The sequence below is a fragment of the Streptomyces sp. CB00455 genome (assembly GCF_001905445.1).
In the GTDB taxonomy this organism is placed as follows: Bacteria; Actinomycetota; Actinomycetes; order Streptomycetales; family Streptomycetaceae; genus Streptomyces.
Genome location: NZ_LIVQ01000002.1, coordinates 1,023,901 through 1,078,434 on the forward strand (window position 1 = coordinate 1,023,901; position 54,534 = coordinate 1,078,434).

Here is a 54,534-nt window from a genome sequence, read left to right on the forward strand (position 1 = left end):
CCGCGGTCGCGGTCTCGGCGACCGCGTACGCCGTGGTGCCGAACGGCGGCGCGGCCGCGGTCGCGGAAGGCCGGGCGGCGGCGGCCCGGCCCGGCCCGCAGGACGGGCAGGGCGCCAAGGGTGCCAAGGGCGCCGGCGGCACCGAGGAGGCGGGCGGCGGCGCGGACGCGCAGGGCGGCAGACGCTCCCCCGCCCCGGTGAAGTCCCCGGACACGGCCCGGCACCCCGCCCCGGGGGCGCCGTCCCCCTCCACCGGCGCCTCCGCGTCGCCCGCCGCGCCGGTTCCGGCAGCCGGGCCGGGCACCTTCCGGGCCTCCGGCGCCTCCGGCGAGGCACAGGGCAAGGGAACCGCGCTCCGCTGGCGGATCGAGGTCGAGGAGGGCAGCGGTGTCGACCCGGACTCCGCGGCCCGCTCCGTGGAGGCGATCCTCGGGGACCCGCGCGGCTGGACCAGGGACACGGCGTACGGTTTCCGGCTGGCCGCCCCCGGAGAGCCGGTCGACTTCACGGTGAAGATCGCCACGCCCGCCACCACCGACCGCCTGTGCGAGGTGGTCACGCCCGAGCTGATCGGCGAGACCAACTGCCGGGCCGGTCACACCGTCGTGGTGAACCTCAAGCGCTGGCAGGAAGGGTCGCCGCAGTTCAGCGGCCCGGTCGAGGAGTACCGGGCGCTGATCGTCAACCACGAGGTCGGGCACGAGCTGGGCCACGACCACGAGACCTGCCCGGGCGCGGGAAAGGCCGCCCCCGCGATGATGCAGCAGATCAAGGGCCTGCTCGGCTGCCAGGCCAATGCCTGGCCGTTCGACGCGAGCGGAACTTATCTGTCCGGCCCGCACGTCCCTTAACCGGGAGGGCCGGCCAAGGGATGGCCCGGCCGGGGGGCGAGGAGTGGAAACCGTGCGCGTCGTCAGCTTCAGCGTCCCCGCCTGGTTCCCGTCCTACGACGCCCAGGCGCCGGCGCGGGCGCAGCTGACCGAGCAGGAGTCGGCGGTGTTCCTGTGCCTGGCCACCGGGGCCTCCAATGCGGAGCTCGCCGCCGAGCTGCAACTCTCCGTCAGCACGGTCAAGTTCCACGTCGGCAACATACGGGCGAAGCTGGGCGGCATCAGCCGTCTGCAGGCCTGCCTGCTCGCCGCGCTCGCCCGCGAGGCCCCCGGCGCCCGCGCCGGGGTCGGCGCCGGGGTCAGCGCCGGCGGTGCAGCAGTCGGCCCCCGATGACGGTGGCCACGCAGTCCGCCGGCGGCTGCGCCGCCGGGTCCTCGGTCGCGAAGACCGCGAAACGGGCCGGCGCGCCCGGCTCCAGGACCCCGTAGTAGGCCTGTTCGGCCGCTTCCAGCCCGGCGAAGGGGTCCAGGGACGGCGGCTGCGGCGCGCGACCCGCCGGCGGCAGGACGGTCAGCCCGGAGCGGACCACCGCCGTGCGCACCGCCGGGATGACGAAACGGCCGGTGACCGCCACCACCCCGCGGGCGAGGAGCTTCTGGGTGCCGCGCCGGGCGCTGTTGCCCCACCGCGACTCGGTCAGCTCCAGGGCGTCGAGCGCGTCCTGCCCGCTGATCGGGCCGGCGCCGAGTTCGGCGGTCTCGGACGGGTCGTCGGGGTAGTAGGTCCGCTCCAGCAGCACCTCCGCCCCGCGTACCAGCAGCCCCGGGGTGAGAGTCCCCGGCCAGCGGCGGGTACGGGCGTGCGGACTTGCCGCCGCAAGGGCCTCGTACGGTCCCACGCGGGTGATCCGGTCGCCCTCGACGAGGACCGCGCCCCCGGGCAGGGGCGCGGACCCGGCGCCGGGCACGAGGAGTTCGGCGGTGTGCAGCGTCAGCATCGGCGGCGGTCCCGGCCGTCAGTTCGTCGAGATGAGCTTCAGCTCGGGGTGCGCGGTGCCGCCCTCGATGGCGGTCGAGGAGATGTGCGAGACGACGCGGTCGTCGACCGGGTCGTTCGCCGGGTCGTCGTGCACCGCCAGGTGCTCGTAGGTCGTCGCGCGCTGCGCCGGGGTGCGGCCGGCCTTGCGGATCAGGTCGATGATCTCCTGGCGGTTGGAGCGGTGCTTGGCACCGGCCGAGGAGACGACGTTCTCCTCCAGCATGATCGAGCCGAGGTCGTCCGCACCGTAGTGCAGCGAGAGCTGGCCCGCTTCCTTGCCGACGGTGAGCCAGGAGCCCTGGATGTGGGCGACGTTGTCGAGGAAGAGCCGCGCGATCGCGATCATCCGCAGGTACTCGAAGATCGTCGCCTGGGTGCGGCCCTTGAGGCGGTTGTTCTCGGGCTGGTAGGTGTACGGGATGAAGGCGCGGAAGCCGCCCGTGCGGTCCTGCGTGTCCCGGATCATCGCGAGGTGCTCGATGCGCTCGGCGTTGGTCTCGCCGGTGCCCATCAGCATCGTGGAGGTGGACTCCACGCCCAGCCGGTGCGCGATCTCCATGATCTCCAGCCAGCGCTCGCCGGACTCCTTGAGCGGGGCGATCGCCTTGCGCGGGCGCTCCGGCAGGAGTTCGGCGCCGGCGCCCGCGAAGGAGTCGAGACCGGCGGCGTGGATGCGCTTGATGGCCTCCTCCGCCGAGACGCCCGAGATGCGGGCCATGTGCTCGACCTCGGAGGCGCCGAGGGAGTGGATGACCAGCTGCGGGAACGCCTTCTTGATGGCGGAGAAGTGGTGCTCGTAGTACTCGACGCCGTAGTCGGGGTGGTGCCCGCCCTGGAACATGATCTGCGTACCGCCGAGCTCCACGGTCTCCGCGCAGCGGCGCAGGATGTCGTCGAGGTCGCGAGACCAGCCCTTCTTCGTGTCCTTGGGGGCCGCGTAGAAGGCGCAGAACTTGCACGCCGTGACGCACACGTTCGTGTAGTTGATGTTCCGCTCGATGATGTACGTGGCGATGTGCTCGGTGCCGGCGTAGCGGCGGCGGCGCACCGCGTCGGCCGCCTGGCCGAGCGCGTGCAGCGGCGCGTGACGGTAGAGGTCGAGCGCCTCTTCCCGGGTGATCCGGCCCCCCGCGGCGGCGCGGTCGAGGACTGACTGGAGAGCGGCCTGGTCGGTCACCGGTGCGTCACCTTTCGGCGGTGTGTCAAGGTCCGGACCCGATCCAGCCTACGCCAGCGGTTCCGGCGGCCCTTCACGGGCTGCGGATGAGGTCTCCCTCGGGGTTTCCGGCCGGGCGGTCGCCGGACTTGTAGTGGAGGGTGCCGTCGGGGTTGAGCGTGAACCGCTCGTCGGAGGAGCCGTCCGCGCAGATCCCGGGAGCGGGGTTGGGGCCGCCCGCGGTGTCCAGGACGAGCGAGCGGTCGGTGGCGGAGGCCAGCTTCCAGTCGCCGCTGCAGTCGGTGCCGAGGACCGGCACGATCGACTTGTCCCGGCCGACGACCTCGCCGACCCGGCCGGCCTTGATGGTGATCTCGAACTCGCTGGAGACCCCCATGCGCGCCGTGGTGACGGTGCCCCTCCAGGTCCCGGTGAGCTGCCCGGGGACGTCGCCGCGGGTGCCCTTGGGCGGCTGTCCGGTCGCGCCGCCGCTCGGTGTGGCGGCGGGGGGCGTCCCGGCCGGGGCCGGAGCCGAGGAGGCCGAAGGGGACGTCCGCGGGCCGCCCTCGGCGGTGTCCCGGCGCTCGGCGCCCTGCCCGGGGAGCAGGCCCGTCGCGTACAGCCCGCCGGACAGCACCGCGAGGGCCGCGGCCGCGGTGAGGACGAGGGTGCAGCTGAACCGCCGGCCGGCGGCGGTCACGCCGACCCGGCGCTCGCCGGGGGCGGTCCGGGGCTGCGGCACCCCGGCGCCGGGCGTCCCGGCGGGCGGACCGTAGGGGCCGTACGGCCCTGCCGTGGGGGGAGCACCGGCACCGGCCGCCGCGGACCCGTAGGCGGGATCCGGCGTCCCGAACCCCGCGCCGCCCGGCACGGGGCCACCGCCCGGCACGGGGCCACCGGGGCCGTCCGGCGGGCCGAAGCCGGGGTGCGCCGTGCCGCCGTGGTCCGCCGCGCCCTGGCCGCCGTACGAGGGAGTGGTGAAGGGGACCGGCCCGGAAGGACTCTCCGCGGACGCGAGGTCGAGGTCGAGCAGCGCCACCGCGGCCCGGCTGGCTTCCTCGACGAGGGCAGCCGGAAGCCAGCCCGGACCGAGCGGGGCGCCGTCGAGGGCGCGCGCGACCGCTTCCGGAGAGGGCCGGCCGGCGGCCGCCTTCGCCAGGCAGGCCGCGATCAGCTCGCGCAGTTCCCCGGCCGGGAGGGCGCCCAGCTCGGGCGGCTCGTGGACGACCTTGTACAGGAGCGTCGCGGAGTTGTCCCCGGTGAAGGGCGGGTGTCCCGTCGCCGCGAAGGCCAGGACCGCGCCGAGCGAGAACACGTCGGCCGCTCCTGTGACGCCCTTGCCGAGGATCTGCTCGGGCGACATGTAGCCGGGGGAGCCCACCGAGACGCCGGTGGAGGTGAGGGAGGCCGTCCCGTCGGTGGCCCGGGCGATCCCGAAGTCGATCAGCCGGGGCCCGTCGAGGGTCAGCATCACGTTCGAGGGCTTCACGTCCCGGTGGACGAGGCCCAGCCCGTGCACCGCCACCAGGGCCCGGGCCAGCCCGGCGCCGATGGCCCGCACGGAAGCCTCGGGGAGGGGGCCGTGCGCGGCCAGCGCCCGGTCCAGGGAGGGGCCGGCGACGTAGCCGGTGGCCACCCACGGCACCGGGGCCCCGGCATCCGCGTCCAGGACGGGCGCGGTCCACTCGCCGCCCACCCGTCGCGCGGCCTCCACCTCCCGGCGGAAACGGGCGCGGAACTCCTCGTCGGCGGCGAAGTGCGGGTGCACGATCTTGACAGCGACGGTCCGGCCGCCCGCGCTGCGCCCCAGGTAGACCCGGCCCATACCGCCCGCGCCGAGCCGGCCGAGCAGCCGGTACGCGCCGATGGTGCGCGGCTCACCCGCTTCGAGCGGCTGCATCGGGTCCTCCCGTCCCCCGGGATCCGGGGCCCTCGCGTCATCCGGCCAAGCAGCACCTTAGGCCGTCTCTTCCGCAGGCAGCGCGGGCCCGGCAGGATCCGAAGGGAAAGGGACGTCCCCGGACCGGCGGGGCGGGCGGACCGACGGACGGACGGGCGGACGGACCGGCTGACGGGCGGACGATCCGGGGCCGGCGGACGGGGAGATCGTCCACCGCGACGCGCGGCCGCTCCCCTCTTTCCCTTCGCGTCTTTCCCTTCGCGCGAGCGCCGGGGCGGTGAATGCCGGGAGCGGATCGAATTCCGGGAACGGGAATCCGCGCGGCGCCGGCTCAGTGCTCCGCCGCGGCCACCTTCAGGAGTTCCAGCGACACATCCGCCGGATAGCCCGTCGTCGGTCCCGTGCGGCGCGCGAATTCCCTGACGCCGGCCAGCTGTTCCGTCCCGAAACGGAAGTCGAGCGTCGTGAAGTACCGTTCCAGCAGCTCCGCGTCGAATGCCTCCCAGCGGGCCGCCTGCTCGGCGACCTTGGTGACCTCCTCCAGGGAGACGTCGCGGGAGGCGAGGAACGCCTCGTGGACCTTCTGCACCACGACGGGCTCCCTGGCCAGGTAGTCCTTGCGCGCGGCCCAGACGGCGAAGACGAACGGCAGCCCGGTCCACTCCTTCCACATCTGTCCCAGGTCGTGCACGGCCAGGCCGAGCCGGGGGGCGTCGTGGAGCGAGGCGCGCAGCGCGGCGTCGCCGATCAGCACGGCCGCGTCCGCCTCCTGCATCATCAGCCCGAGGTCGGGCGGGCAGGTGTAGTAGTCGGGCCGGACCCCGTACTGCTCGGAAAGCAGCAGCTGGGCGAGGCGTACGGACGTGCGGGACGTCGAGCCGAGGGCGACCCGGGCTCCGTCGAGCTGCTCCAGCGGCACCTGCGAAACGATCACGCAGGACATCACCGGACCGTCGCAGCCGACCGCCAGGTCGGGGAAGGCGACGAGCTGGTCGGCGTTGCGGAGGAACTCCACGAGGGTGATCGGGGCGATGTCGAGCTCGCCTTGGACGAGACGCTCGCTCAGCTTCTCCGGGGTGTCCTTGGTCAGCTCGAGGTCCAGCAGCGTGCCCGTTCTGGCCAGCCCCCAGTAGAGGGGGAGACAGTTCAGGAACTGGATGTGGCCGACGCGGGGCCGGCTGCGATAGACGTCCACATCGCGAGACTAGCCCCCGGTTCGGCGTCAGCCGTCGGACGGGTCTCAAACGTCCGAGTGACGTGATCTTTCCCTCTGGTCTCGGCCGCAGGGTGCGTGCTAGGCTCGTCGCAAGTTGCAGTTTGGTTTCCCTTGCAGTACGAGGCCTGCGGAGAATGTGACCCGCAGGCTTTTGTAGTTTTCAGACTTCTTAGCAGGTTCTGGAGCAGGGCGACCCTTTGGCCCATAGGAGGGCTCATGGCTACCGGAACCGTGAAGTGGTTCAACGCTGAAAAGGGCTTCGGCTTCATCGCCCAGGACGGCGGCGGCCCGGATGTCTTCGTCCACTACTCCGCGATCAACGCCTCTGGCTTCCGCTCCCTCGAGGAGAACCAGATGGTGAACTTCGACGTCACGCAGGGTCCCAAGGGCCCGCAGGCGGAGAACGTCACCCCGGCCTAGTCGCCTGGGCCAGCCTCATCGCGGGTTGGAAATGCAGTAACCAAGGAGCCCTGTCCCCTCTGCGCGAGCAGAGGGGACAGGGCTCCTGCCTTTGCCCCTCCGCGGTGGGTGGCGAGGGGCGGGCGGGGGCGGGGGCAACGCCGTGGGGCCGGCACCGTCTGCACGGTGCCGGCCCCACGGTGTTGTCCGCAGCCCTGCGTCGGTCCCGGCGGTGGCCTCAGGAGGTCTTGGCCGGAGGCTTCGACGGGGACGGAACCGGGGCCGGGGTGGCCTTCGGGGCTGTGACGTTGAACTCCAGGACCAGGACCACCTGCTGCGGGGTGGTCAGGCGCAGGGAGTACCTGCCGGCGGGGAGGTCGGCGTCGGTGAACAGCTCCGGCAGGGTGATCCTGCCGTCGGCGCCCGACGTGGGCAGCGTCCGGCGGTAGACCTTCTTGCCCGCCTCGTCCTTGAAGTACGGGCCCTTCGCGGTCGCCGGGTCGACCGGGACCCACGCGCCGTCCTTGTCCTTGTCCTTCACCACCAGCTCGGCGAGGACCTCGGTGCCCTCGACGGCCTTGCCGTCGGCCGTGGCGAGGACCTCGACGCCCTGGAAGCTCTTGCCGGCGACGGCCTCCAGCGGCTTGGAGCCGTCCGGGCGGGCCAGCAGGTCGGCGAACGGCTTCGCCGTCACCTTGCCGGTGAAGGTCATCGTGAACTTGCCCGCCGTGTCGTAGGCCGACACCCGCAGGCTGAAGGTGCCCGGCTTGGGACCCGCCGTCAGACCGGGAGCCGTCGCGATGCCCTCGGCGTCCGTCAGGACCACCAGCGAGTCCGCGGGTGCCTTCGGGAAGGCGGTGCCACCGGTGGTGTCGGCCTCCACCGCGAAGACGACCTTCTGTCCGACCGCCGGCTTGCCGTCGCTGAGGACCGCCTTGACCTTCGGGACCTCGGCGAACGGCGCGCCCGTCTCGGCCGTGAGACCGGGACCGCCGAGCAGCACCAGCTCCGCGAGGTGCGGGGCCGGCGGCTTCTGCGGCTCGGCCGGAGGCGTGGTGGGCGGGGTCTTCGGCGGAGTGGTCGGCGGCGTCGCCGGCGGGGTCTTCGGCGGAGTGGTCGTGGACGGGCGGGGCGTGACCGGCTGGTGCGGGGTCACCGGCGACGGAGTCGGCCGGCTGCCGGGGGGCTGCGTCGGGTAGTTGCCCACGGGCGGGTTCGGCACCTCGGCGACGCCGCCCGCCTGGTACTGCCGCATGTAGCCGAGCACGGTGTTCACGTACTCGCGGGAGTTGTTGTAGCTCAGGATCGCGGCGTCCAGTTTGGCCGGGTCCGAGAGGTCCTTGTCGCCCGCGCACAGATAGAGTCCCGCACCCAGCGCCGCGTCGTAGATGTTGTTCGGGTCCCGCTTGGCGTCACCGTTGCCGTCGGCGCCCCACGTGGTCCACGTGGAGGGGATGAACTGGAGCGGACCGACGGCCCGGTCGTAGACGGTGTCCGCGTCCCACTCGCCCTTGTCGGTGTCGCGGATCTCGGCGAAGCCGTTGCCGTCGAGGCGGGGGCCCCGGATCGGCTTCTCGGTGTAGCCGTCGGTCTTGAGGCCGTAGCCCGAGGCGTGCACGGACTCGACCCGGCCGATACCGGCGATCAGCTGCCAGGGCAGCTTGCAGTGGGGGAGCGCGGCGGCAACGGACAGCTCGGCGCGCTTGTAGGCGTCCAGGGCCGTCGCGGGTATGCCGGTGGCGCCCTCCGGCGCGGTGTCGCCCGGCGGCACCTGCGGATCGGCGAGGTCCCCGGGCAGGTCCAGCCGGGCGTCACCGCGTTCGGCAGCCTGCGGACTGTCCGGGGTCGGTTCGGACTCCCCCGCGTCGGCGGTCGACGGATTGGTCACGACCGCGGCGGTGGTCAGGCTGGCCGCCAGGGCGGCGGTGCACAGGACCTTGCGCGAGGTGTTGACGAGGTGACGGTGAAGCGGCTTCACAGTGCGGCGATCCCCCCAGGAGCCGTCAACGGATACGGCCGGTCGGGCCGTGAATATCCACTGTCTATCAGGTATTAGTGAGCGACTCACCGTCCCCCCGGCAGTTGTGGCCCGCCATTCGTCTCGGCTTCACCCCGCTCTGCGGACAGAACGACCAGCAAGCCCAAGTCGTTGCCGGGATGCCCCTGTTGGTGTGGGTTTCGAGCCGGGTTCCCTTCTTGCGGGAGTTTCGGGTGTCGGGGGGACAGCTGGGCGCTCACGAACGGCACCCGCGTACACGGCGGTTGCGCGCAGGCACAGTGGACCGCGACAGCTACGGCGACACGGAGGTTTCACTGATGTCCGACACGCGTTCCACCCCCCGCCCCGCCCCTCGCCCCGCCGCCGGCCGGGCCACGTGGTCCCTCCCCCTGCTGGTGCTCACACCTCCGGCGGTCATCCGGCTGGCGGCGGAGCCCTCCGGCGGGTGGCTCGTCGCCTTATGGGTGTTCTGGGCCGTGGGCGCTGTCCTGGTGGCAGCCGAGTGGAGGCCGGCGGCGCGCCACGGGGTGCGCGGCCGGGACTTGATCACCTGCCTGATAGCCCACGCGGTGCTCGTGTGGCACCTGGTGCTGCTGCTCTTCGTGCAGCGGTAGCCCGTCGCAGGCCACCGGCCCGCCCCGCCGGGCCGCCGCGCTGCCGGGCTCGCCGGTCTGTCCCGCCGGGTCACTCCCCGGCGGGGCAGGACCGTTTCCCGGCCGGGAGCCGGCCCTCGGTGAGGAACCGGTTCGCGTACTGCCGGACACAGGATGAGGACGCGTACGCGGTGTGCCCATCGCCCCGGTGGTCCAGGACGACCGCCGAGCCGAGGCGCTCGGCGGTCTCCCGCGTCCACTCGTACGGGGTCGCCGGGTCGCCCCGAGTACCGACGAGCAGCATCCGCGGCGCGCCCGGGTGGTCGATCCTGCGGATGAAGTCCGTGCCTGCGGGGCGCCCGTAGCAGGTGAGTACGGTGGCCAGCTGCCCCGGGCCGAAGACCTTCGAGGCCGCGAGGAACTGACCGCGGCGGGCGTCCAACTCCCGCCGGACGGCCTCCGGGCCGGCGTGCTCGTCGGACCGGTCCGGGTCGTCGGCGCAGTTCACGGCGGCCTGCGCGGTCCGGCTGTTGTCGGCCGGCACCGACCCGGGCCCGCTGTCCTGCTCCTGGACCTCCTGCGGGCGGTCGGAGGGGCCGGTCGGGCCGCCGAGCTGGAGCAGCCCCACCGGGTCGTGTTCGCGCTCGGCCAGCGCGAGGGCGTCGGCGAGCCGGGGCCAGGTGCTGGTGGCGTACAGGGCGTTGCCGATGGAGGCCGCCGCGTCCTGACCGGTCACGTGGGAGCCGTCCTCGCCGGTGAGCGGTTCCTCGTCGAGCCGCGCCACCAGGGAGTCGACGCGGCGCGCGGCGGCGCGCGCGTCCGTCCCGTAGACACAGTCCGGCCGACGGGTGCACCAGGCCAGGAAGCCGTCCAGGGCCCGCTGCCGGCCGCGTGCCGTCGCGAGGGCCTGCTCCACCAGCGGCTCGGTGAGGGTGTCGACCCCGTCGAGCACCATGCGGCCGGTGTGCCCGGGGAACTGCGCGGCGTACACGGCGCCGAGCCTGGTCCCGTAGGAGAAGCCGAGGTAGTTCAGCTTCCGGTCGCCGAGCACCCGGCGCATCACGTCCATGTCGCGCGAGACGTTCACCGTGCCGACGTACGGCAGGACCGGGCCGGAGGCCAGTTCGCAGCGCCCGGCCACGGCGCGCAGGGCGGACAGCCGCGCGGCGGGATCACCCTCCGCCGCGTCGGCGGTCTCCATGGAGCCGCCGCAGGAGACGGGTTCGCTGTGGCCCACCCCGCGGGGGTCGAAGGCGACGAGGTCGTAGCGCTTGCCGAGGTCGGCGTAGGTCTCGGCATCCGCCGCCAGGCCCGCGACACCCGGAAGGCCGGGGCCGCCGAAGTTGAGCAGGAGCGAGCCGAGGCGGTGGCCCCGGTCGGTGGCGGGTATGCGGGCGAGGGCCAGCGTGACCGTTCCCTTGGCGGGGTTCGCGTAGTCGAGGGGCACCTCGACGGTCCCGCATCCCATCCCGGCGGGCGCGCCCGTCCCGGGGCAGTCCCCCCAGCGGATGCGCTGGGCGTGGAAGCGTTCCAGCGGATCGCTCCCGGGGGCTGCCGGGGCGGCGGTGAAGGAAGCCAGGAGCAGCGCGCAGGCCACGGCGAAGGCACGGGGGCGGGAACGGGAACGGGAGCGGACACGGACAGGGACACGGCAACTGGGGTGGCGCACTGCGCCCTCCTCGGGTGGCCCCCCGCCGGCGGTCAGCCCACGATAAACGCCTTCCCTCGCCCCCGCCCGCCCAGGGGGTCCGGTGTCCCTTGGGCCGGACGGGTGGGCGCGCGGAGCCGCCGTCGAGTGGCCGGCACGTCGCCGCTCCCGTCGAACGGCAGCTCCGCGGCCCTCGGAAGTCAGGCCCTGCAGACGCGGAAGCAGACGCCGACGCGGACGCAGACGCGGAAGCAGACGCGGACGCAGACGCGGAGGCAGGCCCCTCGACGGTCAGCGTTCGCGCGGAGTCCGGTACAGCTCCTCGATCTGGCGTGCGTAGTCGCGGGCGATGGCGCCCCGTTTGAGCTTCAGCGAGGGGGTCAGATGGCCCCGCGCCTCCGTGAAGTCGCCAGGCAGGACGACGAAACTGCGGATCGACTCCGCGCGCGACACCAGCCGGTTCGCCTCGTCGACCGCCCGCTGGAGGTCCGCCCGCAGCTCTTCGTCGTGCACCAGCGTGCTGATGGGCACGCCCTGCTTCTTGTGCATCTGGCGCCAGTGCAGCAGCCCGTCCGGCTCCAGGGTGATCAGGGCGGTGATGTACGGCCGGTTGTCGCCGATCACCATGCACTGCCCGACCAGGGGGTGGGCCCGCAGCCAGTCCTCCAGGGGCGCCGGGGCCACGTTCTTGCCGCCGGAGGTGATGATCAGGTCCTTCTTGCGGCCGGTGATGGTGAGGTAGCCGTCGGCGTCGAGCTCTCCGATGTCCCCGGTCGGCAGCCAGCTCCCGGGCGGGACGCCCTGCCCGCTGTTCCAATACCCGGCGAAGACGTGGCGTCCGCCCAGCAGCACCTCGCCGTCGTCCGCGATCCGGACGGCCGTGCCCGGCAGCGGCCAGCCGACCGTACCGAGCCTGGGCCGCAGCGGTGGGGTCACCGTGGAGGCTCCGGTCGTCTCCGTCAGCCCGTAGCCCTCGAAGACCTCGATGCCGGCGCCCGTGTAGAAGGCGGCGAGCCGCCGGCCCAGCGGGGAGCCGCCGCTCAGGATGTAGCGGACGCGGCCGCCGAGCGCGGCGCGGATCCGCCGGTAGACGAGCGGCTCGTACAGGGCCCGCGCGGCGCGCAGCCCGGGCCCCGGTCTCCTGCCTTCGGCCGTCTCGCCGTAGCTTCGCGCGATGCGGGCGGCCCGGTCGAAGGAGGCGCCCCGGCCCATCTTCTCGGCGGTGGCGCGGGCGGTGTTGTAGACCTTCTCCAGCACGTACGGGATGGCGAGGAGGAAGGTCGGACGGAAGCCCGCGAGGTCGGCGAGGAGGTCCTCGGTGCTGATGCTGGGCGCGTGAGCAAGTTTGACCCGGGCCCGCATGCAGCCGACGGCCACCATCCGGCCGAAGACGTGGCTGAGCGGCAGGAAGAGGAGCGTGGACGCCGGGTCCTTGCTGACGGACCGGAAGACGGGGTGCAGCAGCGCGACCGAGTTGTCCACCTCGGCGAAGAAGTTGGCGTGGGTGATCACGCAGCCCTTGGGCCGGCCGGTGGTGCCGGAGGTGTAGATGAGGGTCGCGACGGAGCCCGGCGTACGGGTGGACCGCCGGGCGTGCACCACCCGGTCGGGCAGGTGCTCCCCGGCCTTGACCAGTCGGGCCAGGGCGCCGGTGTCGAATTCCCACAGGTGCGCCAGCCAGGGCAGGTTGCCGCGCTCGGCACTGATGATGCGGGCCTGCGCGGTGTCCTCGACGGCGCAGGCCACGGCGCCGGAGTCGTGGATGATCCAGCGCGCCTGGAGGGCGGAGGAGGTCGGGTAGACCGGTACGGTGACCAGCCCGGCGGCCCACGCGGCGAAGTCGAGCAGGGTCCATTCGTAGGTGGTACGGGCCATGATGGCGAGCCGGTCGCCCTCGCGCAGCCCCTCGGCGATCAGGCCCTTGGCGACGGCCGTCACCTCCGCGGCGAATTCGGCGGCGGTGACGTCCCGCCAGGTCCCGTCCCGCTGCTTGCGCGCGAGCACGGCTTCGCCGGGAGCCTGCCGGGCGTTGTCGAAGGGGATGTCCCCGAGCGAGCCGCTCACCGGCGGCCCGGCGAGCGCGGGCACCCGTACTTCGCGCACCACCCCGTCGAGCACCGTCTTGACGGGCTCGACGGGCTCGGCTGGGTCGACGGGGTCGGCCGGATGGGGCAGGGCTTCCACGGCGCTCTCCTCGGTCCGACGGCTGGGAGGCAGTTACCGCCGGTAATCTACGCACCGGTAACCGCCCCTGAACAGCCTTCGGACCCTTTCTTCACCGCCGCACCACACGCACCCACACCCGTCTCACCTCCTCTGCGCATGCGTCGGCGGCCGCCGTCTCACGCGGCGCACTCCGCCGGCCCGGGTGGACACTCCCGGCAGCGGCCGGGCACAGGGGCGCGGAAGGCCCGTTCGCAGCCGTCGCAGGTCTGGAACGGGTCGGGCCGTCGGACCCTCGGGGTGGCCGGTTCAGCAGGAAGGTGGGGTGGCACCTGCGTCCGGAGCCGGTGGGCGAGCAGCCCGGCGGGGTTGTGCAGGACGGCGGGCAGGCCGCAGGTCAGGACGTGGCGCACGGCGTCCGGCGTGGCCCCGCGCTCCAGCCAGGCGGACACGCCGGGCGCGAGCCGCCTCACGTGGTGCTCGGCGAGCAGCAGGCGCGGATCATCCCCGCGCAGCCGGGCGAGGAGGTCGAGGGCCTCACGGCGGACGGGCGCGGCGGGAGCGGGAGCGGCAGAGGCCGCGGGGGCGGGGGCGGGGGCGGGGGCCGGGCGGGGCTGCGGCTCCGGCCCCGGGCCGGGCTCGGGAAGCGACTCCGGGCCCGGCTCGTGCGCACGCTCCGACTCGTGCTTCTGTTCCGGCACGGACGCAGGCCCCGGCCCAGGCTCGTGCTCCGGCTCCGGCTCGCGCTCCGGCTCCGGCTCGCGCTCCAGCTCCGGCTCGCGCTCCAGCTCGTTCGCAGTCTCCGGCCCCGGCCCCGGCTCCAGCTCGTGCGCAGGCCCCGGCTCCGGCGCGTAGTCAAGATCGGGCGCGGAGTCCAGATCGGGTGCGGAGTCCAGATCGGGTGCGGAGTGCACGTCCAGGTGTCGCTCGACCGGCAGGTCGCGGTCAGCCGGTGCGGACGCCGGGAACACGGGCGGCAACGACACGGACGGGGGCTCTGGGGCCGGGGCGGGCGGCCGGTTGTAGGACACCGTGCTGGTGACCATGCGCCCGTCCTCCAGCCGGACGCGGCTGCGCTTCAGGTACCCGTACGCCTCCAGCTCCCGCAGCGCGGTGGCGATCCGATCCGCCCCCTCGGGGAACCGCGCGGCCAGCCGTTTGATCTCGATCCCGGTCCCGGCCGGGAGCGACTGGATGTGGGTGGAAAGACCGATGGCGAGCAGCGACAACGCGGGGTGCTGGGCCAGGTGGTTGCCGATCACCGTGAAGCGTTCGGTGTGCCGCACGTTGACGTGGACGACACCGGAACGGGGTGTACCGCCGCGAACCCGGGACGAGGCGCGCGACGGCGCGCTAAGCTGCTGAAGAGCCATGGGGAAGCCGTTTACTTCCTACTTGGTCAGGCCCTCGACCGGGATTGCAGTCCCGCCGGGGGCCGTCTCATGTCTGGTGTTGTGGGGCGAGCATATGCCCGCGAACCGGCCCGGAATCCAGCCCAGTTGGCACACTTCACCCATGTGAGTTACGGGGAGCCGGTGGGGTGGGGTGGGTTGGATTTAGCCCGGGTTCTTGAACGGGTTACACGTCCGGGCCCACCGGATCCCGGTTCCCCGGGACCCGGTTCCCACCCCCCAGGCCCGGGCCCGAACCCGGACCTCCCGCCTCCGGACTCCCCGTCCCGGACCGGTTGTCACGGCACTCGCCCCACCCCGCCACATCCAGCTCCGCCCACACCGTCTTGCACGGAGCGGGCCCCCTCACCACCCCCCAGCGGTCGGCGATCGCCTCCACCAGGACCAGCCCCCGCCCGCCTTCCGCCTCCTCCGCCGCGTCCCGGCTCCCCGGGACCCGGTCGCCGCGGGTGTCGGCCACCTCGATCCGCAGCACACCGCCGCTCAGTACGACCCCGATCCGAAAGCCTCGCCCGGGCACCCGTCCGTGGGTCACGGCATTGGCGGCCAACTCGGCCACGATGAGCGCCGGCCCCTCCGTCGGCAGCCCCCAGGCCGCGATCTTCTCGACGGCGAGGTGCCGCGCCTGCCGGGCGCCGCGCGGGGTGGCGGCGAGCCGGGCGCCGAACCGGCGGCCGGAGTCACAGATATGTGTATGCACGTCACTCAGCGTGGCGCCCGTTGCGTACGGTGAGAAGTGCCAACGCCCTTGCGTCCGGGATCTGTCCGGCGCTTGTCCGGCGCTGTCGCGGCTGTCCGGGACGGCCGCCGGGCAAGGGGCGCTGAGGAATTCGGTACGTCGGAGGTGGGCGCGCATGAGCGTGGACAGGGACGGCACGGAAGACGCCGGCTGGGACGTGGATCCCGACGACGAGCAAGGGGCGGCGGTGCTGGCCGCGCTGGGCCGCCAGCTGAGGGCCTGGCGCGAGGAGGCGGGCATCAGGGCCGCCGCCTTCGGGACGGCCATCGGGTACGGGGAGGACCTGGTCCGCAAGGTGGAGGCGGGCAAACGCATCCCCCGCCCCGAGTACCTGGACAAGGCGGACGAGGCCCTGCGGGCGGGCGGGAAGATCGCCGCGATGAAGGCGGACATGGAACAGGTCCGCTACCCGAAGAAGGTCCGCGACCTGGCGAAGCTGGAGGGCCGGACCGCCGAGATCGGCGTTTACAGCACTCATGGCATCCACGGCCTCTTGCAGACGCCGGAACACGCCCGTGCTCTCTTCGAGATGCGGCAACCCTCCTACTCCCAGGCCGAGGTGGAGTGGTACACAGCAGCACGGATGGCCCGCCAGTCCGTCTTTGACCGCACACCGGCCCCGGCCATCAGCTTCGTCCACGAGGCATCGGCGTTGAGCCGTCCCATCGGAGGCACAATGGTGTGGCGCCGTCAGCTCGAACGGCTCCTGGAGGTGGGCACATTGCGGAATGTGTCCCTGCAAGTGATGCCGAACTCCTGCGAGGCCCACGCCGGCATGGACGGTGGGATCGAGATCCTGAAGTTCGGAGACGGCACCGGGGTAGGCCGCTCCGAGGGGGCGTTCAACGGTCGTCCGGTTTCCGAGCCGAAGCACCTCCGGATCCTTGACCTGCGCTATGGCATCATCCGGGCTGAGGCTCTCACGCCACGGGAGTCGCGAGACTTCATCAAGGGACTGCTGGGAGAGACATGATCGACAATCCCGAGCTCAACTGGTTCAAGAGCACCTACAGCAGTGGCAGTGAAGGCGACTCCTGCGTCGAGGTGGCCACGACCTCCGCCGTCATCCACGTCCGCGACTCCAAGGACACCCGGCTCCCCGGCCTCACCTTCGCGCCCCGCGCCTGGGCGGGATTCGTGGCGCACGCCGCCGGCCACTGAGGTCGCGACCCGTCGGGGCGGCTTCCCCCTCCGCCTTAACATGGACATGGCGATCAAGTTGGGGGGATGTCATGTCATTTGACGCGGAATGGGCACAGCACAAGGCTGCCGCCATGGCCGGACAGCAACCGCCTGCCATGCGGCTCAATCACGTTCCCGCCGAGACGGGCGGCAGCCCGGCGGGCAGCCTGCTGGCCGGGGCCGGGTCCATCAACGGTAACGCCAACCTCCTGATCGAGATCGCCGCGCTCCTCCACGAGGGCCGGCCCGACGGCGACGCGAGCACCATGGCCCGCGCACCCCGGGCCCACGCCGACGTCTCGGCGGAGGCCCTGCGTTTCGCGCGGTTCGCCGACGACCAGTTCAAGGACACGATCAACCTGTTCGCCGCCCTCGCCACCCGTCTGAAGACGACCGGCACCGACTTCGCCCGGGTGGATGACGCCACCGGCCGCAACTTCCTCGACCGCGTCCTCGAATCGGGGCAGTACGTGAAGCCGGAGTCCAAGTGAGCGGGCTCGGCTACCGCAAGGACGTCGAGTTCCTGGAGGAGTGCAACCCGGCGCTCGTGGAGCGCAACGCCGCCGAGTTCCGCCGCCTGCGCGACCTCCTCGTCCAGGTCGAGGAGCCGGCCCGGCGGGCGCAGACCCGTACGCAGTGGCAGAGCGACGGCAGCCACACGTACACGGGCCGCCTCGCGGAGGCACGGCAGTTGGTGACCCACATGGCCGAGGGCTACGACAAGGCCGCGAGCGCCCTGAACGCCTACGCCGCGGCCCTCACCACGGCCAAGTCGCACTACCGCGACGGCAAACGCTCGGAAGGGGCGCTCGCCGCGCTCATCGGCACGAAGGGCACCGCGATCACGCGCACCGCGCAGATGGCGGAGCCGATGCGGCAGTGGGAGGACATGCGGGCCACGACCGGCGTCTTCGACTGGCTGGCCGAGGCCACCATGGACGTGGACGACATCCGGGACGAGGCCAACGGCCTCCACGACGCCGCGGGCGGGAGCTTCCACCTGGCGAAGACCGCCGAACAGGAAGCGCGCAGCACCTGCGTGCACGCGCTCAGGCAGGCGTACGAGCTGCTGCCCGAGTTCACGGTGCGGGGCGGCGGGGGGATCGACGTGTACGCGGCGATGGCGGACATCCGCCGGGAGGCGGCGGAGGCCCGCACCAGCCCGCTGACCCACCTGCCGGGCAGCGGCCCGAAGCGGCAGCTCACGGAACCGGTCGGGAAGGCCGAGGTCTCACCGGAGCTGAAGGACATCCGGATGCGGGTGGCGAGCCTGCCGATGCCGGATGACGGCTACTGGAGCGCGCCCGACGGGGACGGGGAGAAGGCCGAGTGGATCTCGCGCAACAAGGAGCTGCTGCGGGCGGCCGCCCAGCACGCCGGGCTGCCGGAGGAGATGGTGGCGGGCATCGCTTGGAAGGAGATCTCGGGCCAGCCGGGATTCGTGGACGACGGCGTCGACACGGTCCGGGAATGGGCCGCTTCTGATATGAGCCCCATCACGCCCGAGAATCTCTTCAGCCGGGCGGGCGGCGCACCTGACGAGACCTCCTTCGGCCCGATCGCCATCCAGGTCCGGCGTGGGGCCGAGGTGCTGGGCTACGACCCGGCGCACCTCACCGAGGACCAGCGGGACGTCGTGGAGGAGTCGCTCCAGGACCCGAAACAGAACGCCTTCATCGCCGCGAACTTCCTCGCCCAGATCAAGGCAGAAGCGGGCTACGGCAACATCCCCGCCGGCGAGCTGACCGACGCCCAGATGCGGGAGATCGCGGCCCGCTACAACGGCGGCCCGTACTGGCAGTCGGACAAGGCCCAGAACTACGGCAACGACTTCGGCGACAGCCTCCCCACGGTGAAGGACGCAATGCGATGACGGTCGACCACGCGGGCAGCGCACCGACCAGGAAGCGTCGATGGGCCCGCTGGGCGCTCGGAGTCCCCCTCGCCCTCATCCACGCGCCGAACGCCCTCGTCGTCTACGCCCTGCTGCGCTACCCGCCTCAGGGCTCATGGGACCACCAGGGGTACACCGGGTCGGCGATGCTGGCCCTCGTCTCCCTCACGCTGAGCGTGATCGGGCTGCTGATCACGCTCGTCCCGCCCGTCCGCCGGACCCTGGGCACCTGGTGGCTCGCCCCGCCGGTCGTCCTCGGGGCGATCGCGTGGATCCGCATGGCCACCCTGGAGTGACGGCCCCGGACCCATGACACGCCACAGCCCCCGGAGTGCAACCCGGCGCTCGTGGAGCGCAACACCGCGACAACATTCCCGCCGGCGAGCTGACCGACGCCCAGATGCGGGAGATCGCGGCCCGCTGCAACGGCGGCCCGTACTGGGAGTCGAAGAAGGGCCAGGACTACGGCAATGAGTTCGTCGACAACCTCGGCAACGTGAAAAAGGCCATGCGATGAGGATCCGCCGCGAGAACATCGACCTGCCCGAGGACCAGGGCTGTCTGCGGTGGGTGCTCGGGGTGCCCCTCGCGCTCCTCTACGGGCCTGCCGCGTACCTCTGCTACACCGCCCTGGCCGCCCGGCCTGGGCCCCGTGACCATCCCTGGCGCGAAGACGTCCAAGCCGTCGCCTACCTGTCCGTGGGCCTGTGTCTCCTCGGGCTGCTGATCAGCGTCACTCCCGTCTTCCTCCGGACCATGGGCCGCTGGTGGTACGTCCTGCCACTGCTCCTGGCGGCGGTCGCGTTCGTCCGCGCGAAGACGGTCTGACAGGCGGGGAACGCCACAGCCCCCGCCCGGACGGGGGCGGAGGCTGCGGCGAGTCGCAAGGTGCGGCGAGGGGCTGCGGGTCAGGCGGCCACGGGGACCTTCACCGGCTCCGCGGGCTGCGGGGCGGGCTCGTCCAGCGGGGAGGACGAGGCGGCGGCGTAGGCCTCCTTGTCCAGGATTCCCTCGCGGGCCGAGACGATGACCGGGACGACGGCCTGGCCGGCCACGTTGGTGGCGGTGCGCATCATGTCCAGGATCGGGTCGATCGCCATCAGCAGGCCGACGCCCTCCAGGGGCAGGCCCAGGGTGGACAGGGTCAGGGTCAGCATGACCGTGGCACCAGTGAGGCCCGCCGTGGCGGCCGAGCCGACCACCGAGACGAAGGCGATGAGCAGGTACTCCTTGATGCCGAGCTGCACGTCGAAGATCTGCGCGATGAAGATCGCGGCGAGCGCCGGGTAGATCGCGGCGCAGCCGTCCATCTTCGTCGTGGCGCCGAACGGGACGGCGAAGGAGGCGTACTCCTTCGGGACGCCGAGGCGCTCGGTGACCTTCTGGGTGACCGGCATCGTGCCGACCGACGAGCGGGAGACGAACGCCAGCTGGATCGCGGGCCAGGCGCCCTTGAAGAACTGGACCGGATTGACCTTGGCGACCGTCGCGAGGAGCAGCGGGTAGACGCCGAACATCACGAGCGCCGAACCGATGTAGACGTCGGCGGTGAAGGTGGCGTACTTGCCGATCAGGTCCCAGCCGTACGTGGCGATCGCGGTGCCGATCAGGCCGACGGTGCCGAGCGGGGCGAGGCGGATGACCCACCACAGGGCCTTCTGGAGGAGCTCCAGGACGGCCTCGGCGATGTTCAGGACCGGCTGTGCCTTGCTGCCGAGCTGAAGGGCGGCGATGCCGGCGACGGCGGCGAGGAAGACGATCTGAAGGACGTTCAGCTCGGTGAAGGGCGTGATGATGTCCTTCGGCACGATGCCGGTCAGGAAGTCGATCCAGGAGCCCTGCCGCTTGGGCAGCTTGCCGTCCTGCGGGGTGAGGCCGGTGCCCGAGCCCGGGTTGGTCAGCAGGCCGATCGCGAGGCCGATGCCCACCGCGATCAGCGAGGTGATCATGAACCAGAGCAGGGTGCGGGAGGCGAGCCGGGCGGCGTTGTTCACCTTCCGCAGGTTGGTGATGGACACCAGGATCGCGAAGAAGACGAGCGGGGCGACGGCCAGCTTGAGCAGCTGGATGAAGATGTCGCCGACCTGTTCGAGCGTGGTCCTGAGCCAGCTGACGTCCTGGCTGCGGGCTATCCAGCCGAAGAGGACGCCGAGCACGAGACCGGCGATGATCTGGGCCCAGAAGGGGAAGCGGAAGGAGGCCTTGGCGGGGGCCTGGGGGGTCGCGGACACGGACACGCTCCGGTGGGGACGCACAAAGAACTGGGGGCAGGGTTCTGCGGTGGCGCTGGTCTGGCGGTGCGACAGCCGGAAAGAGGCCGGCCGGGACCGCTGCTGTATCGATTCAGCTCAACGGGGAGCGGGAATCAGCGACAACAGCAACAGGCCGCGGACACGCGGCGGCAGAGGTCGACGTGCAGGCGCGCCACGAGCGGGACGCTCGGGGTCATCGGGTGCGCGGCCTTGGTCAACATGTTGAACACGCTAACACTTCCCCTTTGGGAATCTCAAAGGCGTTCTTTGGGACGAGGGCGCGGGCGACGGGCTGCGGCGCCCTGGAAAACACCGCCGCCCCAGCGCTACGGGCGGTGTACCCGTTGCTGGGGCGGTTCGGTGTGTGATGAAACCGACGAGGAACCTATGAGGCGACCCGGGCCGCGTCGTCGACCTGGTCCTCCTGGCTGCGGTTCGCGGCGAGCTTCTCCTTCGCCCCGGCGACGCGGCCGGTGATCTGCTCGGACATCTCGTCGCGCTGCTTGCGCAGCAGGACGTAGGAGAGCGGCGCGGACAGGACGAGGGCGAGCAGCACGATCCAGGCGGCATTGGCGTCCCCGAGGGCGGAGGGCACCCAGCCGAGGCGGACGAGGAGCGCCACGACGACGAGGCATCCGACGAAGATGCCCAGGCGCATTGCGGTGTAGCGGATCGTTGCGCTCGCCTTGAGGGACACGGTGACCCTTCTCTCTCGTCGTCCTACGCCAGAAATGTCTCCGTCCAGTGAAGCACGCCGGGGCCCCGCCCCGGCCCGGGGGTCGCTCAGTGCAGGGGGTCGCTCAGTGCAGGGGCAGCAGCATCGTGATGTCGTCTCGGTCGTCGCCCGGGGCGACGCGGATGGCGTCCGGGACGCGGCCGACCTCCTTGTAGCCACAGGCGGCGTAGAAGTGCTCCAGGCCGTGGCCGCCCCGGCAGCCGAGGCGGATGGCCTCGATGCCCTCGACGGAGCGGGCCGCCCGCTCGGTCGCGGCCATCAGTGCGCGTCCGTGGCCCTTGCCCTGGTGGCGCGGGTGGACCATCACCGTGTACGCCCACAGCCAGTGCCGTTGGAGCCGGTGCGTGTTGTGGGTGAGGAAGGCAGTGGCGGCGACTTCGCCGTCCGCGTCGCGTCCTACCAGCAGCCGGCTCCCGCCGTCGGCGACCGCGGCGAGCTGCCCGATCAGCGCGGGGCGGATGTCGTCGACGGTGACCGGAGGCACGAAACCCACGGCGCCGCCCGCGTTGGTGGCGTCGGCCCACAGCGTCAGGATGCCTTCGCGCAGGGCGGGGTCGATGACCGGGTCGAAGGTAAAAGTAAGGGTCATTAGGGGAGAGTAGCTATTACCTTTCCGGTTATCCACTCGCAGAAAGGCCCCGATCCCGGGCGGGGGATCGGGGCCTGTCCGCTCTGCGCGCCCTGGGCGGCCCCGGCGGCCGGCCGGGGGTCAGACGCGCATGGCCTGCGGCGTCTCGCGCAGGCCCGCCTCCGGGCCCGGGTATTCGCGGATGATCTCGTACCGCGTGTTGCGCTCGACCGGGCGGAAGCCCGCCTCGCGGATCAGCTCCAGCAGGTCCTCGCGGCCCAGCTTGTTCGGAGTGCCGTAGTTGTCCGCGTCATGCGTGATCTTGTACTCGACGACCGAGCCGTCCATGTCGTCCGCGCCGTGCTGGAGCGCGAGCTGGGCGGTCTGCACTCCGTGCATCACCCAGAAGACCTTGACGTGCGGCACGTTGTCGAAGAGCAGCCGCGAGACGGCGAAGGTCTTCAGCGCCTCGGCGCCCGTCGCCATCGTCGTCCGCGCCTGGAGCCTGTTGCGTACCTTTCCGTCCTTCATGTCCACGAAGTCGTGCTGGTAGCGCAACGGGATGAAGACCTGGAAACCTCCGGTCTCGTCCTGCAGCTCACGCAGCCTCAGCACGTGGTCCACCCGGTGGCGCGGCTCCTCGATGTGCCCGTAGAGCATCGTCGCGGGCGTCTTGAGGCCCTTGGAGTGCGCGAGCCGGTGGATGCGCGACCAGTCTTCCCAGTGGGTGCGGTGGTCGACGATGTGCTGGCGGACCTCCCAGTCGAAGATCTCCGCGCCGCCGCCGGTGAGCGACTCCAGGCCCGCCTCGATCAGCTCGTCCAGGATGTCGGAGGCCGACATCCCGGAGATCGTCTCGAAGTGGTGGATCTCGGTCGCCGTGAACGCCTTCAGCGAGACGTTCGGCAGCGCCTTCTTCAGCTCGGACAGCGAGCGCGGGTAGTACCGCCACGGCAGGTTCGGGTGCAGGCCGTTGACGATGTGCAGCTCGGTGAGGTTCTCGTTCTCCATGGCCTTGGCCAGGCGCACGGCCTCCTCGATGCGCATCGTGTACGCGTCCTTCTCGCCCGGCTTGCGCTGGAAGGAGCAGTACGCGCACGAAGCGGTGCACACGTTCGTCATGTTGAGGTGGCGGTTGACGTTGAAGTGGACGACGTCGCCGTTCAACCGCGTGCGCACCTCGTGGGCGAGGCCACCGAGCCAGGCCAGGTCGTCCGACTCGTAGAGGGCGATGCCGTCCTCACGCGTCAGCCGCTCGCCGGAGCGGACCCTCTCCTCCAGCTCGCGCTTGAGCCCAGCGTCCATGCCGGTCGCCCGCCTTCCTCTGTGTCCCGCAGTCCCGTCCTACCACTGCTGCCTGTAACCGCCACCCACCGTACTCTCAGCCCTCCTCGGGCAGTTCCCCGACCCGGTTCTCCCACTTGGTGGAGAGCACGATGGTGGTACGCGTCCGCGAGACGCCCTTGGTGCCCGAGAGCCTGCGGATGATCTTCTCCAGGCCGTCCACGTCGCTGGCACGCACCTTCAGCATGAAGGAGTCGTCGCCCGCGATGAACCAGCAGTCCTCGATCTCCGCGAGGTCGCGCAGCCGGCGGGCCACGTCCTCGTGGTCCGCGGCGTCGGAGAGGGAGATGCCGATCAGCGCGGTGACGCCGAGACCGAGCGAGGCCGCGTCGACGGTCGCGCGGTAGCCGGTGATGACTCCGGCCGTCTCCAGCCGGTTGATGCGGTCGGTGACGCTGGGGCCGGAGAGGCCCACGAGACGGCCCAGCTCCGCGTACGAGGCACGGCCGTTTTCCCGGAGTGCCTGGATGAGCTGCCTGTCCACCGTGTCCATTTGCGTGGAGCCTTCCATTATTCGGTGATCCTGCAAGTCTAGGTATAGAATCTAAGGCACACAGGGTCAACACCCTGTGAATTCTTTCAACAGATCAATGACGATCTTCAGGAGTGGTTCACCGTGTACACGATCGAGATGGCCTACGCGCACATGCGACAGCTCCAGGAGCTGGCCAACCGATCCCGTGCCCACCAGCCGTCCGCCGCCCAGCGCCTGACCGAGGGCGGCAAGACCCAGGGGCCGCGCGGCGCCAAGAAGGCCTAACCACCGCCACCCGCCCCCCGGGGAGCACGGGAGCCACCGGGCTCCCCCTCCCGGGCGGCCCCGCCGAGCTCCCCGTCCCAGCGGCGGTAGAGCCCGTGCGCCACCCCTGCCGCGTCCAGCACGCGGCCCGCGACGAAGTCCACCAGGTCCTGGATGTGCGTCGCACCCGCGTAGAACGCCGGAGAGGCGGGCAGCACGACCGCGCCGGCCTCGTCCAGCGCCACCAGGTGCCTGAGCGTCTGGCCGCTCAGCGGGGTCTCCCGCACCGCGACCACCAGCCGGCGCCGCTCCTTCAGGGTCACGCTCGCCACGCGCTGGAGCAGGTCCTTCGACAGTCCGAGCGCCACCCCCGCCACGCAGGCCGTGGACGCCGGGACGATGAGCATCCCCTTGACCGGGTACGACCCCGAACTCGGGCCCGCCGCCAGGTCCCCCGCACCCCAGTACCGGACGTCTCCCGTGAAGGGTTCGAAGGCCCCCGGCTTGCCGTCGGCGCCGCGCGCCAGCCACTGCGTCAGATCGTCCCGCCAGTGCGCGTCGCGGAAGGCGATCCCCGTCTCGTCCAGCAGGGTCAGGCGCGAAGCACGGCTGACCACCAGGTCGACACTCTCCCCCGCATCGAGCAGCCCCCGGAGCACCGCCGCCGCGTACGGCGTCCCGGACGCCCCCGAAACCCCGACCACCCACGGGGTGCGCTTGCGCTCAGTCATGCCTCCGAGACTATCCGGCCACCCCTGACCGGGCGCCGGTCAGGTCACCGTGCCGGTGGCCAGGGGGTGTCCTGCCGGTCGGACCCGCCCTGATCGGCAGGACACCCCACTAGAAGGTGAGCCCGCGGACCGCCAGGTCGAGCAGGGCGAACACGAAGAGGGCGATGCCGATGAAACCGTTGACCGTGAAGAAGGCGCGGTTCAGCCGGGACAGGTCGTGCGGGGTCACGATCGTGTGCTCGTAGCAGAAGGCCACGGCGACGACCAGCAGGCCCACCCAGAACAGCACGCCCGCGTCCGTGGCCAGGGCGTACCAGACCAGCAGGCCCGTGGTCACGACGTGCGCCGCGCGCGCTCCCCACAGGGCGGCCGGGACACCGAAGCGGGCCGGGACCGACTTCACACCGTCCGCGCGGTCCGAAGCCACGTCCTGGGAGCCGAAGATCAGGTCGAAGCCGCCGATCCACACGCCCACCGCGAGGCCCAGGACGACCGCGTCCCAGGACCACGCGCCGCTGACGGCCAGCCAGGCGCCGACCGGCCCCATCGCCTGGGCGAAGCCCAGGATGGCGTGCGGGAAGTTCGTGAACCGCTTGCCGTAGGGGTACACCACCATCGGCACCACCGCGACGGGCGCCAGCATCAGGCAGAGCGGGTTCAGCAGCGCCGCCGAGCCGAGGAAGACGGCGAGCGCGATCGCGGCCCCGGTCCACGCGGAGCGCACCGAGACCGCGCCCGTGACCAGTTCACGGCCGGCGGTGCGCGGGTTCCGCGCGTCGATCTCGCGGTCGATGATGCGGTTGGCGGCCATCGCGAAGGTCCGCAGCCCCACCATGCAGACGGTGACGAGCAGCAGTTCGCGCCAGTGCACGTGCCGGTCGAGCTGGAACATGGCGGTGAGCGCGGCGATGTAGGCGAACGGCAGCGCGAAGACCGAGTGCTCGATCATCACGAGCCGCAGGAACGCCTTGACCTTGCCGGTGGTCTGCGGTGCGGGGCCCGGTCCGACCACGCCGTCGGCGGTGGTCATCATGCGAGGCTCCTGCGGAACTGTTCGACCTCGGCCCGCAGGTCGGTGAGGGACGCCGGGCCGATCTCTACGTCGAGGGGGGCCGCTCCGTCGGACTCCGGCGGGACGACACGGGCGAGGAAGGCGAAGCCCTCGCCCGCCGGGCGGCCCTCCACGCGCAGCAGTTCGTGCCCGGCCACCGTGAGCGCCACCGTGAACTCGGCGTCCGGATCGGCCAGAGCAGCCAGCAGCCGCTGCGCGAAACCGGCCGCCTCGGCGTCGGCGAGCCCGGGCAGGGCGACCTCCCGGCCCTCGCCGTCGGTCCGGTCCGCGATCAATTGCCACAGGTCCGACGGTCCGGCGAACTCCTCGGGGGTGACCCCCGCGCGCTCGGCCGCCTGCCGCACTTGCGGCTGCGCGGGGTCGATCGCGGGACGCACCAGCGCCACGCACGGGGTGTCGGTGCCGATGAAGAGGGCGGGGCCGCCCACGGCGATCGTGCTCACAGGCCGTACTCCTTCCAGCGCGCGTCCACGAGGGCGGCCGTCGCCGGGTCCGACTCGACCATGTCGGGCCAGCCCCCGTCGCGGGTGTAGCCCTCCTCGGGCAGCTTCCTGGTGGCGTCGATGCCCGCCTTGCCTCCCCAGAACTGCTGGTAGGAGGCGTGGTCGAGGTGGTCCACCGGACCCTCCACGACGGTGAGGTCGCGCGAGTAGTCGGTGTTGCCCAGCGCCCGCCAGGACACTTCGTGCAGGTCGTGGACGTCGCAGTCGGCGTCGACCACGATGATCAGCTTGGTCAGCGACATCATGTGCGCGCCCCAGATGGCGTGCATGACCTTCTGTGCGTGCTTCGGGTACTTCTTGTCGATCGAGACGATCGCGCAGTTGTGGAAGCCGCCCGACTCCGGCAGGTGGTAGTCCACGATGTCCGGCACGATGATCTTGAGCAGCGGGAGGAAGAAGCGCTCGGTCGCGCGGCCCAGCGGGCCGTCCTCGGTCGGCGGCCGGCCCACCACGATCGACTGGAGCAGCGGGCGCCTGCGCATGGTCACGCAGTCGATGGTCAGGGCCGGGAAGGGCTCCTGCGGCGTGTAGAAGCCGGTGTGGTCGCCGAAGGGGCCCTCGGGGAGCACCTCCCCCGGTTCCAGCCAGCCCTCGATCACGACCTCCGCGTGGGCCGGGACCTGGAGCGGGACCGTCTTGCAGTCGACCATCTCGATCCGCTTGCCCGCGACGAAGCCGGCGAACAGGTACTCGTCGATGTCGCCGGGGAGCGGCGCGGTGGACGCGTAGGTGACGGCCGGCGGGCAGCCGAAGGCGATCGCGACCGGCAGCCGCTCGCCGCGCTTGGCGGCGACCGCGTAGTGGTTGCGGCTGTCCTTGTGGATCTGCCAGTGCATGCCGATGGTGCGCTTGTCGTGGCGCTGGAGGCGGTAGAGACCGAGATTGCGCACGCCGGTCTCGGGGTGCTTGGTGTGGGTCAGCCCCAGGTTGAAGAAGGAACCGCCGTCCTTGGGCCAGGTGAAGAGGGCCGGGAGCCGGTCGAGGTCCACGTCGTCGCCGGTGAGGACGACCTCCTGGACCGGGGCGTCGCCCTTGATCTTCTTCGGCGGGACGTGGACCATCGAACCCAGCTTGCCGAAGGCCTCGCGGACGCCGATGAAGCCCTGCGGCAGCTCCGGCTTCAGCAGGCCGCCGATCTTCTCGCTGATCTCGCCGTACGACTTCAGCCCGAGGGCCTTGAGCAGGCGCCGGTCGGTGCCGAAGACGTTCATGGCCAGCGGCATCGCCGAGCCCTTGACGTTCTCGAAGAGGAGGGCGGGGCCACCGGCCTTGTTCACCCGGTCGACGATCTCCCCGACCTCCAGGTACGGGTCGACTTCGGCCTTGATGCGCTTGAGGTCGCCCTCCCGCTCCAGGGCCCGGAGCAGCGAGCGGAGATCGTCGTAAGCCATAGGGGCCAGTATCCGTCACCAACTACCCTGGAGGCGTCACCGGGGCCCGATGCGGGCCCGCCGCCACTGCCCGGGAGTCGGTCCCACACCGTGCTGCGCTATCTGCCGTTCCTGCTGATCCTTGCGCTGACCATCTACGCCTTCATCGACTGCCTGAACACGCCCGAGGAAGAAGTCAAGCACCTGCCCAAGGCGGTCTGGGTGCTCATCATCCTGCTGTTCTCCATCGTCGGCCCGGTGGTGTGGCTGTTCGCCGGCAAGAAGCGGGCCGCGGTCGGCGGAGGCTTCGGCGGGGGCCGGGCGCGCCGCACCCAGTGGGTCGCGCCGGACGACAACCCGGAGTTCCTGAAGTCCCTGCGGGACGAGCAGGACAAGCTCAAGGGGCGGGGCGACGACGGGGGCGGGGACCGGGACAAGGACGGGGACCGGGACCGGGACAAGGGCGACCAGCCGTAGGGCGGGCCTCCCAGGGGCCGGGGCCCGGCCGGCGTGGCGCCGGCGCCGGGCCGGAGGTCACCGCGCCCAGGGCAGGACGCGGGTGCCCTCGGTCCCCGGGACCGTGACGACCCCGTCCGCGCGCATGGCGACATGGGCCTCGAAGGACTCGGGGGCGTGGATCCGGCGGAGCACGTCCGGGGGCAGGACCAGGGTCTGGCCGGCGGTGGCGGTCTCGGTGCGGCCGCCGTCCCAGGTGATCTCCAGGGACCCGGCGGTGAGCGTCCAGACCTGCTCCCGGCTGGCGCAGTGCTCGGGGCCGGTGGCGCCGGCGGCCATCTCGACGCGCCAGGTGCTGAGCTCGGCGCTGCCCCGGCTGGGGGCGGCCAGTCCGGTCATGGTGGCGTTCGGGGTAACGGTGACGTGCTCGGGGGACGTCGTGATCACGTGCATGGGGGACCTCTTCTTCGGGACGGACATCCGGCACCGCGGCCGGACGCCAGGGTGAGTCAAGCGCCTTTACTCATCTGAGTAAAGCACGTTGACTCACCCGTGTCACCATGTTTCCGTGACCAGAGACGAATACGAGGGCGTCGAGCTGACCTTCCTGCTCGGCCTCGGCTTCCAGCTGCTGCTCGGCGAGTTCACCCGCCGGGTGGCCGCGGCCGGATACCCGGACTTGCGCCCCCTGCACGGCATGGCCTTCCAGTCCCTCAAGGGGCCCGGAGCCACCGCCACCGAGCTCGCCGAACGGCTCGGGGTGACCAAGCAGGCCGCCGGCCAGATCGTCGACGACCTGGAACGGCGCGGCTACGTCCGCCGCGAGCCGCACCCCGGGGGCGGCCGCCGCAAGCTGGTGGTGCTGACCCCGGCGGCGGACACCCACCTCGCCGTGGCGGGCCGCATCCTGCACGAACTGGAGGCCGAGCTCGGCCACAGCGTCGACCTCGGCGCCCTGCGCGGCGAGCTCGGCCGCGTCGTGCGCACCCTGCACGGCGAAGGGGGGCTGCCGCCCCTGCGCCCGGTGTGGTGAGCGCCGGCCGGGGCCGCGCCGCACCCGCGGACCCGGCCGACAGCCGAACGCAGCGGCGCCCTGACCCCCGGGGGGTCAGGGCGCCGCTGTGCCGCTTCTGTTCGTCCGGCTGTGGAGCGCTGCGCCGCTGCGCCGGTCAGACGCCCGCGTACGAGTGCTTGCCGCTGAGCAGGATGTTCACGCCGTAGTAGTTCCAGATCCAGCAGGCGAAGGCGAAGAGCGCGAGGTAGGCCGCCTTGCGGCCCTTCCAGCCGGCGGTGGCGCGGGCGTGCAGGTAGCAGGCGTAGGCCACCCACGTCACGAAGGACCAGACCTCCTTGGGGTCCCAGCCCCAGTAGCGGCCCCAGGCGTCGCCGGCCCAGATCGCGCCCGCGATGATCGTGAAGGTCCACAGCGGGAAGACGGCCGCGTTGATGCGGTAGGAGAACTTGTCGAGCGAGGCCGCCGAGGGCAGCCGCTCCAGCACGGACGAGGCGAAGCGGCCCGGCTTGCCGCCGCCGGCGAGCTTGCCCTCGTAGGAATCGCGGAAGAGGTAGAGGACCGCGCCGGCCGCACCGATGTAGAAGACGGCGCCGCAGAAGATCGCGGTGGAGACGTGGATCCACAGCCAGTACGAGTGCAGGGCGGGCACCAGCTGATCGCTGTCGGTGTACAGCCAGGTCACGGCGATGCCGAGGTCCAGCAGGACGGTGGTGACCAGGATCAGGCCGAGCCAGCGGATGTTCTTCTTCAGGGCGAGCAGCACCAGGTAGGCGCCGACGGCCACCGTGGAGAAGGTCACCGAGAACTCGTACATGTTGCCCCAGGGGGCACGCTGCACCGACATCGCGCGGCTGACGACGCCGGCCGCCTCGATCAGGAAGGCGAGCGCGGTCAGCGAGACCGCGATCCGCCCGTACAGGTCACCCTGCTCGGTGCCGCCCGCCGCGCCCGGGCCGTCGGGCACGTCGCGCGTGCCCGAGGCGGACCGGGTGACCACCTTCGGCTGGTCGAGGACGGCGGCGCCGCCCGCCCGGCCCCGCACCTGCACGGCGGGCGCGGAAACCTGGGCGGAGGTCAGCGCGGCGGCCGTACGCGCCACCTTGCTGCGGCTGCCGAAGGTCCACTCGGCGATGTGCGCGAAGAAGGCGAGCATGTAGACCGCCATCGACGAATAGACCAGGTAGTTGCTGATCTGGGCGAGATTCTCGTTCGTTGCGGCTGCGAGCGGCGTCATCCGCGCTCTCCTTCAGGGGTTTCATCGAGGGGTTCGACAGCTTCGGCGGCCGGGTCTGCGGGCGCGGCGGCCGGGTCGGCGGGCGCGTCCGCGGACGCCTGTGCCGGTGCGGACGGCGCCTGCTGGTGCAGGGTGGCGGCGAGCCCGGCCAGTTCCTCCGGGAGCCTGGCGGATTCGCTGCGGCCCAGGCCCGCCATCTCCACGACGGTCACGCCGTCCGCGCCGCGCACCGCGCGGACCCAGATCCGGCGGCGCTGGATGAACAGGGATCCGGCCAGGCCCGCGATGGCGGCGACGGCGCCCGCGAGGGCGAGGCCGCTGCCGGGCTGGTGGGTGATGGAGAAGGTGGCCCAGCGCTCGATGCCCTCGAACTTGACGGTGCCCGCGCCGTTCGGCAGTTCCATCGATTCCTCGGGCAGCAGGCTCTTCTTGAAGAGCTGGCCCGAGGGGTCCTTGAAGGACTCCATCTTGGAGGTGTCGAGCTGGTAGACGTTCTGGGGCAGACCCGAGTCCACGCCGAGGCTGCCGTGCCATGCGCTCAGCATGAGCGCCGGGAAGCCCAGCTCCGGGAACTGGGAGAACATCATGCCCTTGCCCTGGCCGGCGAAGGTCGGCACGAAGACCGCGTTGAAGCCGAGCTGCTCCTTCTTGCCGTCCTTGTCCTTGTAGCCGTCGGGGACCTTCACGGCGCCGGTGGAGGTGAGGTTGGCGTCCTGCGGGAGCATCGGCACGGCGTCCTTGAAGATCACCTTGCCGGTGGGGTCGGTCACGGAGATGACGGGCGCGTAGCCGTGGCCGAGCAGGTAGACCTTGGAGCCGTCGACGTCGAGGGGCTTGTTGACCTGGATCTCGCGCTTCTGCGGCTTGCCGTTCGCGCCCTCGCTGAAGGTGACGTACGCCTTGAAGTCGCGCGGGGTGCCCTTCTGCGGGCCGGACTGCTCGTACGTCGCGTCGAACTTGTCCAGGGTGAAGGAGAAGGGCGGCAGGTCCTCGGGGTCGAAGAGGCTGCCGGACTTGAAGTCGTCGTACTGGGTGAGCGTGTTCGAGAAACCCTTGCCGCGCAGGACGAGCTTGCCGCCCTCGGACTTGAAGTACTGGCCCCAGGCGAAGGCCACCAGCATCACGATCAGCGCGACGTGGAAGAGCAGGTTCCCGGCCTCGCGGAGGTAGCCCTTCTCGGCCGCGACGGAGTTCCCGCCGCCGGCCTCGGTGCGGAAGCGGCGCCCGCCGAGCTGGGTCCGCGCGTACGACAGCACCTGGTCCGGGGACGTCTCCGTGCGCCACGTCGTGTACGCGGGCAGCCGGTCCAGGCGCTTGGGGGCGCCGGGCGGGCGGCCGCGGAGCTGAGCGACGAACTGCCAGGAGCGGGGCAGGATGCAGCCGATCAGCGAGATGAACAGCAGCAGGTAGATCGCGGAGAACCACACCGAGCTGTAGACGTCGAAGAGCTGGAGCTTCTCGGCGATCGTCACCCAGGAGGGGTTGTCCTGCTTCCAGACGGCGACCTTCATCGCGTCGACGTTGGTCTGCGGGATCAGGGAGCCCGGGATCGCGCCCAGGGACAGCAGGAAGAGCAGGATCAGCGCCACCCGCATGGAGGTGAGCTGGCGCCAGAACCAGCGGAGCCAGCCGATCACCCCGATGCCGACGGCCGGCCCCGCGGGGCCGTCCTCCAGCGGGGCGGTGGACAGCTGGGCGCCGGCAGCGCCGAGCGCGGGCTCGGCCGGGTCCTCGGACGGGTGCGGCGCCCCGGTGGGCGCGTTGTCGGTCGTACTCATGTGCGTTAAGTCCTCAGATCCCCACCGTGAAGCTTTGGGCCCAGCTCTGCATGTCGCTGACGATGCTGTCCCACGTTCCTGTGACGAGCAGCAGGCCCGTGAGGATCAGCATGCCGCCACCGATGCGCATCACCCATGCATAGTGCTTCTTCACCCAGCCGAACGCGCCGAGCGCCTTGCGGAAGGCGATCGCGGCGAGGACGAACGGCACGCCGAGCCCGAAGCAGTAGGCGACGGTCAGCAGCGCGCCCCGGCCGGCGCTCGCCTGGTCGAGGGAGAGCGTGGTGACTGCCGCGAGGGTCGGGCCCATGCAGGGGGTCCAGCCGACGCCGAAGAGCACGCCGAGCACGGGCGCGCCGACCAGGCCCGCCGTCGGCTTCCTGTGGAAGCGCAGCTCCCGCATCGTCAGCCCCGGGATCGCGCCCATGAAGAAGAGGCCCAGCAGGATCACCAGGCCGCCCAGGACCCGGGAAATGATCTCGTTGTTCTCCCGGAGGGTCTCGCCGAAGTAGCCGAAGAGCGCGCCGGTGGAGACGAAGACGGCGGTGAAGCCGGCGATGAACAGCAGCGCGCCCGCCAGCATCCGCCCGCGCCGCGCCTCGGCGAGATCGGCTCCGCTGACGCCGGTGACGTAGGAGAGGTAGCCGGGGACGAGCGGGAGCACGCAGGGCGAGAAGAAGGAGACCAGTCCGGCGAGGACGGAGATGGGCAGCGCGAGCATCAGCGCACCGTTCAGGACGGTGGTGTTCACACCGGCCGGCTCGGCGGCGAGAAGGAAGTCGGGGACCGCGGTGACCACGAGGTCACTTCTCCGCGAGCAGCGGGTCGATCATCGAGCGCAGCTGTTCGGCGTTGATGGCGACGAGGGTGCGGGCGGCGATCCTGCCCTCCTTGTCGAGGACGATCGTGGAGGGGATGGCCTGGGGGTTGAGCGTGCCCTTGGGGAAGCGCAGCATCAGCTTCCCGTCCGGGTCGTAGAGGCTCGGGTAGGTGATTCCGTAGGTCTCTTCGAAGGCGGTCGCGTTCTGCTTGCTGTTGTCGCGGGTGTTGATCCCGACGAAGGCGACGTCCTTGCCCGCGTCGGCGAGCTCCTTGGAGACCTGCGCGAAGTACTTGGCCTCGCCGCGGCACGGCGGGCACCAGGAGCCCCACACGTTCAGGACCACGACCTTGCCCTTGAGGGTGGTGGTGTCGAGGGCCTTGCCGTCGACGGTCTCGCCGTCGAGCCCGGGGGCCTCGGTGCGCTCGCCCTTGGCGACGGTCGACAGGCCGCTCACCCCCGTGACGTAGTTGCCGCCGGAGCCGGACGCCTTGTCGCCGCCACCCGGTCCGGAGCAGGACGTCAGGGTCATGATGCCCGCGACGGCCACCGCGGTCAGCAGGCTGGCGCGGCCGCTGGGCGAGCGGCGGCGACGGGGGGCGCGGCTAAGGCTCATGTGAAAAGTTTCGCATGTGCGATTTGTGGATCTACCGCACCCCCCGCAGGGGCGCCGACGCGCTGGTCGGCCGTGGTCAGGCGGCCGTGAGGTACGCGCTCCAGCCCCCGGCGGGCGACTGGCCGGGGGCCAGTTCGCGGAGCCTGGCGAGCACCTTGGGGTCCTGGACGTCCAGCCAGTCGGCGAACTGGCGGAAAGAAACGAGACGTACGTCTCTTTTGTCCGCCATGCTCTTGAGCGCCTCCTCGACGGCGTCCATGTAGATGCCGCCGTTCCACTCCTCGAAGTGATTGCCGATGAAGAGGGGCGCACGGTTGGTCTCGTAGGCCCGCCGGAAGCCGCCGAGGTAGGTCGCGGTGGCCTGAGTGCGCCAGCCCGGATAGTTGGCGGGCACGCCCCTGGTGGTGTTCTTCGACTGGTTGGCGAGGATGTTGTAGTCCATGGACAGCACCTCGAAGGAGTGTCCGGGGAAGGGCAGGGACTGCAGCGGCAGGTCCCACACGCCCGACTTCTTCACCGGCCAGACCTGGAGGCCGCCGGGCGAGCTGGAGTCGTAGCGCCAGCCCAGCTTCGCGGCGGTCGGCAGCAGGCCGTCCTGGCCGAGCAGGCACGGGGTGCGGGCGCCGGTCAGCTCCCTGCGGTAGTCGAAGGGCAGGGGTTCGAGGTCGGTGAAGCCGGTGTGGGTGCGCCAGTTGGTGACGAAGGACACGGCCTGGTCGATCTCGCTCCTCCAGTCCTGCGGGGTCCACCGGGCGACCGAGCCGGAGCCGGCGCAGAAGTGCCCGTTGAAGTGGGTCCCTATCTCGTGCCCGTCGAGCCACGCCTCCCGGACGCAGGAGAGGGTGGCGCGGACGTTCTCGTCCTTGAGGTAGCCGATGTCCGAGGCCCCGGCGGGGTTGTTCGGCGGCTGGTAGAGGTCCTTCTTGGACTCGGGCAGGAGGTAGAGGCCGGAGAGGAAGAAGGTCATGGCCGCGCCGTGGTCCCTGGCCAGCTTGAGGAAGCGCGGGAAGAGGCCGTTGCCGATCTCCCCCGCCCCGTCCCAGCTGAAGACGACGAACTGCGGCGGGGTCTCGCCCGGCTGGAGGGGCACGGGCTTGTCCGGCTGGTGGGGCTGCGGCCCGGTGTCGGCGGTGGAACCGTCGCCGATGGGCCGGGCCGCGGGCTTCCGGCCCGGTGGGGGGTTCTTGACCGCTCCGGGGCTGCCCGGACCGGTGCCGCCGCCGGAGCCGGATCCACACCCTGCGATCCCGGCCGCCGCCGCACCGAGCCCGAGCCCGAGCACGCCCCTTCTGCTGAAGTCGCGCATGTCACCGTCCCCGTCGTCACCCGCAACGCTCATGGCATTGCCCATATAAACGGACAATCTGACATTGCATGCGGCACTGGAACGGTGATTCCCGCGCAACTTGTATTTATTTAGGTAAAGCTGTAACGGTCCGTAACAGAGCGTCGACCGGGAACCGATCAGGTGGCCGATCAGGGGCCGATCAGGAACCGGCCCTCGTCACCGGCGGCCCATCAGGCGCCGAACGCCTTCGACTTGCCCTTCACCGGCTTGGCACCCGCCAGCAGGTGGGCCGGCACCAGGTCCCGGGCCGGCTCGCTGTAGCCCACCGACACGAGCTCGTCGCCCTGGTAGGTGAACGACGTCATCGAGGCGAGCGTGCACTGGCGGCGGCGCGGGTCGTGCCACAGCCGGCGCTTCTCCGCGAAACTGCGCACGATCCAGATCGGCAGCTGGTGGCTGACCGCCACGGCCTCGTGGCCGCGGGCGAGGTCGCGCGCCGCCTCCAGCGCGCTCGTCATCCGGACCACCTGCTCGACGTACGGCTCGCCCCAGGAGGGCTTGAACGGGTTCGTCAGGTGCTTCCAGTTGCCCGGCTTGCGCAGCGCGCCGTCACCGACACCGAAGGTCTTGCCCTCGAAGACGTTCCGGGCCTCCAGCAGCCGCCGGTCCGTGGCCAGGTCCAGGCCGTGGCTCTTGGCGATCGGCGCGGCCGTCTCCTGTGCCCGCTCCAGCGGAGAGGACACGACATAGGTGATGTCCCGGTGCTCCAGGTGCTCCGCGACCCGGTCGGCCATCTGCCGGCCCAGCTCGGACAGGTGGTAGCCGTCCCGGCGGCCGTAGAGGACCCCGTCCGGGTTGTGCACCTCGCCGTGGCGCACCAGGTGGACGACGGTGATCTCGCCGGCGCTCATGCGGTGGCCTCCGCGGCGGCCCGGGCGGCGGCCGGCAGCGCGGCCGCGATCCGCTCGATCGCCTTCTCGTCGTGGGCGGTGGACACGAACCAGGACTCGAAGGCCGAAGGCGGCAGGTAGACGCCCTGGGACAGCATCGAGTGGAAGAAGCCGTTGAAGCGGAAGCTCTCCTGCTTCCTGGCGTCGTCGTAGTTGCGCACCTCGTCCTCGGTGAAGAAGACGGAGAACATGTTGGAGGCGGTCTGCAGGCGGTGCGCCACACCCTCCTTGCTCAGCGCGGCGCTCACCAGGCCCTGGATCTGTGCGGACACCGCGTCGACCTTCTCGTACGCGGCATCGTCCAGCAGGCGCAGCTGCGCGAGGCCGGCGGCGGTCGCGACTGGATTGCCGGAGAGCGTGCCCGCCTGGTAGACGGGACCGGCCGGAGCCAGGTGCCCCATGACGTCCGCGCGGCCGCCGAAGGCCGCGGCCGGGAAGCCGCCGCCCATGACCTTGCCGAAGGTCATCAGGTCCGGCCTGACCCCGTCGACGCCGTACCAGCCGGCGCGGCTCGTACGGAAGCCGGTCATCACCTCGTCGGAGATGTACAGGGCGCCGTCCTCGCGGCACAGGTCCGCGAGCCCCTGGTTGAAGCCCTCGGCCGGGGTCACCACGCCCATGTTGCCGGGCGCGGCCTCGGTGATCACGCAGGCGATCTCGCCGGGGTGCGCGGCGAAGGCGGCTCGGACCGCGTCGAGGTCGTTGTAGGGCAGGACGATCGTGTCGCCGGCCTGCGCGCCCGTCACACCGGGGGTGTCGGGCAGTGCGAAGGTCGCCAGCCCGGAACCGGCGGCGGCCAGCAGCGCGTCCACGTGGCCGTGGTAGCAGCCGGCGAACTTCACGACCTTCGCGCGGCCGGTGAAGCCGCGCGCCAGCCGGATCGCCGACATCGTGGCCTCCGTCCCGGAGGAGACGAGCCGCACCTGCTCGACGGGGTCGACGCGGGCGACGATCTCCTCGGCGAGCGCGACCTCGCCCTCGCCGGGAGTGCCGAAGGAGGTGCCGCGGGCGACGGCCGCCTGGACGGCCTCGACCACCTCCGGACGGGAATGGCCGAGGATCATCGGACCCCACGAGCACACGAGGTCGACGTACTCACGTCCGTCGGCGTCCGTCAGATAGGGACCGGTACCGGACACCATGAACCGGGGCGTACCGCCCACGGCACGGAAGGCGCGGACCGGAGAGTTCACGCCGCCGGGGGTCACGAGGGACGCGCGCTCGAAGAGCGTCTGCGAAACTGGGGCTTCATACGGGTACGGGTAGCTCACACCAGCCATGGTCTCAGAGGCCGCGACAGACTTGCGGACGGGCGTTTCACCGCGCTGCCGCGGGGGAGGTCACTGCCATGATGATCAGGCTGCGTGGCGGGGGCCGCGGGGCCGGAGCGGGTAAGACCAGTCGGGTGGAGATATGCAACGCGGTGGTGGACCGGGCGAGGGTGCGGACGGCCTCGACCCCCAGCGCGCCCGCGAAGCCCGCGAGAACCGTCGCCGGGGCAGGCACCGCCGCCGTTCCACCGAGGCGGCCGATGCGGTCCCGTCACCCACGGAGGCACCGGACGGCGTGCCCAGGGGACGCGGCATGGGAGTGACGTACAAGTACTTCGGCGCTCCCGACGGCGCGACGGCGGCCCGGGTGCCGGTGACCATGCGGCCCGAGGAACTCGGCGGCGACGAGCTGGGCATGGGCGGCCTGTTCACCAAGATCAAGCCGGAGACGGTGGCCGCGATGGTCCTGACGGGCATCGAGGGGATACCCCTCCACAAGGTGCCCCCGCTGGAGCTGGTCGTCCTGCACCCCGACTACGCGGTGGTCAAGCTCCCCATGACGGTGGTCGACCCGCTGCGCGGCATCGGTGAGGAATCGGTGGGCGCGGCCGCGTTCATCTGGTCCACGGTCCCCGACCGCGGCGGCCCGCGCGACGCGTATAACGTCTACCAGCTGCTCCACGAGTGGCAGGACTTCTCCCACCGCCTGCACGAGGCGGGACACCAGCCGTACTGCCTGGTCTGGCCCTGACCCATTGGCGGTGGCCCGCCGCCGGGCTCCCGCCGAGGGGTCGTCGCGTCGTCAGGTCGTCAGGATGACGCGGCCCCGCGTGCCGGGGGTGGCCAGGCGGGCGTGGGCCTCCTGGGCGTCCGTGAGGGGGACGGCGTCCGCGACCCGCAGGGCGCCGGTGTCGACGAGCGACACCAGGCGGGCCAGGTGCTCGCCGTCCGCGGCGTCCACGGTCAGCGGCGCGGCCGCCACCGCGGAGGCGCCGAGACCTCCTAATCCGGCAGCGCCCCGCCACCCGGCGGTGGCATGCTGGCAGGGTGAACGGACCCGGCATTCAGCTCACCCTCTCCCCCGAACTGCGCCTGTTCGCCGCGCCGAGCCGGCGCGCCGAACGCGTACCGACCACGACCGACGGCGCCTCCAGCCTCGGCCACGTCGTCGAATCGGCCGGCGTCCCCCTCACCGAAGTCGGCCGCCTCCTCGTCGACGGCCGCGAGGTGCCCGTCTCCTACGTGCCGCAAGAGGGGCAGTCCGTCGAGGTGTTCGGCGTCGACCGCCCCCAGCGGGTCCCCGGCGCGCCCCTGCGCTTCCTCCTCGACGTGCACCTCGGCACCCTCGCCCGCCGCATGCGCCTGCTCGGTGTCGACGCCGCCTACGAGAACGAGGACATCGGCGATCCCGCCCTCGCCACCCGCTCGGCCACCGAGCAGCGCGTACTGCTCTCCCGTGACCGCGGACTGCTGCGCCGACGCGAGCTCTTCGCCGGCGCCTACGTCTACAGCGACAATCCCGACGAGCAACTGCGAGACGTCCTGGGCCGCTTCGCGCCCGCGCTCGCCCCGTGGACCCGCTGCACGGCCTGCAACGGCACGCTCCGGGCGGCGGACAAGGACAGCGTGGGCGACCGCCTGGAGCACGGCACGCACCGCTCCTACGACGTCTTCGCGCAATGCGCCGACTGCGAGCGCGTCTACTGGCGCGGCGCCCACCACGCCCGCCTGGAGCGGATCGTCGAGGAGACCCTCCTCGAATTCGGCACCGCCGACTCCGGCACGGGCTGACCGGCGGCCGGATCCGGCACGTGCCGACCCGCCCCGGAGGCCCCCGGCTGGCAGACTGCCGAGACATGACCGTCGCACAGGACATGATCGACGTCGTCGTGGTCGGCGCCGGGCCCACCGGACTGCTCCTCGCCGGGGACCTCGCCGCGGCCGGACTGTCCGTCACCCTGATCGAACGCCGCCCCCGCACCGCCGCCAACCTCACCCGCGCCTTCGCCGTGCACGCCCGCACCCTGGAGTTGCTCGACGCGCGCGGTCTCGCCGACGAACTCGTCCCCACCGGCCGGCGGATCGACCGCCTGCGCCCCTTCGGAGGCATGCCTCTCTCCCTCCAACACCTGAGCACCCGCTATCCGTTCGTGCTCATCACCCCTCAATATGAGACAGAGAAACTGCTGGAGCGCCGGGCGTTGTCCACAGGTGTGGACATCCGGTACGACCATCAGCTGATCTCACTGAGTCAGGACCGCGACGCCGTCACCCTCGGCGTCCGCACCCCCGACGGCGCCCGCGCCACCCTCCACGCCCGCCACGCCGTCGGCGCCGACGGCGTCCGCTCCACCGTCCGCGCCGCTCTCGGCCTGCCCTTTCCCGGCCGGGCCGTCGTCCGCTCGATGATCCTCGCCGATGTCCGCCTGACCCGGCCCCCCGAAGACCTCCTGGCCGGGGGCGGCACCGGCGACGCCTTCGTCTTCCTCGTCCCCTTCGGCGACGGCTGGTACCGCGCCATCGGCTGGCGCCGCGACGGCAGCGCCGCCGACACCGATCCCGTCGGCCTCGACGAGCTGCGCGAGATCGCCCGCACCGCCCTGGGTAGCGACCACGGCATGCACGACCCCCGCTGGATCTCCCGCTTCCACAGCGACGAACGCCAGGTCCCCCACTACCGCCGCGGCCGCGTCTTCCTCGCCGGCGACGCCGCCCACGTCCACTCCCCCGCCGGCGGCCTCGGCATGAACACCGGCCTCCAGGACGCCGCCAACCTCTCCTGGAAGCTCGCCGCCGTCCTGCACGGCCGGGCCCCCGACCCCGAAGCGCTCCTCGACAGCTATCACCGCGAACGCCACCCCGTCGGCCGCCTCGTCCTGCGCCTCAGCGGCGCGCTCGTCCGCGCCGTCACGGCCGACGGCGCCGCCCGCCGCACCGCCCGCCGAGTCGGCGCCGCCGTCCTCCCCCGCCTGGGGCCCGCCCGGGACCGCGCCCTCGGCATGATCTCCGGCACCGCCGTCTCCTACCCGCCGCCCCGCGGCGGCCGCCGACCCGCCGGCCGGCGCGCCCCCGACCTCGCGCTCGCCCCCGGACCCCACGGAGCACGCCTCTACGAGGCCCTGCGCGCCGGGCAGTTCGTCCTCCTCACCCCGCCCGGCACGGCCACCCCGCCCGGCACCCCGCTCACGCACGTGCACTGGCGCACCGACCACCGCGGCGCCTGTGTCCTGGTACGGCCCGACGGGTACGTGGCCTGGAGCGCCCCCCGCGCGACCGACGCCGAAGTGGCCGCGGCCGTCGCTGCCTGGCTCCTGCCCCGGACCCCGCCCGCGCCCACGCCACCGGACCCGCGCCCGGTCCCGGGCCCGGGCCCGGGCCCGGGCCCGGGCCCGGCGCAGCCCGCCGGGCGCCCGGCCGGCCCCGCTCAGAAGGCGTAGGTGTCGCCCGTGTCCAGCGCCAGCACCGCGTGCTCGTTGTTGGTGAGGTTGCGGTCCGTGGCACCGCCGTTCCACCAGGTGTCGACCCGGACCACCACCTCCGCCGCCCGCTCCCGCAGGCCCAGCTCCAGCCCCAGGTGCCGCCCGCGCCCGTGCAGCGGCAGCGGCCCCGTCTCGCAGACCACCTCGCGCAGCCCGGCACGCGCACACCCCGGCGCCGGCTCCTGCCGGTCCGCGAGATCGGCCGACAGCCTGATGCGCACCGTGGCGTTCGCCAGCGCGTGCGGCCCCTCGTTCAGCGGGACCAGCCAGACCCGCAGCCGCGCACGGGCCAGAGCCACCCGCCCGTGGTACGACACGTCGGCCTCCGGCCCGGCAGCCGCGTCAGAAGCGGCGCCACCCGGCCCCTGGGACACCGCCCGCGCCGGGACCCCGCCCGCACGCCCCACACCCGCCTGCACAACACCCGCCGGCACCGCCCCCGCCGGCAGCGCACCACCTACGACCAGCAGCCCGGCCAGCACCACACTCCGTACGGCAACACGGCGCATCGCCACCACCTCCACGCGCGGACGCTAGGCGGCACCGACCCCACCCGGTCGGACCATCACACGAATGAGGGCGGGCCGTCCCTCCATTCGCCCGCACCGTCTGCGTACGCTTCCAGCCATGCCGATCGCCCGGTCCGCCGTCCTCTTCGTCCTCGCCGCCCTCCTGGAGATCGGCGGCGCCTGGCTCGTCTGGCAGGGGGTCCGCGAGCACAGGGGCTGGGCCTGGATCGGCGCCGGAGTCATCGCGCTGGGCCTCTACGGCTTCGTCGCCACGCTCCAGCCCGAGGGCGACTTCGCCCGCGTCCTCGCCGCCTACGGCGGGGTCTTCGTCGCCGGGTCCCTCATCTGGGGCGCCGTCGCCGACGGCTACCGCCCCGACCGGTGGGACATCGCCGGCGCCGTGGTCTGCCTCGCCGGCATGGCCGTGATCATGTACGCCCCGCGCGGCCGCTGAGGCCTGGCACCCCGGCCTATGCTGGCGGGGAATCGCCCGTACGAATGAACGAGCAATCGAACGAGCAACAGCGAGGAGCCCCGCACATGAGCACGGCCACCCGAACCGCCGTCGTCACCGGAGCGAGCAGCGGCATCGGCGCCGCCACCGCCCGGCAGCTCGCCGCGGCCGGCTACCACGTCGTCCTCACCGCCCGCCGCAAGGACCGCATCGAGGCCCTCGCCGCCGAGATCGCCGAGGCCGGCCACATCGCCACGGCCCACGCCCTCGACGTCACCGACCGCGCCGCCGTCGACGCCTTCGCCGCCTCCCTCGACCGCCACCCGTCCGTCGACGTCCTGGTCAACAACGCCGGCGGCGCCCTCGGAGCCGAGCCCGTCGCCACCGGCGACCCCGCCGACTGGCGCACGATGTACGAGGTCAACGTCATCGGCACGCTCAACGTCACCCAGGCCCTGCTCCCGGCGCTCACCGCCTCCGGCGACGGCACCGTGGTCGTCCTGTCCTCCACCGCGGGCCACGCCACCTACGAGGGCGGCGCGGGCTACGTCGCCGCCAAGAACGGCGCCCGCGTCCTCGCCGAGACCCTCCGCCTGGAGATCGTCGGCCAGCCCGTCCGCGTCATCGAGATCGCCCCGGGCATGGTCAAGACCGAGGAGTTCGCCACCACCCGCTTCCGCGGCGACACCGAGAAGGCGGAGAAGGTCTACGCCGGCGTCGCCGAGCCGCTGTCGGCCGACGACGTGGCCGACACCATCACCTGGGCGGTGACCCGCCCCAGCCACGTCAACATCGACCTGCTCGTCGTCCGCCCCCGCGCGCAGGCCTCCAACACCAAGGTCCACCGCGAGCTCTGAATCCGCTCCCCGGCACGTCGGGTGACCCGGAAATCCCGTCGGTCCCCGTCGCCGTCAGGGACGGGGACGGGGGCCGACGCACGCGCAGGGGCCCGGACCGGTCCGGCCGGTCCGGGCCCCTGCGCTCTCCCCACCACCGCCGCGCGGGCATCAGCCCTTGACGCAGACGACCTGCTTCAGCCTGGCCACGACCTGGACGAGGTCGGTCTGCTGGTCGATGACCTGCTCGATCGACTTGTAGGCGCCGGGGATCTCGTCCACGACGCCCGAGTCCTTGCGGCACTCCACCCCCTTGGTCTGCTCCACGAGGTCCCGCGCCGAGAACTTCCTCTTCGCCGCGGTCCGGCTCATCTTCCGGCCCGCCCCGTGCGACGCCGAGTTGAAGGACTTCTCGTTGCCGAGGCCCTTCACGATGTACGAACCCGTGCCCATGGAACCCGGGATGATCCCGTAGTCACCGCTGCCGGCGCGGATCGCGCCCTTCCGCGTGACCAGCAGGTCCATGCCGTCGTACCGCTCCTGCGCCACGTAGTTGTGGTGGCAGCTGATCTCGTGGTCGAAGGAGACCTTCGCCTTGCGGAACTCCTTGCGCACGACCTCCTTGAAGAGGCTCATCATCGCCGCGCGGTTGTACTTGGCGTACTCCTGGGCCCAGAAGAGGTCGTTGCGGTACGCCTCCATCTCGGGTGTCGCGGCCAGGAAGACCGCCAGGTCCCGGTCGACCAGGTTCTGGTTGTGCGAAAGGCCCCGGGCCACCCCGATGTGGTGGGCGGCCAGCTCGTTGCCGATGTTGCGGGATCCGGAGTGCAGCATGAGCCAGACCACACCGGTCTCGTCGAGACAGAATTCGATGAAGTGGTTGCCGGACCCGAGCGTGCCGATCTGTTTCTGGGCGCGCTCCTGACGGAACTTGACCGCATCGGTGATGTGGTCGAAGCGCTTCCAGAGGTCGTCGTACCCGTCCACCGAGAAGCCGTAGAGGCGCGAGGGGTCCACGGCCTCCTTGTGCAGGCCCGCGCCCACCGGAATCGCCTGCTCGATCCGCGACCGCAGCTTCGACAGGTCGCCCGGCAGGTCGTTCGCCGTCAGGGAGGTCCTGACCGCCGACATGCCGCAGCCGATGTCCACCCCCACCGCCGCCGGGCAGACCGCGTCCTTCATGGCGATCACCGAGCCGACCGTCGCGCCCTTGCCGTAGTGGACGTCCGGCATGACGGCCAGCCCCTTGATCCACGGAAGGGTGGCGACGTTGCGCAGCTGCTGCATCGCGCCGTCCTCGACCGACGCCGGGTCGGTCCACATCCGGATCGGGACCCGTGCCCCGGGCACCTCTACATACGACATAAGACTTCAATCCCCTGAAAACCACAGAAAAGGCTGAATACGCGAAAAGCCTCGCTCTTGATCTCAAATACGACAGGAGACCGGCGCCGGCACCAGCGTGTGCGATAGACATTGTGTCCATCCGCGCCCGAGTCGCGGCAACGCATTTTTCCTGACCGTCGGGGGGACCGCCGGTCGAAGGGAGCCATTGGACGTGCAGCGCAAGGCGGTACGGCGGACCCTGCCGGGCATCGCGATGCTCACCGCGCTCGTGGCCGGCGCCGCCGGCCTGACGGGGTGCACGAGCGGGAGCGGGACCGGCGGCACCAGTGACGCGAAGGGCGGCGGCAACCAGGTCGCGCCCGCCCAGCCCGGGAAGTACCGCATCCTGCCCGCGCCCTGCAAGGCCGGAGTCGACAGCAAGCGGCTGCGGAACATGCTGCCGGCCGCGGATTCGCTGAGCCCCCTCCAGCGCGACCAGCTGTACGCCGGAACCGCGGACGCCTCCTACGACGGCGACCGGCGCGTGGGCTGCCGCTGGACCGCGCAGACGCCGCAGGAGACCAGGCTGCTGTCGGTCGGCTTCGAGCGGGTCGTCTCCTACGACCGGGCCGTCGCCAGCGACGACGACAAGGCGCGCCAGGTGTACGTGCGCCAGCTGACCGACGCCCACCTGCCCTTCCCCGGACCGAACCCGGGCACTAACCCGGGCACGAACCCGGGCGGGGCCACCACCCCGGGCCCGGGCGCACCCGGAGCGCCCGCCGGCCCCGCGCCCACCCCCACGCCGGCCGCCCCGGCGGCCACCGGTACGCCCGCCCCCGGCTCGTCCTCCCCCGGCGCCGGTCCGTCCGCCCCGGTCGAGCTCGGCTCCCGCGTACTGGAAGGGCTCGGGAACGAGGCGTTCATCGAGGACAAGCTCAGCCCGGCGGGGGCCACGGCCGCCCAGTCGCGGACCGTGCGCATTGTGTTCCGCACCTCGAACGTCATCGTCACGCTGGAGTACAGCGTCCAGCCCGCGCTGCCCGGAACGGTCCCGCCGAGCGCCGAAACCCAGGACAAGGCACGGCAGTTGGCGCAGGCTCTGGTCGAGCGCCTCACCGAGTGAACGGGGCGCCCGGCGGTCCGGGGTGACGGCGCGCACAGCATGCCGCCACCCGATCGGGCTACCGTTGCCCCGGTCCCGCGTCCGCAGAACACCCCCGAACGTACAGAAGGAAACATGCACCGATCAGCCTCGCGCCTCACCCGCGTTCTCGCCTGCGCAGCCGTCCCGGTGATCCTCACCGTCGCCGGGTGCTCGTCCGATTCGGGCAAGGCCTCGGGCTCGGACGGCGGCAAGAAGTCCGGTTCCTCCTCGTCCGCCAAGCCGAAGGCGAAGCCCTCCGCGACCTTGGAGAAGGCCGCCTACGCCGCGCTGCCGGAGCCCTGCAAGGCGGTGCAGTCCGGGACGATCGACACCCTCGTCCCGGAGGCGAAGGACAAGAACGGCACGGGGGCCAAGTCGAACGACCTGGCGAGCCGCGCCAGCTGCTCCTGGAACGGTCTGGACGAGGACGGCCTGAAGGGCTCGCAGTACCGCTGGCTGTCGATCTCCCTCTTCCGCTACGACTCGCACGCCTCCCTCGGCAGCGCGAACAAGCGCGCCGAGGAGCAGTACAACAAGCAGGTCGAGGTGGCCAAGACGGCCGAGGGCGCGCAGAACCTGAAGGCGGAGCCGTCGGGCGGGATCGGCGACCAGGGGACCTCGGTCGTCTACAGCGTGAAGAAGGACGTCGACTTCTTCAACACGACCATCGTGGCGCGCACCCAGAACGTGGTCGTCACCCTCGACTACAACGGTGCCGCGTACGAGGGCGCAGGCGCTCCGGACCAGGCGAAGCTGCTCCAGGACGCGATCACCGCGGCAAAGGAGACCGTGGCCTCGGTCGATGCCGCCAACAAGCAGCAGGCGGAGCAGCCGCAGGCGCCGCAGTCCCCGCAGCCCCAGCAGTAGCGGGAGGTAGGGGGCAGGCCGGAACACTGACGCGGAGTCACCCGTACGCTGTGCCTGCCGCGGCCCGGTAAAGACCCGGTAAGTTCTCAGTGCTCGGCATGCCCCAGGCATGTGCTCGACAAGGGAGGGGATCACGGGTGGCCGCGATACAGCTGACTCGTACGCACCGGATACTCATCGGCGTCGTGGTCGCCGGAGCCGTCGTCATCGCGGGCATCGGCTTCGCGGGCTCGTACTCCGCGGTGCGCGCGCTCGCCCTGCAGAAGGGCTTCGGCAGCTTCTCGCTGGTGTTCCCGATCGGCATCGACGCAGGCATCTGCGTGCTGCTCGCGCTGGACCTGCTGCTGACGTGGATCCGGATCCCCTTCCCGCTGCTGCGTCAGACGGCGTGGCTGCTGACCGTGGCGACGATCGCCTTCAACGGCGCCGCCGCCTGGCCGGACCCGCTGGGCGTCGGCATGCACGCCGTGATCCCGATCCTGTTCGTGGTGACGGTGGAGGCGGCCCGGCACGCGGTGGGCCGGATCGCGGACATCACCGCGGACCGGCACATGGAGGGCGTGCGCATCACCCGCTGGCTGCTGTCGCCGGTGCCCACCTTCAGGCTGTGGCGCCGGATGAAGCTGTGGGAGCTGCGCAGTTACGAGCAGGCGGTCGGCATGGAGCAGGACCGGCTGATCTACCAGGCCCGGCTCCAGGCCCGCTACGGACGGGCCTGGCGGCGCAAGGCCCCGGTGGAGGCGCTGATGCCGCTGCGGCTGGCCCGGATCGGCGTGCCCCTGTCCCAGACGGCCCCGGAGGGGCTGGCGGCGGCGGGCATCGATCCTGCACTGCTGCCCCCGGCTGATCCCGCGCCCCTGGCCGCGTCCGTGGCCGCGTCCGTCTCGGCGGCCGCTCCCGCCGCCGCGGTGCCCGCCGCGGCCGGCGCCCCGGCCCTGGAGGCGGCCGCAGCCCCGGCCGGCGCCGCTCCCCAGCCCCTCCCGCTGACGGCCGAACAGGCCCAGCAGGCCCAGCAGGCCCAGCAGTCGGGGCTTCATGCCCAGGCCCACGCGCAGGCGGAGGCCCAGGGCCACCCCCAGTCCGCCGAGGCGGCCCCCGCCCCCTTCGCGGTCGACCCGACCGCGATGCCGGCGGCGCACAACAGTGCCTGGTTCGCCGCGCCACGGGCCCCGCAGGCGGCGTACGAGGGCGGCTACAACCCCGCCTTCGTCGAGGGCCTGGAGCCGACCCCGGTCATGCCGCCGTCGGGCCCCGAGGAGCAGCCGGAGCCGCGGCAGGAGCAGTTGCCGGCCCCCCGCGAGGAGCTGACCCCGGCCCCGGCCGGCGGCAGCGGCACCGACGGCGGCGGCGAGATCGACGAGGTGAAGTTCGCCGAGGCGGCCTACGAGGTCTTCCGCGCCTACATCGAGGAGAACGGCAAGGTCCCCAGCCCCGAGCAGGTCGACATATACCTCTCGGACCGGCACGGGATCGTGCACCCGCGCAGCTTCTCCACCATCACCCGGCTGATGCCGGAGCTGAAGCAGCGCTACCAGCGCGACCTGGAGAACGAGCACATCGCCTGACCCCGGCCGCCCCGGCGCCCCCGGAGCACGGAAGGGCCCGCACCCCCGAGGCGGTTTCCAGGGGGTGCGGGCCCTTCCTCACGGCGCGCTCAGACGGCGAGCAGCTCGCGCACGCGGTCGGCGCCCACCGCCAGCAGCAGCGTGGGCAGTCGCGGTCCGGTCTCGCGGGTGACGAGGAGCCGGTAGAGCAGCGCGAAGAACGTCCGCTGCGCGACCTTCAGTTCCGGCGTCGGCTTGGCGTCGGGCTCCAGGCCGGCCATGACCTTGGGCACGCCGTAGACCAGCGTGGTCAGCCCGTCGAGCGACCAGTGCGAGTCCAGTCCCTCCAGCAGCAGCCGCAGCGATGCGCGCCCCTCGTCGTCCAGGGACGACAGCAGCTCCGTGTCGGGCTCCTCGCGCACCAGGGTCCGCTGGTCGGCGGGGACCTGGGTGGTGATCCAGTTCTCCGCGCGGTCCAGGCGCGGCCGTACCTCGTCGAGCGAGGTCAGCGGCTTGTCCGGCTCCAGGTCGCTCAGGATGCGCAGGGTCTGCTCGTCGTGCCCGGCGGTGACGTCGACGACGGAAGCCAGCGTCCGGTACGGCATCGGGCGCGGGGTGCGCGGCAGCTCGGCGGCCGCCGTGCGCACGGCGCGGGTGTGCGCGGCCGCGTCGGCGGGCAGCACGGAGCCGTCCGCGACCTTGGCCTCCAGCTTGTCCCACTCGTCGTAGAGACGCTGGATCTCCTGGTCGAAAGCGATCTTGAAGGACTGGTTCGGACGGCGGCGCGCGTACAGCCAGCGCAGCAGCTGCGGCTCCATGATCTTCAGCGCGTCGGCCGGGGTGGGGACCCCGCCCTTGCTGGAGGACATCTTCGCCATGCCGCTGATGCCGACGAAGGCGTACATCGGTCCGATCGGCTGCTCGCCGCCGAAGATGTGCACGATCTGGCCGCCGACCTGGAAGGACGAGCCCGGCGAGGAGTGGTCGACGCCGGAGGGCTCGAAGATCACGCCCTCCAGGGCCCAGCGCATCGGCCAGTCGACCTTCCAGACCAGCTTGCCCCGGTTGAACTCGCTGAGCTTGACCGTCTCGGTGAACTCGTCCTCGGTGCAGACGTAGGTCATCTCGGTCGTCTCGTCGTCGTACGAGGTGACCTTGGTGAAGTCCTTGCCGCACTGGCCGCAGTACGGCTTGTACGGGAAGTACCCGCCCTCGCCGGTGCTGCCGTCGTCCTCGGCGGCCGCGCCCGAGCCCTCGGCGGCCTCCAGCTCGGCCTCGTCGACCTGCTTCTGCTGGGGCTTCTTGCCGCCCGGCTTCTGCTTGGTGCGGTACTGGTCCAGGACGGCGTCGATGTCGCCGCGGTGCTTCATCGCGTGCAGCACCTGCTCGCGGTAGGCACCGGTCGTGTACTGCTCGGTCTGGCTGATCGGGTCGTACTCGACGCCCAGCTCGGCCAGCGAGTCGACCATGGCGGCCTTGAAGTGCTCGGCCCAGCTGCCGTACGGGGAGCCGGCCGGGGCGGGGACCGCGGTCAACGGGCGGCCGATGTACTGGCCGTAGGTCTCCTCGTCCACGCCCGGGATGCCCTTGGGCACCTTGCGGTAGCGGTCGTAGTCGTCCCACGAGATGAGGTGGCGGACCTCGATGCCACGGCGGCGGATCTCGTCCGCGACCAGGTGCGGGGTCATGACCTCGCGGAGGTTGCCCAGGTGGATCGGGCCGGAAGGGGAGAGTCCGGACGCGACGACGACAGGTTTGCCGGGTGCTCGGCGCTCCGCCTCGGCGATGACCTCGTCCGCGAAACGGGAGACCCAGTCGGTCTCGGTGCTGCTCTGAGCCACGGCACGTCCTTCTATCTCGAATGCTGGCTTCAGTCATTCTCCCAGACGGAGCAGGCCGCTTTGAGGTTGCCCGGCGGCCCCCATATCCCGGGAAAGGGGCGGCGTCCGCGTGGGATACTCGGCACTTGTCGGAACACCCAAGTACACCCACCGGCACAACCTCAAAGGAACGGCAGCTCATGGCCTCGGTCCCTTCCCTCGCTTCTTCCGTCAACCAGCGCGTCGCGGACGCCCTCGCCTCGGCTCTGCCGGAGGCCGGCGCCGCCGACCCCATGCTGCGACGAAGCGACCGGGCCGACTTCCAGGCCAACGGCATCCTGGCGCTCGCGAAGAAGGCCAAGGCCAACCCGCGCGAGCTGGCGGCGACGGTGGTGCAGTCCCTCCCGACCGGTGACGTGATCCGGGAGATCGAGGTCTCGGGCCCCGGCTTCCTCAACATCACCCTCACCGACCGGGCGATCACCGGGACGCTCGCGGCGCGCGCCGCGGACGACCGCCTCGGCGTCTCCCTCGCGGCGAACCCGGGCACGACGGTGATCGACTACGCGCAGCCGAACGTGGCCAAGGAGATGCACGTCGGCCACCTGCGCTCCGCCGTGATCGGCGCCGCGATGGTGGAGATCCTGGAGTTCACGGGCGAGAAGGTGGTCCGCCGCCACCACATCGGCGACTGGGGCACCCAGTTCGGCATGCTCATCCAGTACCTGCTGGAGCACCCGCACGAGCTGGACCACCGGTCCGGGGACGAGGTCTCCGGCGAGGAGGCCATGTCCAACCTGAACCGCCTCTACAAGGCCTCGCGCGCGCTCTTCGACTCCGACGAGGAGTTCAAGACGCGCGCCCGGGCCCGGGTGGTGGACCTCCAGGCCGGCGAGCCCGAGACCCTCGCCCTGTGGCAGCGGTTCGTGGACGAGTCGAAGATCTACTTCTACTCGGTCTTCGACAAGCTGGACATGGACATCCAGGACGCCGACGTGGTCGGCGAGTCCGGCTACAACGACATGCTGGTCGAGACGTGCAAGCTGCTGGAGGAGTCGGGCGTCGCCGTCCGCTCCAACGGCGCGCTGTGCGTGTTCTTCGACGACGTCAAGGGACCGGACGGCAACCCGACCCCGCTGATCGTGCAGAAGTCGGACGGCGGCTTCGGCTACGCCGCCACCGACCTCTCGGCGATCCGCGACCGGGTGGGCCGGCTGGACGCGACGACCCTGATCTACGTCGTCGACGCACGGCAGTCGCTGCACTTCAAGATGGTCTTCGAGACCGCGCGCCGGGCGGGCTGGCTGAGCGACGGCGTCGAGGCGGTGCAGCTGGCCTTCGGCACGGTCCTCGGCAAGGACGGCAAGCCGTTCAAGACCCGTGAGGGCGAGACCGTGCGGCTGGTGGACCTGCTCGACGAGGCCGTCGAGCGGGCGACGGCCGTCGTGCGCGAGAAGGCCGAGAAGGTCGGCCTGACCGAGGCGGAGATCACCGAGAACGGCCGGTACGTCGGCATCGGCGCGGTCAAGTACGCCGACCTGTCGACCTCCGCCGCACGGGACTACAAGTTCGATCTCGACCAGATGGTCTCGCTGAACGGCGACACCTCGGTGTACCTCCAGTACGCCTACGCCCGGATCAAGTCCATCCTGCGCCGGGCGGGCGAGCGGGTACCGGCCGCGCACCCGGAGCTGGAGCTCGCGCCGGCCGAGCGCGCCCTGGGCCTGCACCTGGACCACTTCGGCGAGCTGGTGCACGAGGCGGCCGCCGAGCACGCCCCGCACAAGGTGGCCGCGTACCTCTACCAGCTGTCCTCGCTGTTCACCACGTTCTACGACCAGTGCCCGGTCGTGAAGCCGGAGCCGGAACTGGTCGTGGGCGAGAACCGGCTGTTCCTGTGCGACCTCACCGCCCGCACCCTCTCCAAGGGCATGTCGCTCCTCGGGATCCGGACCCCCGAGAAGCTCTGACGGCCACGGCAGCCGTGTGACGAGGCCCACAGGGAACGTTCTCCCTGTGGGCCTCCTCCTTCGTGTGCCGGGTCATCGAGCACCGAGGGGGAACACGATGGACGACACGACACGACTGCGCACCGGGCGGGCGCTCGCCGCACTGCTCGCCGCCGACGGTCTGATCCACCTGTACTGGGCCACCGGCGCCACCTGGCCGGCCCCCGACGAGCGGGCGCTGTCCCTCGCCGTCCTCGGCTCCGAGGTGTCCTTCGGGCCGCCGGTCGTCGTGCCGCTGGCCGCGCTCACGCTGACCGGGGCCGCCGCCGTGCTCGCCCACGCGCACGGACGCGGCGGCCGGGCCACGCGGGTGTTCACCGCCGCGGTCGCCGCCGGGCTCGGCGCGCGGGGCGCCGCCGGCCTGGGGTGGGCCGCCGGGCTTCTGGACACCCCGCCCGACAGCCCCTTCCGGGTGCTCAACCTCGCCCTGTACACGCCCGCCTGCCTGGCCTTCGGCTGGGCGGCGATCCGCCTGGCGCGCGCCCGGTGACCGCTGCGGACCGGGAGGGGGGCCCGGAGCGGGAGGGGGCCTTGGAGCGGGAGGGGGCCCCGGAGCGGGAGGGGGCCCCGGAGCGGGAACGGAACCGGCAGCGGGAGCCGGACCGGCCGACGGAGCGGGAGCGGCAGCACGAGCGGGGCATCGCCCTCGCCCGCGCCGCCCGCGGCGGCGACACCCTCGCACTCCACCAGCTCCTCGACCACCTCACCCCCTACATCGCCCGCATCTGCGACCCCGTCGCCCGCGCCGACGCCCCGGACGCCACCCAGGAGACCCTGCTCACCGTCTTCCGGTCGCTGCGGTCCCTGCGGGATCCGCGGGCGCTGTACGGATGGGTGCGGGCCGTCGCCGTCCGGGAAGCCGTGCGCACCGCCCAGCGCGCGGCACGCGACCGGCCGGCCGAACTGGCCGAGGTGCCCGGGCGCGGGGACCCGCAGCTCGCCGCCGACATCGACGACGTCCTGGCGCGGCTCTCCCCGGCCCACCGGGCGGTGCTGGTCCTGCGGGACGTGGAGGGCCTGGACGAGCAGACCGCAGCCGCCCTGCTCGGCGTCCCGGCGGGCACCGCCAAGTCCCGTCTGCACCGAGCCCGTTCGAGTTTCCGGAAGGCGTGGTCCGCATGAGCGAGCAGAGGGACGGGACCGACCCGGTGCGGCGGCTGCACGTCATGGCGGCCGGCGTTCGCGGCGCGCGCGTCGCCGAACACGTCGTCCCCGCGCCCTTCGAGGAGGTCTGGCCGGTCATGGCCGCCCTGGACTTCCTGCCGGACCTGGCCCGGATCCGCGTACTGGGCGTGGACGGCGACCGGATCGAGGCGGTGGCGCGGAGCAGGTACGGCTTCCGGGCGCACCTGCGGGGTTACCGGCGGCCCGGCTGGTGCTGGATGCAGAGCCGTTTCCTGATCGTCGGACTGGCGGCCGTCCCGGCGCCCGGCACCGACGGTCCCGCCACGCTCGTGGCCCTCACGGGCGGCGTCCGCGTACCGGGTCGGGCGGCCGTCCTGCCCTTCGGCACCCTGCGGGAGCTGCACACGGCGACGCGGCGGCTGGAGGACCGGATGCGCGTCCGGGCGGCCCGGCCGGGCGGGTGAGCGGCACTCGTTCACCCGTACGGCCCGGTTCGCTCCACGGGGGGCGGGTAGGGGACGGCCCGTCCTTCCCGTCCCCAGCGCCGCCCCCGGAGGCATCCGTGCCCGACATGAACGGCCCCTACAAGCCCGGTACCCCCTGCTGGATCGACCTGATGGTCCCCGACCATCAGGCGGCCCTCGACTTCTACAGCAACCTCTTCGGCTGGCAGGGCGAGATCGGCCCGGCCGAACAGGGCGGCTACTCCGTCTGCACCCTCAAGGGCAAGCCGGTCGCCGGGATCATGAAGGCGAGCAACCCGGACGGCACCGTCCCGGACCCGATGCCGCCGACCGCGTGGACCACGTACCTGGCCACCGACTCCCTCGACTCCACCCTCAAGCAGGTCACCGACGCGGGCGGCTCGGTGATGATGGGCGCGATGGACGTCATGGACCTCGGCCGGATGGCCGTGATCACCGACCCCACCGGCGCCGCCGTCGGCCTGTGGCAGGCCGGCACCTTCGACGGCGCCGGCATCGTCAACGAGCACGGCGCCCTCATCTGGAACGAGCTGAACACCGCCGACGTCCCCGCCGCGGCCGCCTTCTACACCGCCGTCCTGCCCGTCACCACGGCCCGGTCCACGATGCCGGACGCCGGCGATTACACCGAGTTCCAGGTCGACGGCCGCGCGGTCGGCGGGATGATGGACCTGGCCAAGCTGCCGGCGGGGGTGCCGCCGCACTGGATGCCGTACTTCCACGTGGACGACGTCGACGAGATCCAGGCCGCCGCCGTACGGGCCGGGGGCAGCGTCAAGGCCCCGGCCTTCGACATGGTGGCGGGCCGCATGGCCGTCCTCGCCGACCCCCAGGGCGGCGTCTTCTCGGTGATCACGGCGACCGCCCCGGAGCAGGCCGGCTGAGGTGACCTGATGTGACCCGGCGCACGGGGAAACCTCCCCCGTGCGCCCCTCACCTCGTGAACCGGTGCCACCAGCGGCGGGGCCGCCGGGCCGCCTCGCGCATGTCCGCGGCCTCCTGCCTGCACTTGGCCTCCCGCTGCACGTCGCCGGCCGAGGCGAAGCCCGCCGCGGCCCGCTCGAAACCCTCCGCCGCCTCCGCAAAGCGGCCCAGACCGCCCAGGGTCCCGGCCAGTGCTCGCACCGCAGCGGCCTGGTCCTCCACAGTGTCCAAGAGCGCGCAGGCCCGCTCGTGCGCCTCCAACGCCTGCGTCCACCGCCCCTCCCGCTGGTGCAGCAGGCCGAGGTTGATCATCACCACGCCTTCGCCGTCCCGGTCTCCCCCTGCGGTGAAGAGGCTCAGCGCCTCCTCGAAACGGGCCCGCACCTCGCGCGACGAACCCGTGGACATAAGCGATAGACCCATTCGGTTCAGGATCCACGCCATGCGGGTCCGGTAGCCCAGATCCCGCACGATGACGAGTGCCTCTTCCCATACGACCAGGCACTCCTCGCCCCGTCCCGCCGCCCAGAGCGCCTCACCGAGTGCGTCCAGCACGATGACCTCGCGGTGCCTGTCGCCCAGCTCCCGCATGAGGGCGAGAGACTGCCGGTGCATGGCGATCGCCTCGTCCAGCCGTCCCAGGCGCTGGAGGTCGCTGCCCAGCGCCAGCAGCACCACGGCTTCCGCGTGCAGGAACCCCTGCTCGCGGTGGATCTCCAACGCTCGCTGGTGAGCTTGCCGCGCCTCCTCCAAACGGCCCGCGGTAGCGTACGAGGTGCCCAACAGGGTCAGCGCCCTTCCCTCCCCGTCCCTGTCAGAGGCCTGGCGGAACAGGGCGAGGGCCTCCGTCAGCCGCTCGGTGGCCTCCCCGTCGTCCGCCTGCCACAGTGCGCTGCCCAGGTCGCACGTCGCGACGGCGATGTCGCCGGGACTGCCCGTCGTGCGCACGGCCGCGAGTACGTGGCGCGCCATCAGCAGGTTGTCTTGTGTATGCCCGTAGAGCTGGAAGTAGGAAGACAGGAGGCCGGCCAGTTTCACAGCGGTGTCCACCCGCCCGGAGTCGGCTGCGAAGCCCACGGCGGCGACCAGCATCGGC

General features: G+C 72.0%; 58 protein-coding genes (2 of these 58 cut by a window edge). 27 read left to right on the forward strand and 31 right to left on the reverse strand.

Annotated elements, in window-relative coordinates; translation table 11 throughout:
- Together AMK16_RS12140 and AMK16_RS12145 are read left to right on the forward strand one after the other, a co-directional pair.
- A protein-coding gene (locus AMK16_RS12140; protein ID WP_073913093.1) for a DUF3152 domain-containing protein crosses the window boundary here: on the forward strand, positions 1–851 show its 3' portion. It extends 109 nt beyond the left edge of the window; the window shows 851 of its 960 coding nt (coding positions 110–960); the start codon falls outside the window, past its left edge; it ends in the stop codon at positions 849–851.
- Positions 852–903: 52 nt separating this feature from the next.
- Positions 904–1,224: a response regulator transcription factor gene (locus AMK16_RS12145; protein ID WP_073913097.1), complete on the forward strand. Its 321-nt coding sequence runs from the start codon at positions 904–906 to the stop codon at positions 1,222–1,224.
- Here the strand turns inward: AMK16_RS12145 and AMK16_RS12150 are convergent.
- The 4 genes from AMK16_RS12150 to AMK16_RS12165 form a co-directional block, all read right to left on the reverse strand.
- Positions 1,190–1,828: an imidazolonepropionase-like domain-containing protein gene (locus AMK16_RS12150; RefSeq protein ID WP_073913100.1), complete on the reverse strand. Its 639-nt coding sequence runs from the start codon at positions 1,826–1,828 to the stop codon at positions 1,190–1,192. The genes AMK16_RS12145 and AMK16_RS12150 overlap by 35 nt on opposite strands.
- An 18-nt stretch (positions 1,829–1,846) precedes the next feature.
- On the reverse strand, positions 1,847–3,046 hold the full coding sequence (gene mqnC, locus AMK16_RS12155; protein WP_073913104.1) for a cyclic dehypoxanthinyl futalosine synthase: 1,200 nt from the start codon (positions 3,044–3,046) through the stop codon (positions 1,847–1,849).
- 73 nt (positions 3,047–3,119) lie between these two features.
- On the reverse strand, positions 3,120–4,925 hold the full coding sequence (locus AMK16_RS12160) for a serine/threonine-protein kinase (RefSeq protein ID WP_073913107.1): 1,806 nt from the start codon (positions 4,923–4,925) through the stop codon (positions 3,120–3,122).
- A 331-nt stretch (positions 4,926–5,256) separates the two neighbouring features.
- On the reverse strand, positions 5,257–6,120 hold the full coding sequence (locus tag AMK16_RS12165) for a menaquinone biosynthetic enzyme MqnA/MqnD family protein (RefSeq protein ID WP_073913111.1): 864 nt from the start codon (positions 6,118–6,120) through the stop codon (positions 5,257–5,259).
- Between the two features lie 237 nt (positions 6,121–6,357).
- Between AMK16_RS12165 and AMK16_RS12170 the strand changes: the two genes are divergently transcribed.
- Positions 6,358–6,561 carry a cold-shock protein gene (locus AMK16_RS12170; RefSeq protein WP_030162033.1) on the forward strand — a complete coding sequence of 68 codons (204 nt, stop codon included), beginning with the start codon at positions 6,358–6,360 and terminating at the stop codon, positions 6,559–6,561.
- Between the two features lie 217 nt (positions 6,562–6,778).
- Here AMK16_RS12170 and AMK16_RS12175 read toward each other — a convergent pair whose 3' ends face one another.
- Positions 6,779–8,518 (reverse strand): hypothetical protein, encoded by a 1,740-nt coding sequence (locus AMK16_RS12175; protein WP_242438687.1) that lies wholly within the window; start codon positions 8,516–8,518, stop codon positions 6,779–6,781.
- 338 nt (positions 8,519–8,856) lie between these two features.
- Here AMK16_RS12175 and AMK16_RS35745 point away from each other — a divergent pair, with 338 nt between their 5' ends.
- Entirely contained in the window at positions 8,857–9,153 is a 297-nt protein-coding gene (locus tag AMK16_RS35745; protein WP_143196809.1) for a hypothetical protein, read from the forward strand.
- 70 nt (positions 9,154–9,223) lie between these two features.
- Here the strand turns inward: AMK16_RS35745 and AMK16_RS12185 are convergent, their stop codons facing one another.
- From AMK16_RS12185 to AMK16_RS12200, 4 genes are all read right to left on the reverse strand, one after another.
- Positions 9,224–10,801 carry an alpha/beta hydrolase gene (locus tag AMK16_RS12185; protein ID WP_079191456.1) on the reverse strand — a complete coding sequence of 526 codons (1,578 nt, stop codon included), beginning with the start codon at positions 10,799–10,801 and terminating at the stop codon, positions 9,224–9,226.
- Positions 10,802–11,071: 270 nt separating this feature from the next.
- Positions 11,072–12,964 carry an AMP-dependent synthetase/ligase gene (locus AMK16_RS12190; RefSeq protein ID WP_443333552.1) on the reverse strand — a complete coding sequence of 631 codons (1,893 nt, stop codon included), beginning with the start codon at positions 12,962–12,964 and terminating at the stop codon, positions 11,072–11,074.
- Positions 12,965–13,122: 158 nt separating this feature from the next.
- Positions 13,123–14,229 (reverse strand): hypothetical protein, encoded by a 1,107-nt coding sequence (locus AMK16_RS12195; RefSeq protein ID WP_079191457.1) that lies wholly within the window; start codon positions 14,227–14,229, stop codon positions 13,123–13,125.
- A gap of 292 nt (positions 14,230–14,521) precedes the next feature.
- The gene (locus AMK16_RS12200) at positions 14,522–15,055 is read right to left on the reverse strand and encodes an ATP-binding protein (protein ID WP_073913126.1); all 534 of its coding nucleotides are present in this window, start codon (positions 15,053–15,055) and stop codon (positions 14,522–14,524) included.
- 154 nt (positions 15,056–15,209) lie between these two features.
- Here AMK16_RS12200 and AMK16_RS12205 point away from each other — a divergent pair, with 154 nt between their 5' ends.
- From AMK16_RS12205 to AMK16_RS12235, 7 genes are all read left to right on the forward strand, one after another.
- Entirely contained in the window at positions 15,210–16,067 is an 858-nt protein-coding gene (locus tag AMK16_RS12205; RefSeq protein WP_073913142.1) for a helix-turn-helix domain-containing protein, read from the forward strand.
- Positions 16,064–16,255: a DUF397 domain-containing protein gene (locus AMK16_RS12210; RefSeq protein WP_073913145.1), complete on the forward strand. Its 192-nt coding sequence runs from the start codon at positions 16,064–16,066 to the stop codon at positions 16,253–16,255. Before AMK16_RS12205 ends, AMK16_RS12210 begins: the two co-directional genes overlap by 4 nt.
- Before the next feature lie 113 nt (positions 16,256–16,368).
- Positions 16,369–16,767 carry a hypothetical protein gene (locus AMK16_RS12215; RefSeq protein WP_242438688.1) on the forward strand — a complete coding sequence of 133 codons (399 nt, stop codon included), beginning with the start codon at positions 16,369–16,371 and terminating at the stop codon, positions 16,765–16,767.
- The gene (locus AMK16_RS12220; protein ID WP_073913149.1) at positions 16,764–18,149 is read left to right on the forward strand and encodes a hypothetical protein; all 1,386 of its coding nucleotides are present in this window, start codon (positions 16,764–16,766) and stop codon (positions 18,147–18,149) included. Before AMK16_RS12215 ends, AMK16_RS12220 begins: the two co-directional genes overlap by 4 nt.
- The gene (locus AMK16_RS12225) at positions 18,146–18,466 is read left to right on the forward strand and encodes a hypothetical protein (protein ID WP_073913152.1); all 321 of its coding nucleotides are present in this window, start codon (positions 18,146–18,148) and stop codon (positions 18,464–18,466) included. The genes AMK16_RS12220 and AMK16_RS12225 overlap by 4 nt, the downstream gene beginning before the upstream one ends.
- 35 nt (positions 18,467–18,501) lie before the next feature.
- Positions 18,502–18,687, forward strand: a complete 186-nt coding sequence (locus tag AMK16_RS12230; RefSeq protein WP_073913155.1) for a hypothetical protein — start codon at positions 18,502–18,504, stop codon at positions 18,685–18,687.
- Positions 18,684–18,998 carry a hypothetical protein gene (locus tag AMK16_RS12235; protein ID WP_073913158.1) on the forward strand — a complete coding sequence of 105 codons (315 nt, stop codon included), beginning with the start codon at positions 18,684–18,686 and terminating at the stop codon, positions 18,996–18,998. Before AMK16_RS12230 ends, AMK16_RS12235 begins: the two co-directional genes overlap by 4 nt.
- A gap of 80 nt (positions 18,999–19,078) precedes the next feature.
- Here AMK16_RS12235 and AMK16_RS12240 read toward each other — a convergent pair whose 3' ends face one another.
- The 5 genes from AMK16_RS12240 to AMK16_RS12260 form a co-directional block, all read right to left on the reverse strand.
- Positions 19,079–20,407 carry a dicarboxylate/amino acid:cation symporter gene (locus AMK16_RS12240; protein WP_073913160.1) on the reverse strand — a complete coding sequence of 443 codons (1,329 nt, stop codon included), beginning with the start codon at positions 20,405–20,407 and terminating at the stop codon, positions 19,079–19,081.
- Between the two features lie 400 nt (positions 20,408–20,807).
- Complete coding sequence (locus AMK16_RS12245; protein WP_242438689.1) at positions 20,808–21,119, reverse strand: DUF4229 domain-containing protein; 312 nt, start codon at positions 21,117–21,119, stop codon at positions 20,808–20,810.
- A 103-nt stretch (positions 21,120–21,222) separates the two neighbouring features.
- Positions 21,223–21,747, reverse strand: a complete 525-nt coding sequence (locus tag AMK16_RS12250; RefSeq protein WP_073913164.1) for a GNAT family N-acetyltransferase — start codon at positions 21,745–21,747, stop codon at positions 21,223–21,225.
- A 120-nt stretch (positions 21,748–21,867) separates the two neighbouring features.
- Positions 21,868–23,031 (reverse strand): aminofutalosine synthase MqnE, encoded by a 1,164-nt coding sequence (gene mqnE / locus AMK16_RS12255; protein WP_073913166.1) that lies wholly within the window; start codon positions 23,029–23,031, stop codon positions 21,868–21,870.
- 76 nt (positions 23,032–23,107) lie between these two features.
- Positions 23,108–23,563 carry an Lrp/AsnC family transcriptional regulator gene (locus AMK16_RS12260; protein ID WP_073913168.1) on the reverse strand — a complete coding sequence of 152 codons (456 nt, stop codon included), beginning with the start codon at positions 23,561–23,563 and terminating at the stop codon, positions 23,108–23,110.
- A 123-nt stretch (positions 23,564–23,686) separates the two neighbouring features.
- Between AMK16_RS12260 and AMK16_RS36195 the strand changes: the two genes are divergently transcribed.
- The gene (locus tag AMK16_RS36195; RefSeq protein ID WP_158071216.1) at positions 23,687–23,830 is read left to right on the forward strand and encodes a hypothetical protein; all 144 of its coding nucleotides are present in this window, start codon (positions 23,687–23,689) and stop codon (positions 23,828–23,830) included.
- Here AMK16_RS36195 and AMK16_RS12265 read toward each other — a convergent pair.
- The 4 genes from AMK16_RS12265 to AMK16_RS12280 form a co-directional block, all read right to left on the reverse strand.
- The gene (locus AMK16_RS12265) at positions 23,827–24,540 is read right to left on the reverse strand and encodes a UbiX family flavin prenyltransferase (protein WP_073913170.1); all 714 of its coding nucleotides are present in this window, start codon (positions 24,538–24,540) and stop codon (positions 23,827–23,829) included. The genes AMK16_RS36195 and AMK16_RS12265 overlap by 4 nt on opposite strands.
- 109 nt (positions 24,541–24,649) lie before the next feature.
- Positions 24,650–25,573 (reverse strand): menaquinone biosynthesis prenyltransferase MqnP, encoded by a 924-nt coding sequence (gene mqnP / locus AMK16_RS12270; protein ID WP_073913173.1) that lies wholly within the window; start codon positions 25,571–25,573, stop codon positions 24,650–24,652.
- Complete coding sequence (locus tag AMK16_RS12275) at positions 25,570–26,055, reverse strand: hypothetical protein (protein WP_073913176.1); 486 nt, start codon at positions 26,053–26,055, stop codon at positions 25,570–25,572. Before AMK16_RS12275 ends, mqnP begins: the two co-directional genes overlap by 4 nt.
- Entirely contained in the window at positions 26,052–27,506 is a 1,455-nt protein-coding gene (locus AMK16_RS12280; RefSeq protein ID WP_073913179.1) for a menaquinone biosynthesis decarboxylase, read from the reverse strand. The genes AMK16_RS12275 and AMK16_RS12280 overlap by 4 nt, the downstream gene beginning before the upstream one ends.
- 90 nt (positions 27,507–27,596) lie before the next feature.
- On the opposite strand from AMK16_RS12280, the gene AMK16_RS12285 reads away from it, so the two are divergent.
- A complete protein-coding gene (locus AMK16_RS12285; RefSeq protein ID WP_079191458.1) occupies positions 27,597–27,962 on the forward strand; it encodes a PLD nuclease N-terminal domain-containing protein in 366 nt (121 codons plus the stop codon).
- 57 nt (positions 27,963–28,019) lie between these two features.
- Here AMK16_RS12285 and AMK16_RS12290 read toward each other — a convergent pair whose 3' ends face one another.
- Positions 28,020–28,394 (reverse strand): cupin domain-containing protein, encoded by a 375-nt coding sequence (locus AMK16_RS12290; protein ID WP_073913182.1) that lies wholly within the window; start codon positions 28,392–28,394, stop codon positions 28,020–28,022.
- Positions 28,395–28,509: 115 nt separating this feature from the next.
- Between AMK16_RS12290 and AMK16_RS12295 the strand changes: the two genes are divergently transcribed.
- Positions 28,510–28,974 (forward strand): MarR family winged helix-turn-helix transcriptional regulator, encoded by a 465-nt coding sequence (locus AMK16_RS12295; protein ID WP_073913185.1) that lies wholly within the window; start codon positions 28,510–28,512, stop codon positions 28,972–28,974.
- 136 nt (positions 28,975–29,110) lie between these two features.
- On the opposite strand, the gene ccsB is transcribed toward AMK16_RS12295, so the two are convergent.
- The 7 genes from ccsB to hemL form a co-directional block, all read right to left on the reverse strand.
- Positions 29,111–30,190, reverse strand: coding sequence for a c-type cytochrome biogenesis protein CcsB (gene ccsB, locus AMK16_RS12300; protein ID WP_073913188.1), 1,080 nt, complete (start codon positions 30,188–30,190; stop codon positions 29,111–29,113).
- On the reverse strand, positions 30,187–31,968 hold the full coding sequence (gene resB, locus AMK16_RS12305; RefSeq protein ID WP_079191459.1) for a cytochrome c biogenesis protein ResB: 1,782 nt from the start codon (positions 31,966–31,968) through the stop codon (positions 30,187–30,189). Before resB ends, ccsB begins: the two co-directional genes overlap by 4 nt.
- Before the next feature lie 13 nt (positions 31,969–31,981).
- On the reverse strand, positions 31,982–32,689 hold the full coding sequence (locus tag AMK16_RS12310; RefSeq protein WP_242438711.1) for a cytochrome c biogenesis CcdA family protein: 708 nt from the start codon (positions 32,687–32,689) through the stop codon (positions 31,982–31,984).
- A gap of 82 nt (positions 32,690–32,771) precedes the next feature.
- Entirely contained in the window at positions 32,772–33,404 is a 633-nt protein-coding gene (locus AMK16_RS12315) for a TlpA family protein disulfide reductase (protein WP_073913194.1), read from the reverse strand.
- 76 nt (positions 33,405–33,480) lie between these two features.
- Complete coding sequence (locus AMK16_RS12320; RefSeq protein ID WP_073913198.1) at positions 33,481–34,710, reverse strand: hypothetical protein; 1,230 nt, start codon at positions 34,708–34,710, stop codon at positions 33,481–33,483.
- A 212-nt stretch (positions 34,711–34,922) separates the two neighbouring features.
- Entirely contained in the window at positions 34,923–35,603 is a 681-nt protein-coding gene (locus AMK16_RS12325) for a histidine phosphatase family protein (protein WP_073913202.1), read from the reverse strand.
- Positions 35,600–36,922, reverse strand: a complete 1,323-nt coding sequence (gene hemL, locus AMK16_RS12330) for a glutamate-1-semialdehyde 2,1-aminomutase (RefSeq protein ID WP_073913205.1) — start codon at positions 36,920–36,922, stop codon at positions 35,600–35,602. The genes AMK16_RS12325 and hemL overlap by 4 nt, the downstream gene beginning before the upstream one ends.
- Before the next feature lie 304 nt (positions 36,923–37,226).
- On the opposite strand from hemL, the gene AMK16_RS12340 reads away from it, so the two are divergent.
- Positions 37,227–37,664: a hypothetical protein gene (locus tag AMK16_RS12340; protein ID WP_073913213.1), complete on the forward strand. Its 438-nt coding sequence runs from the start codon at positions 37,227–37,229 to the stop codon at positions 37,662–37,664.
- Positions 37,665–37,715: 51 nt separating this feature from the next.
- On the opposite strand, the gene AMK16_RS12345 is transcribed toward AMK16_RS12340, so the two are convergent.
- Complete coding sequence (locus AMK16_RS12345) at positions 37,716–37,895, reverse strand: zinc-binding dehydrogenase (RefSeq protein ID WP_073913217.1); 180 nt, start codon at positions 37,893–37,895, stop codon at positions 37,716–37,718.
- 65 nt (positions 37,896–37,960) lie between these two features.
- On the opposite strand from AMK16_RS12345, the gene AMK16_RS12350 reads away from it, so the two are divergent.
- Both AMK16_RS12350 and AMK16_RS12355 read left to right on the forward strand, forming a co-directional pair.
- Entirely contained in the window at positions 37,961–38,704 is a 744-nt protein-coding gene (locus AMK16_RS12350) for a Mut7-C RNAse domain-containing protein (RefSeq protein ID WP_073913220.1), read from the forward strand.
- 65 nt (positions 38,705–38,769) lie between these two features.
- A complete protein-coding gene (locus AMK16_RS12355) occupies positions 38,770–40,350 on the forward strand; it encodes an FAD-dependent oxidoreductase (protein ID WP_079191460.1) in 1,581 nt (526 codons plus the stop codon).
- Here the strand turns inward: AMK16_RS12355 and AMK16_RS12360 are convergent.
- Positions 40,338–40,901, reverse strand: coding sequence for a hypothetical protein (locus AMK16_RS12360; RefSeq protein WP_073913223.1), 564 nt, complete (start codon positions 40,899–40,901; stop codon positions 40,338–40,340). The genes AMK16_RS12355 and AMK16_RS12360 overlap by 13 nt on opposite strands.
- Before the next feature lie 118 nt (positions 40,902–41,019).
- Here AMK16_RS12360 and AMK16_RS12365 point away from each other — a divergent pair, with 118 nt between their 5' ends.
- A complete protein-coding gene (locus tag AMK16_RS12365) occupies positions 41,020–41,355 on the forward strand; it encodes a YnfA family protein (RefSeq protein ID WP_073913226.1) in 336 nt (111 codons plus the stop codon).
- A gap of 86 nt (positions 41,356–41,441) precedes the next feature.
- Complete coding sequence (locus tag AMK16_RS12370) at positions 41,442–42,212, forward strand: SDR family NAD(P)-dependent oxidoreductase (RefSeq protein WP_073913229.1); 771 nt, start codon at positions 41,442–41,444, stop codon at positions 42,210–42,212.
- A gap of 150 nt (positions 42,213–42,362) precedes the next feature.
- Here the strand turns inward: AMK16_RS12370 and AMK16_RS12375 are convergent, their stop codons facing one another.
- Positions 42,363–43,556, reverse strand: coding sequence for an RtcB family protein (locus AMK16_RS12375; RefSeq protein ID WP_073913233.1), 1,194 nt, complete (start codon positions 43,554–43,556; stop codon positions 42,363–42,365).
- 193 nt (positions 43,557–43,749) lie between these two features.
- Here AMK16_RS12375 and AMK16_RS12380 point away from each other — a divergent pair, with 193 nt between their 5' ends.
- The 3 genes from AMK16_RS12380 (at position 43,750) to AMK16_RS12390 (ending at position 47,096) form a co-directional block, all read left to right on the forward strand.
- A complete protein-coding gene (locus AMK16_RS12380) occupies positions 43,750–44,643 on the forward strand; it encodes a hypothetical protein (protein ID WP_073913726.1) in 894 nt (297 codons plus the stop codon).
- A gap of 114 nt (positions 44,644–44,757) precedes the next feature.
- Positions 44,758–45,531: a DUF3558 domain-containing protein gene (locus tag AMK16_RS12385; RefSeq protein ID WP_073913237.1), complete on the forward strand. Its 774-nt coding sequence runs from the start codon at positions 44,758–44,760 to the stop codon at positions 45,529–45,531.
- A gap of 137 nt (positions 45,532–45,668) precedes the next feature.
- On the forward strand, positions 45,669–47,096 hold the full coding sequence (locus AMK16_RS12390; RefSeq protein WP_079191462.1) for a DUF2637 domain-containing protein: 1,428 nt from the start codon (positions 45,669–45,671) through the stop codon (positions 47,094–47,096).
- An 89-nt stretch (positions 47,097–47,185) separates the two neighbouring features.
- Here AMK16_RS12390 and lysS read toward each other — a convergent pair whose 3' ends face one another.
- Positions 47,186–48,916 carry a lysine--tRNA ligase gene (lysS, locus tag AMK16_RS12395; protein WP_073913241.1) on the reverse strand — a complete coding sequence of 577 codons (1,731 nt, stop codon included), beginning with the start codon at positions 48,914–48,916 and terminating at the stop codon, positions 47,186–47,188.
- A gap of 179 nt (positions 48,917–49,095) precedes the next feature.
- Between lysS and argS the strand changes: the two genes are divergently transcribed.
- From argS to AMK16_RS12420, 5 genes are all read left to right on the forward strand, one after another.
- Positions 49,096–50,865 carry an arginine--tRNA ligase gene (argS, locus tag AMK16_RS12400; RefSeq protein WP_073913244.1) on the forward strand — a complete coding sequence of 590 codons (1,770 nt, stop codon included), beginning with the start codon at positions 49,096–49,098 and terminating at the stop codon, positions 50,863–50,865.
- A gap of 97 nt (positions 50,866–50,962) precedes the next feature.
- On the forward strand, positions 50,963–51,394 hold the full coding sequence (locus tag AMK16_RS12405; protein WP_073913248.1) for a DUF3995 domain-containing protein: 432 nt from the start codon (positions 50,963–50,965) through the stop codon (positions 51,392–51,394).
- A 41-nt stretch (positions 51,395–51,435) separates the two neighbouring features.
- A complete protein-coding gene (locus tag AMK16_RS12410; RefSeq protein WP_443333553.1) occupies positions 51,436–52,026 on the forward strand; it encodes an RNA polymerase sigma factor in 591 nt (196 codons plus the stop codon).
- A complete protein-coding gene (locus AMK16_RS12415; protein ID WP_073913735.1) occupies positions 52,023–52,493 on the forward strand; it encodes a hypothetical protein in 471 nt (156 codons plus the stop codon). Before AMK16_RS12410 ends, AMK16_RS12415 begins: the two co-directional genes overlap by 4 nt.
- Before the next feature lie 107 nt (positions 52,494–52,600).
- Positions 52,601–53,398, forward strand: coding sequence for a VOC family protein (locus AMK16_RS12420; protein WP_073913251.1), 798 nt, complete (start codon positions 52,601–52,603; stop codon positions 53,396–53,398).
- A gap of 49 nt (positions 53,399–53,447) precedes the next feature.
- Here the strand turns inward: AMK16_RS12420 and AMK16_RS12425 are convergent, their stop codons facing one another.
- Positions 53,448–54,534, reverse strand: the 3' portion of a protein-coding gene (locus AMK16_RS12425; RefSeq protein ID WP_073913255.1) for a tetratricopeptide repeat protein. 1,295 nt of this gene lie beyond the right edge of the window; the window shows 1,087 of its 2,382 coding nt (coding positions 1,296–2,382); its start codon lies off the right edge, out of view; its stop codon occupies positions 53,448–53,450.

Excerpts from the sequence above, each read along its gene's own strand:
- AMK16_RS12150 (WP_073913100.1), bottom strand. The coding sequence starts at position 1,828 with ATGCTGACGCTGCACACCGCCGAACTCCTCGTGCCCGGCGCCGGGTCC.
- AMK16_RS12160 (WP_073913107.1), bottom strand. The coding sequence starts at position 4,925 with ATGCAGCCGCTCGAAGCGGGTGAGCCGCGCACCATCGGCGCGTACCGG.
- AMK16_RS12170 (WP_030162033.1), top strand. The coding sequence starts at position 6,358 with ATGGCTACCGGAACCGTGAAGTGGTTCAACGCTGAAAAGGGCTTCGGC.
- AMK16_RS35745 (WP_143196809.1), top strand. The coding sequence starts at position 8,857 with ATGTCCGACACGCGTTCCACCCCCCGCCCCGCCCCTCGCCCCGCCGCC.
- AMK16_RS12205 (WP_073913142.1), top strand. The coding sequence starts at position 15,210 with ATGAGCGTGGACAGGGACGGCACGGAAGACGCCGGCTGGGACGTGGAT.
- AMK16_RS12210 (WP_073913145.1), top strand. The coding sequence starts at position 16,064 with ATGATCGACAATCCCGAGCTCAACTGGTTCAAGAGCACCTACAGCAGT.
- AMK16_RS12215 (WP_242438688.1), top strand. The coding sequence starts at position 16,369 with ATGGCCGGACAGCAACCGCCTGCCATGCGGCTCAATCACGTTCCCGCC.
- AMK16_RS12225 (WP_073913152.1), top strand. The coding sequence starts at position 18,146 with ATGACGGTCGACCACGCGGGCAGCGCACCGACCAGGAAGCGTCGATGG.
- AMK16_RS12235 (WP_073913158.1), top strand. The coding sequence starts at position 18,684 with ATGAGGATCCGCCGCGAGAACATCGACCTGCCCGAGGACCAGGGCTGT.
- AMK16_RS12250 (WP_073913164.1), bottom strand. The coding sequence starts at position 21,747 with ATGACCCTTACTTTTACCTTCGACCCGGTCATCGACCCCGCCCTGCGC.
- mqnE (WP_073913166.1), bottom strand. The coding sequence starts at position 23,031 with ATGGACGCTGGGCTCAAGCGCGAGCTGGAGGAGAGGGTCCGCTCCGGC.
- AMK16_RS12260 (WP_073913168.1), bottom strand. The coding sequence starts at position 23,563 with ATGGACACGGTGGACAGGCAGCTCATCCAGGCACTCCGGGAAAACGGC.
- AMK16_RS12265 (WP_073913170.1), bottom strand. The coding sequence starts at position 24,540 with ATGACTGAGCGCAAGCGCACCCCGTGGGTGGTCGGGGTTTCGGGGGCG.
- mqnP (WP_073913173.1), bottom strand. The coding sequence starts at position 25,573 with ATGATGACCACCGCCGACGGCGTGGTCGGACCGGGCCCCGCACCGCAG.
- AMK16_RS12280 (WP_073913179.1), bottom strand. The coding sequence starts at position 27,506 with ATGGCTTACGACGATCTCCGCTCGCTGCTCCGGGCCCTGGAGCGGGAG.
- AMK16_RS12290 (WP_073913182.1), bottom strand. The coding sequence starts at position 28,394 with ATGCACGTGATCACGACGTCCCCCGAGCACGTCACCGTTACCCCGAAC.
- ccsB (WP_073913188.1), bottom strand. The coding sequence starts at position 30,190 with ATGACGCCGCTCGCAGCCGCAACGAACGAGAATCTCGCCCAGATCAGC.
- resB (WP_079191459.1), bottom strand. The coding sequence starts at position 31,968 with ATGAGTACGACCGACAACGCGCCCACCGGGGCGCCGCACCCGTCCGAG.
- AMK16_RS12310 (WP_242438711.1), bottom strand. The coding sequence starts at position 32,689 with ATGCTCGCGCTGCCCATCTCCGTCCTCGCCGGACTGGTCTCCTTCTTC.
- AMK16_RS12315 (WP_073913194.1), bottom strand. The coding sequence starts at position 33,404 with ATGAGCCTTAGCCGCGCCCCCCGTCGCCGCCGCTCGCCCAGCGGCCGC.
- AMK16_RS12320 (WP_073913198.1), bottom strand. The coding sequence starts at position 34,710 with ATGCGCGACTTCAGCAGAAGGGGCGTGCTCGGGCTCGGGCTCGGTGCG.
- AMK16_RS12325 (WP_073913202.1), bottom strand. The coding sequence starts at position 35,603 with ATGAGCGCCGGCGAGATCACCGTCGTCCACCTGGTGCGCCACGGCGAG.
- hemL (WP_073913205.1), bottom strand. The coding sequence starts at position 36,922 with ATGGCTGGTGTGAGCTACCCGTACCCGTATGAAGCCCCAGTTTCGCAG.
- AMK16_RS12340 (WP_073913213.1), top strand. The coding sequence starts at position 37,227 with ATGGGAGTGACGTACAAGTACTTCGGCGCTCCCGACGGCGCGACGGCG.
- AMK16_RS12355 (WP_079191460.1), top strand. The coding sequence starts at position 38,770 with ATGACCGTCGCACAGGACATGATCGACGTCGTCGTGGTCGGCGCCGGG.
- AMK16_RS12360 (WP_073913223.1), bottom strand. The coding sequence starts at position 40,901 with ATGCGCCGTGTTGCCGTACGGAGTGTGGTGCTGGCCGGGCTGCTGGTC.
- AMK16_RS12365 (WP_073913226.1), top strand. The coding sequence starts at position 41,020 with ATGCCGATCGCCCGGTCCGCCGTCCTCTTCGTCCTCGCCGCCCTCCTG.
- AMK16_RS12370 (WP_073913229.1), top strand. The coding sequence starts at position 41,442 with ATGAGCACGGCCACCCGAACCGCCGTCGTCACCGGAGCGAGCAGCGGC.
- AMK16_RS12375 (WP_073913233.1), bottom strand. The coding sequence starts at position 43,556 with ATGTCGTATGTAGAGGTGCCCGGGGCACGGGTCCCGATCCGGATGTGG.
- AMK16_RS12385 (WP_073913237.1), top strand. The coding sequence starts at position 44,758 with ATGCACCGATCAGCCTCGCGCCTCACCCGCGTTCTCGCCTGCGCAGCC.
- argS (WP_073913244.1), top strand. The coding sequence starts at position 49,096 with ATGGCCTCGGTCCCTTCCCTCGCTTCTTCCGTCAACCAGCGCGTCGCG.
- AMK16_RS12405 (WP_073913248.1), top strand. The coding sequence starts at position 50,963 with ATGGACGACACGACACGACTGCGCACCGGGCGGGCGCTCGCCGCACTG.
- AMK16_RS12415 (WP_073913735.1), top strand. The coding sequence starts at position 52,023 with ATGAGCGAGCAGAGGGACGGGACCGACCCGGTGCGGCGGCTGCACGTC.
- AMK16_RS12420 (WP_073913251.1), top strand. The coding sequence starts at position 52,601 with ATGAACGGCCCCTACAAGCCCGGTACCCCCTGCTGGATCGACCTGATG.